The 55,767-nt window shown below is 72.5% G+C and carries 56 protein-coding genes (2 of these 56 cut by a window edge); 22 read left to right on the forward strand and 34 right to left on the reverse strand.

From position 1 onward, the window contains the following. The 6 genes from ACIBD9_RS13785 to ACIBD9_RS13810 all read left to right on the forward strand — a co-directional run. Positions 1–204: the final stretch of a sugar ABC transporter substrate-binding protein gene (locus tag ACIBD9_RS13785; RefSeq protein ID WP_396717428.1), read on the forward strand. Its footprint begins 891 nt before the window's first position; only the last 204 of its 1,095 coding nucleotides appear in the window; the start codon falls outside the window, past its left edge; its stop codon occupies positions 202–204. A gap of 114 nt (positions 205–318) precedes the next feature. Then, complete coding sequence (locus ACIBD9_RS13790; protein WP_007465114.1) at positions 319–1,137, forward strand: ATP-binding cassette domain-containing protein; 819 nt, start codon at positions 319–321, stop codon at positions 1,135–1,137. Further along, a complete protein-coding gene (locus ACIBD9_RS13795; RefSeq protein ID WP_396717433.1) occupies positions 1,134–2,396 on the forward strand; it encodes a sugar ABC transporter permease in 1,263 nt (420 codons plus the stop codon). Before ACIBD9_RS13790 ends, ACIBD9_RS13795 begins: the two co-directional genes overlap by 4 nt. Before the next feature lie 22 nt (positions 2,397–2,418). After that, complete coding sequence (locus tag ACIBD9_RS13800; protein WP_387169338.1) at positions 2,419–3,600, forward strand: ROK family protein; 1,182 nt, start codon at positions 2,419–2,421, stop codon at positions 3,598–3,600. Between the two features lie 19 nt (positions 3,601–3,619). Then, positions 3,620–3,916 (forward strand): DUF1707 domain-containing protein, encoded by a 297-nt coding sequence (locus tag ACIBD9_RS13805; protein WP_396717436.1) that lies wholly within the window; start codon positions 3,620–3,622, stop codon positions 3,914–3,916. Positions 3,917–4,041: 125 nt separating this feature from the next. After that, positions 4,042–4,788 (forward strand): DUF4142 domain-containing protein, encoded by a 747-nt coding sequence (locus ACIBD9_RS13810; protein ID WP_396717438.1) that lies wholly within the window; start codon positions 4,042–4,044, stop codon positions 4,786–4,788. 32 nt (positions 4,789–4,820) lie between these two features. Here ACIBD9_RS13810 and ACIBD9_RS13815 read toward each other — a convergent pair whose 3' ends face one another. From ACIBD9_RS13815 to tsaB, 4 genes are read right to left on the reverse strand one after another with little or no spacing between them, the layout of a single operon-like run. Beyond that, positions 4,821–5,075, reverse strand: coding sequence for a hypothetical protein (locus ACIBD9_RS13815; RefSeq protein WP_039906914.1), 255 nt, complete (start codon positions 5,073–5,075; stop codon positions 4,821–4,823). Positions 5,076–5,089: 14 nt separating this feature from the next. Further along, entirely contained in the window at positions 5,090–6,136 is a 1,047-nt protein-coding gene (tsaD, locus tag ACIBD9_RS13820; protein WP_396717441.1) for a tRNA (adenosine(37)-N6)-threonylcarbamoyltransferase complex transferase subunit TsaD, read from the reverse strand. After that, positions 6,129–6,611 (reverse strand): ribosomal protein S18-alanine N-acetyltransferase, encoded by a 483-nt coding sequence (gene rimI / locus ACIBD9_RS13825; RefSeq protein WP_396717444.1) that lies wholly within the window; start codon positions 6,609–6,611, stop codon positions 6,129–6,131. Before rimI ends, tsaD begins: the two co-directional genes overlap by 8 nt. Further along, positions 6,608–7,285 (reverse strand): tRNA (adenosine(37)-N6)-threonylcarbamoyltransferase complex dimerization subunit type 1 TsaB, encoded by a 678-nt coding sequence (gene tsaB / locus ACIBD9_RS13830; protein WP_366633394.1) that lies wholly within the window; start codon positions 7,283–7,285, stop codon positions 6,608–6,610. Before tsaB ends, rimI begins: the two co-directional genes overlap by 4 nt. A 443-nt stretch (positions 7,286–7,728) precedes the next feature. On the opposite strand from tsaB, the gene ACIBD9_RS13835 reads away from it, so the two are divergent. Continuing rightward, the gene (locus ACIBD9_RS13835) at positions 7,729–8,433 is read left to right on the forward strand and encodes a helix-turn-helix domain-containing protein (RefSeq protein ID WP_396717447.1); all 705 of its coding nucleotides are present in this window, start codon (positions 7,729–7,731) and stop codon (positions 8,431–8,433) included. A 43-nt stretch (positions 8,434–8,476) separates the two neighbouring features. Here ACIBD9_RS13835 and ung read toward each other — a convergent pair whose 3' ends face one another. From ung to ACIBD9_RS13870, 7 genes are all read right to left on the reverse strand, one after another. After that, positions 8,477–9,178, reverse strand: a complete 702-nt coding sequence (ung, locus tag ACIBD9_RS13840; protein ID WP_396717450.1) for a uracil-DNA glycosylase — start codon at positions 9,176–9,178, stop codon at positions 8,477–8,479. Positions 9,179–9,243: 65 nt separating this feature from the next. Further along, positions 9,244–9,726: a tRNA (adenosine(37)-N6)-threonylcarbamoyltransferase complex ATPase subunit type 1 TsaE gene (gene tsaE, locus ACIBD9_RS13845; protein ID WP_112584898.1), complete on the reverse strand. Its 483-nt coding sequence runs from the start codon at positions 9,724–9,726 to the stop codon at positions 9,244–9,246. Then, positions 9,723–10,826: an alpha/beta fold hydrolase gene (locus ACIBD9_RS13850; protein ID WP_396717452.1), complete on the reverse strand. Its 1,104-nt coding sequence runs from the start codon at positions 10,824–10,826 to the stop codon at positions 9,723–9,725. The genes tsaE and ACIBD9_RS13850 overlap by 4 nt, the downstream gene beginning before the upstream one ends. Positions 10,827–10,881: 55 nt before the next feature. Next, positions 10,882–12,000, reverse strand: coding sequence for an alanine racemase (alr, locus tag ACIBD9_RS13855; protein WP_396717455.1), 1,119 nt, complete (start codon positions 11,998–12,000; stop codon positions 10,882–10,884). A 90-nt stretch (positions 12,001–12,090) separates the two neighbouring features. Further along, positions 12,091–13,560, reverse strand: coding sequence for an NAD(P)H-hydrate dehydratase (locus ACIBD9_RS13860; protein WP_396717458.1), 1,470 nt, complete (start codon positions 13,558–13,560; stop codon positions 12,091–12,093). A 55-nt stretch (positions 13,561–13,615) separates the two neighbouring features. After that, positions 13,616–13,984 carry a holo-ACP synthase gene (locus ACIBD9_RS13865; RefSeq protein WP_396717461.1) on the reverse strand — a complete coding sequence of 123 codons (369 nt, stop codon included), beginning with the start codon at positions 13,982–13,984 and terminating at the stop codon, positions 13,616–13,618. Positions 13,985–14,016: 32 nt separating this feature from the next. Further along, complete coding sequence (locus tag ACIBD9_RS13870) at positions 14,017–14,160, reverse strand: hypothetical protein (protein ID WP_396717463.1); 144 nt, start codon at positions 14,158–14,160, stop codon at positions 14,017–14,019. Here ACIBD9_RS13870 and ACIBD9_RS13875 point away from each other — a divergent pair. Together ACIBD9_RS13875 and ACIBD9_RS13880 are read left to right on the forward strand one after the other, a co-directional pair. Then, positions 14,159–14,455, forward strand: a complete 297-nt coding sequence (locus ACIBD9_RS13875) for a hypothetical protein (protein WP_396717465.1) — start codon at positions 14,159–14,161, stop codon at positions 14,453–14,455. The two genes, ACIBD9_RS13870 and ACIBD9_RS13875, sit on opposite strands and share 2 nt — an antisense overlap. Next, positions 14,452–16,044 (forward strand): alpha/beta hydrolase, encoded by a 1,593-nt coding sequence (locus tag ACIBD9_RS13880; RefSeq protein ID WP_396717468.1) that lies wholly within the window; start codon positions 14,452–14,454, stop codon positions 16,042–16,044. Before ACIBD9_RS13875 ends, ACIBD9_RS13880 begins: the two co-directional genes overlap by 4 nt. Before the next feature lie 3 nt (positions 16,045–16,047). Here the strand turns inward: ACIBD9_RS13880 and glmS are convergent, their stop codons facing one another. Next, positions 16,048–17,961 carry a glutamine--fructose-6-phosphate transaminase (isomerizing) gene (glmS, locus tag ACIBD9_RS13885; protein WP_396717470.1) on the reverse strand — a complete coding sequence of 638 codons (1,914 nt, stop codon included), beginning with the start codon at positions 17,959–17,961 and terminating at the stop codon, positions 16,048–16,050. A 739-nt stretch (positions 17,962–18,700) separates the two neighbouring features. Here glmS and ACIBD9_RS13890 point away from each other — a divergent pair. Both ACIBD9_RS13890 and ACIBD9_RS13895 read left to right on the forward strand, forming a co-directional pair. Next, positions 18,701–19,201: an MmpS family transport accessory protein gene (locus ACIBD9_RS13890; RefSeq protein ID WP_396717473.1), complete on the forward strand. Its 501-nt coding sequence runs from the start codon at positions 18,701–18,703 to the stop codon at positions 19,199–19,201. A gap of 40 nt (positions 19,202–19,241) precedes the next feature. Next, positions 19,242–20,438 carry a pyridoxal phosphate-dependent aminotransferase gene (locus ACIBD9_RS13895; RefSeq protein ID WP_396717475.1) on the forward strand — a complete coding sequence of 399 codons (1,197 nt, stop codon included), beginning with the start codon at positions 19,242–19,244 and terminating at the stop codon, positions 20,436–20,438. Positions 20,439–20,529: 91 nt separating this feature from the next. Here the strand turns inward: ACIBD9_RS13895 and glmM are convergent, their stop codons facing one another. The 9 genes from glmM to ACIBD9_RS13940 all read right to left on the reverse strand — a co-directional run bounded on the left by glmM (position 20,530) and on the right by ACIBD9_RS13940 (position 27,237). Next, positions 20,530–21,885, reverse strand: coding sequence for a phosphoglucosamine mutase (glmM, locus tag ACIBD9_RS13900; protein ID WP_238658990.1), 1,356 nt, complete (start codon positions 21,883–21,885; stop codon positions 20,530–20,532). Positions 21,886–22,005: 120 nt separating this feature from the next. After that, positions 22,006–22,479, reverse strand: a complete 474-nt coding sequence (rpsI, locus tag ACIBD9_RS13905) for a 30S ribosomal protein S9 (RefSeq protein ID WP_112626216.1) — start codon at positions 22,477–22,479, stop codon at positions 22,006–22,008. Positions 22,480–22,499: 20 nt separating this feature from the next. Further along, positions 22,500–22,943 carry a 50S ribosomal protein L13 gene (gene rplM / locus ACIBD9_RS13910; RefSeq protein WP_053653864.1) on the reverse strand — a complete coding sequence of 148 codons (444 nt, stop codon included), beginning with the start codon at positions 22,941–22,943 and terminating at the stop codon, positions 22,500–22,502. A 209-nt stretch (positions 22,944–23,152) separates the two neighbouring features. Beyond that, positions 23,153–24,535: a nitrate/nitrite transporter gene (locus ACIBD9_RS13915; RefSeq protein WP_396717478.1), complete on the reverse strand. Its 1,383-nt coding sequence runs from the start codon at positions 24,533–24,535 to the stop codon at positions 23,153–23,155. Between the two features lie 139 nt (positions 24,536–24,674). Next, the gene (locus ACIBD9_RS13920) at positions 24,675–24,968 is read right to left on the reverse strand and encodes a type II toxin-antitoxin system PemK/MazF family toxin (protein ID WP_238658988.1); all 294 of its coding nucleotides are present in this window, start codon (positions 24,966–24,968) and stop codon (positions 24,675–24,677) included. Beyond that, complete coding sequence (locus ACIBD9_RS13925; RefSeq protein ID WP_238658986.1) at positions 24,958–25,245, reverse strand: DUF6364 family protein; 288 nt, start codon at positions 25,243–25,245, stop codon at positions 24,958–24,960. Before ACIBD9_RS13925 ends, ACIBD9_RS13920 begins: the two co-directional genes overlap by 11 nt. 60 nt (positions 25,246–25,305) lie before the next feature. Next, complete coding sequence (locus ACIBD9_RS13930; RefSeq protein ID WP_396717483.1) at positions 25,306–26,001, reverse strand: class I SAM-dependent methyltransferase; 696 nt, start codon at positions 25,999–26,001, stop codon at positions 25,306–25,308. 280 nt (positions 26,002–26,281) lie between these two features. Continuing rightward, positions 26,282–26,479, reverse strand: coding sequence for a DUF397 domain-containing protein (locus ACIBD9_RS13935; protein WP_396717485.1), 198 nt, complete (start codon positions 26,477–26,479; stop codon positions 26,282–26,284). After that, entirely contained in the window at positions 26,470–27,237 is a 768-nt protein-coding gene (locus ACIBD9_RS13940) for a helix-turn-helix domain-containing protein (protein ID WP_387169405.1), read from the reverse strand. Before ACIBD9_RS13940 ends, ACIBD9_RS13935 begins: the two co-directional genes overlap by 10 nt. A gap of 266 nt (positions 27,238–27,503) precedes the next feature. On the opposite strand from ACIBD9_RS13940, the gene ACIBD9_RS13945 reads away from it, so the two are divergent. From ACIBD9_RS13945 to ACIBD9_RS13970, 6 genes are all read left to right on the forward strand, one after another. Beyond that, entirely contained in the window at positions 27,504–27,833 is a 330-nt protein-coding gene (locus ACIBD9_RS13945) for a hypothetical protein (RefSeq protein WP_396717488.1), read from the forward strand. 446 nt (positions 27,834–28,279) lie between these two features. Then, positions 28,280–30,487, forward strand: coding sequence for a molybdopterin oxidoreductase family protein (locus ACIBD9_RS13950; protein ID WP_396717491.1), 2,208 nt, complete (start codon positions 28,280–28,282; stop codon positions 30,485–30,487). Continuing rightward, positions 30,484–31,923: an FAD-dependent oxidoreductase gene (locus ACIBD9_RS13955; protein ID WP_396717493.1), complete on the forward strand. Its 1,440-nt coding sequence runs from the start codon at positions 30,484–30,486 to the stop codon at positions 31,921–31,923. Before ACIBD9_RS13950 ends, ACIBD9_RS13955 begins: the two co-directional genes overlap by 4 nt. Next, a complete protein-coding gene (gene nirB / locus ACIBD9_RS13960; protein ID WP_396717495.1) occupies positions 31,920–34,457 on the forward strand; it encodes a nitrite reductase large subunit NirB in 2,538 nt (845 codons plus the stop codon). The genes ACIBD9_RS13955 and nirB overlap by 4 nt, the downstream gene beginning before the upstream one ends. Next, positions 34,454–34,801: a nitrite reductase small subunit NirD gene (nirD, locus tag ACIBD9_RS13965; protein WP_387169419.1), complete on the forward strand. Its 348-nt coding sequence runs from the start codon at positions 34,454–34,456 to the stop codon at positions 34,799–34,801. Before nirB ends, nirD begins: the two co-directional genes overlap by 4 nt. Continuing rightward, the gene (locus tag ACIBD9_RS13970; protein ID WP_285796755.1) at positions 34,801–35,889 is read left to right on the forward strand and encodes a uroporphyrinogen-III synthase; all 1,089 of its coding nucleotides are present in this window, start codon (positions 34,801–34,803) and stop codon (positions 35,887–35,889) included. The genes nirD and ACIBD9_RS13970 overlap by 1 nt, the downstream gene beginning before the upstream one ends. Before the next feature lie 44 nt (positions 35,890–35,933). On the opposite strand, the gene ACIBD9_RS13975 is transcribed toward ACIBD9_RS13970, so the two are convergent. The 4 genes from ACIBD9_RS13975 to ACIBD9_RS13990 all read right to left on the reverse strand — a co-directional run bounded on the left by ACIBD9_RS13975 (position 35,934) and on the right by ACIBD9_RS13990 (position 40,567). Next, on the reverse strand, positions 35,934–36,557 hold the full coding sequence (locus ACIBD9_RS13975; RefSeq protein ID WP_030329978.1) for an ATP/GTP-binding protein: 624 nt from the start codon (positions 36,555–36,557) through the stop codon (positions 35,934–35,936). After that, on the reverse strand, positions 36,538–36,903 hold the full coding sequence (locus ACIBD9_RS13980; RefSeq protein WP_124778091.1) for a DUF742 domain-containing protein: 366 nt from the start codon (positions 36,901–36,903) through the stop codon (positions 36,538–36,540). The genes ACIBD9_RS13975 and ACIBD9_RS13980 overlap by 20 nt, the downstream gene beginning before the upstream one ends. A gap of 89 nt (positions 36,904–36,992) precedes the next feature. Continuing rightward, positions 36,993–37,400 (reverse strand): roadblock/LC7 domain-containing protein, encoded by a 408-nt coding sequence (locus ACIBD9_RS13985; RefSeq protein WP_007465177.1) that lies wholly within the window; start codon positions 37,398–37,400, stop codon positions 36,993–36,995. Beyond that, the gene (locus ACIBD9_RS13990) at positions 37,397–40,567 is read right to left on the reverse strand and encodes a nitrate- and nitrite sensing domain-containing protein (protein ID WP_396717497.1); all 3,171 of its coding nucleotides are present in this window, start codon (positions 40,565–40,567) and stop codon (positions 37,397–37,399) included. The genes ACIBD9_RS13985 and ACIBD9_RS13990 overlap by 4 nt, the downstream gene beginning before the upstream one ends. Before the next feature lie 444 nt (positions 40,568–41,011). Between ACIBD9_RS13990 and ACIBD9_RS13995 the strand changes: the two genes are divergently transcribed. After that, positions 41,012–42,190 carry an ABC transporter substrate-binding protein gene (locus ACIBD9_RS13995; RefSeq protein WP_396717500.1) on the forward strand — a complete coding sequence of 393 codons (1,179 nt, stop codon included), beginning with the start codon at positions 41,012–41,014 and terminating at the stop codon, positions 42,188–42,190. Between the two features lie 72 nt (positions 42,191–42,262). Here the strand turns inward: ACIBD9_RS13995 and ACIBD9_RS14000 are convergent, their stop codons facing one another. Further along, positions 42,263–43,120, reverse strand: a complete 858-nt coding sequence (locus ACIBD9_RS14000) for an ABC transporter permease (RefSeq protein WP_396717503.1) — start codon at positions 43,118–43,120, stop codon at positions 42,263–42,265. A 103-nt stretch (positions 43,121–43,223) separates the two neighbouring features. After that, entirely contained in the window at positions 43,224–44,252 is a 1,029-nt protein-coding gene (locus tag ACIBD9_RS14005) for an ABC transporter substrate-binding protein (protein WP_387169430.1), read from the reverse strand. A 269-nt stretch (positions 44,253–44,521) separates the two neighbouring features. Here ACIBD9_RS14005 and ACIBD9_RS14010 point away from each other — a divergent pair, with 269 nt between their 5' ends. The 4 genes from ACIBD9_RS14010 to ACIBD9_RS14025 all read left to right on the forward strand — a co-directional run bounded on the left by ACIBD9_RS14010 (position 44,522) and on the right by ACIBD9_RS14025 (position 49,767). Beyond that, a complete protein-coding gene (locus ACIBD9_RS14010) occupies positions 44,522–45,307 on the forward strand; it encodes an ABC transporter ATP-binding protein (RefSeq protein ID WP_112601251.1) in 786 nt (261 codons plus the stop codon). 2 nt (positions 45,308–45,309) lie between these two features. Then, positions 45,310–46,260, forward strand: coding sequence for an LLM class F420-dependent oxidoreductase (locus tag ACIBD9_RS14015; RefSeq protein ID WP_396717505.1), 951 nt, complete (start codon positions 45,310–45,312; stop codon positions 46,258–46,260). Next, a complete protein-coding gene (locus ACIBD9_RS14020; RefSeq protein ID WP_030329959.1) occupies positions 46,257–46,565 on the forward strand; it encodes a cupin in 309 nt (102 codons plus the stop codon). The genes ACIBD9_RS14015 and ACIBD9_RS14020 overlap by 4 nt, the downstream gene beginning before the upstream one ends. 76 nt (positions 46,566–46,641) lie before the next feature. Next, complete coding sequence (locus tag ACIBD9_RS14025; protein ID WP_396717508.1) at positions 46,642–49,767, forward strand: hypothetical protein; 3,126 nt, start codon at positions 46,642–46,644, stop codon at positions 49,765–49,767. A gap of 164 nt (positions 49,768–49,931) precedes the next feature. On the opposite strand, the gene thiC is transcribed toward ACIBD9_RS14025, so the two are convergent. The 7 genes in view from thiC to ACIBD9_RS14060 are tightly spaced (at most 17 nt apart) and all read right to left on the reverse strand, a layout consistent with a single transcriptional unit that may run on beyond the window. Next, a complete protein-coding gene (gene thiC / locus ACIBD9_RS14030) occupies positions 49,932–51,524 on the reverse strand; it encodes a phosphomethylpyrimidine synthase ThiC (protein WP_396717510.1) in 1,593 nt (530 codons plus the stop codon). Between the two features lie 17 nt (positions 51,525–51,541). Continuing rightward, entirely contained in the window at positions 51,542–52,327 is a 786-nt protein-coding gene (gene thiD / locus ACIBD9_RS14035; RefSeq protein WP_396717512.1) for a bifunctional hydroxymethylpyrimidine kinase/phosphomethylpyrimidine kinase, read from the reverse strand. Beyond that, positions 52,324–53,064 (reverse strand): thiamine phosphate synthase, encoded by a 741-nt coding sequence (locus tag ACIBD9_RS14040; RefSeq protein ID WP_396717514.1) that lies wholly within the window; start codon positions 53,062–53,064, stop codon positions 52,324–52,326. Before ACIBD9_RS14040 ends, thiD begins: the two co-directional genes overlap by 4 nt. Beyond that, complete coding sequence (locus tag ACIBD9_RS14045; protein WP_396717516.1) at positions 53,061–53,840, reverse strand: thiazole synthase; 780 nt, start codon at positions 53,838–53,840, stop codon at positions 53,061–53,063. The genes ACIBD9_RS14040 and ACIBD9_RS14045 overlap by 4 nt, the downstream gene beginning before the upstream one ends. Beyond that, positions 53,837–54,037 carry a sulfur carrier protein ThiS gene (gene thiS, locus ACIBD9_RS14050; RefSeq protein ID WP_387169454.1) on the reverse strand — a complete coding sequence of 67 codons (201 nt, stop codon included), beginning with the start codon at positions 54,035–54,037 and terminating at the stop codon, positions 53,837–53,839. Before thiS ends, ACIBD9_RS14045 begins: the two co-directional genes overlap by 4 nt. After that, on the reverse strand, positions 54,028–55,191 hold the full coding sequence (gene thiO / locus ACIBD9_RS14055; RefSeq protein ID WP_396717558.1) for a glycine oxidase ThiO: 1,164 nt from the start codon (positions 55,189–55,191) through the stop codon (positions 54,028–54,030). Before thiO ends, thiS begins: the two co-directional genes overlap by 10 nt. After that, positions 55,188–55,767, reverse strand: partial view of a thiamine phosphate synthase gene (locus ACIBD9_RS14060; protein ID WP_396717519.1) — the 3' portion only. It continues 47 nt past the right edge of the window; the window shows 580 of its 627 coding nt (coding positions 48–627); its start codon lies beyond the right edge, outside the window; the stop codon is at positions 55,188–55,190. Before ACIBD9_RS14060 ends, thiO begins: the two co-directional genes overlap by 4 nt.

Raw genomic sequence — 55,767 nt, forward strand, 5'->3', positions numbered from 1 at the left:
GCACTGGCCAAGGGCGAGAAGAAGGACACCGGCCAGACGGTGAAGGACCCGGAGGGTGGCCGGGACGTCCCCTCGGTGCTGCTCACCCCGAAGGCCATCTACAAGGACAACGTCAAGGACGTCATCGCCGACGGCTACGTGACCAAGGAGCAGATCTGCGCCGACGCGTACGCCAAGCTCTGCGCCGGCGCCGGCATCAGCTGACCGACGCCGCAGTACCCGCCGGGACGACCATCGCCGCCCGGCACGGGAGCACCCTCCCGTGCCGGGCGGCGCCCGCCGGACGGGCCCCGCCCCTCCCTTAAGAAGGAGACCCCCGTGTCCGCGACTCCCCTGCTGGAACTTCGCGGGATCGACAAGAGCTTCGGTCCCGTCCAGGTGCTCCGCGACGTCGCCCTGAGCGTCCACCCGGGCGAAGTGACCGCACTGGTCGGCGACAACGGCGCCGGCAAGTCGACCCTGGTGAAGTGCATCAGCGGCATCTACCCCACGGACGCCGGTGAGGTCCTGTTCAACGGCGAACAGGTGCACATCGGCAGTCCCCGCGACGCCGCCACGCTCGGCATCGAGGTCGTCTACCAGGACCTCGCGCTCTGCGACAACCTGGACATCGTGCAGAACATGTTCCTCGGCCGGGAGAAGCACAGCGGCATCGTCCTGGACGAGCCGACAATGGAACAGCTCGCCGCCGAGACCCTGGCGGGGCTCTCCATCCGCACCGTCACCTCGCTTCGCCAGCACGTCTCCAGCCTCTCCGGCGGTCAGCGCCAGACCGTGGCCATCGCCAAGGCGGTGCTGTGGAACAGCAAGCTCGTCATCCTGGACGAGCCGACCGCCGCCCTGGGCGTGGCACAAACCGCCCAGGTCCTCGAACTCGTCCGCCGCCTCGCCGACAACGGCCTGGCAGTGGTGCTCATCTCGCACAACATGAACGACGTCTTCGCCGTCTCCGACCGGATCGCCGCGCTGTACCTCGGCCAGATGGTCGCCCAGGTGAAGACCACCGACATCACCCACGCCCAGGTGGTTGAGCTGATCACCGCCGGGCGCTCGGGCGGGCTCGGTCTCGCCACCGACCCGGGCAGCAACGGCGACGGCCCGCAGCCGGCCGACTCGATCTCAGGAGGCGTCCGATGACCACCACCGCCGTGCGGAAGGACGGCCCCGCGGCTGTCACACCGCCGCCGACCGTCGGGAGCCACGTCCGCAACTACGTGAGCCGGGTACGCGGTGGCGACGTCGGCGCGCTACCGGCCGTGCTCGGCCTGATCGTGCTCTGCACCGTCTTCGCGATCATGCGGCCGACGTCGTTCCTGTCGGCCGGCAACTTCGCGAACCTCTTCACCCAGGGCGCGGCGGTCACGCTCATCGCGATGGGCCTGGTCTTCGTGCTGCTGCTCGGCGAGATCGACCTCTCCGCCGGCTTCGCCAGCGGCGTCTGCGCGGCGGTACTGGCCAATGTGGTCACCGTGCTCGGCTACCCCTGGTGGGTTGCCGTCCTCGCCGCGGTCGCCACCGGTGTGGTCATCGGCACCACGCTCGGGATGCTGGTCGCGAAGATCGGCATTCCGTCCTTCGTGGTCACCCTCGCCGGCTTCCTCGCCTTCCAGGGCGTCGTGTTGCTGCTCGTGCAGGAGGGCACCAACATCTCCGTCCGCGACGAGGTGCTGGTCGCCATCGCCAACCGCAACCTCGCCCCCGCGCTGGGCTGGGCGCTGACCGCCGTCGCCGTCGTGGGCTACGCGGCGGTGCAACTGCTGCGCCACCGTAACCGGGCGGCCCGTGGTCTGATCACCGACCCGCTCGCGGTGGTGGCGCTGCGGATCGGCGGGCTCGCCGTCATCCTCGGCACCGCGGTGTACGTGCTCAACCTGGAGCGCAGCCGCAACGTCCTCATCGTCTCGCTCAAGGGTGTGCCGATCGTGGTGCCGGTCATCGCGGTGCTGCTGATCATCTGGACCTTCGTGCTCCAACGCACCAGCTACGGCCGGCACATCTACGCCGTGGGCGGCAACCGGGAAGCGGCCCGCCGGGCCGGCATCGAGGTCGACCGGATCCGGATCTCCGTCTTCGTGATCTGCTCGTCGATGGCCGCCATCGGCGGAATCGTGGCGGCCAGCCGGGCCAACTCGGTCGACCCGAACACGGGGGGCAGTAACGTACTGCTCTACGCGGTCGGCGCAGCGGTGATCGGCGGCACCAGCCTCTTCGGTGGCAAGGGCCGCGTCCTCGACGCCGTGCTCGGCGGCGCGGTGGTCGCGGTCATCGAAAACGGAATGGGCCTCATGGGGTACAGCGCGGGAGTCAAGTACGTGGTCACCGGCGTCGTACTGCTGCTCGCCGCCAGCGTCGACGCGCTCTCCCGCCGCCGCGCGGCAGCCACCGGCACCCGCTGACCGCGCGGGAGGTAGCACCAGCATGCGCCCAGGACCAAGCCAGGATGACGTCCGACGGCAGAACCTCGGGGCCCTGCTGCGGCACGTGCACGTCCACGGGGCGACCACGCGTGCCGAACTGACCACCACGCTGGGTCTCAACCGCAGCACCATCGGCGCGCTCACCGCCGACCTGTCCGCGGTGGGGCTGGTCAGCGAAGGGGCACCGAAGGAGACCGGCCGGGCCGGACGACCGTCACTTGTCGTCCGGCCCGAGTCGGCCCGGGTCTACGCGTACGCGTACTCCGTGGAGGTGGACCGACTGCGCGCGGCCCGGATCGGGCTGGGCGGCGCGGTCCTGGACCGCCGGGACCTGGACCGACCGCGCGGCCTGCTGGCCGCGGAGGCCGCGCCGCTGCTGGCCGGCGCGGTCAAGGAGATGCAGCAGTTGGTGCCGGCGGACGCGATCTGCGTCGGTGCCGGCGTCGCGGTCTGCGGCATGGTCCGCCGGGACGACGGCCTGGTCCGCCTCGGTCCCACCACCGGTTGGGTGGACGAGCCGATCGGCGCGGCCCTCGCCGACGAGTTGGGCATCGACGTACCGATCACCGTGGGCAACGTCGCCGACGTCGCCGCGTTCGCCGAGCACGCACGGGGTGTGGCGGCAGGTTGCGACAACGTCCTCTACCTGTACGGCGACGTCGGCGTGGGTGCCGGCATCATCGCCGGTGGGCGCCGGCTGACCGGGCACGGCGGCTACGGCGGCGAGGTCGGCCACATGAAGGTGGTCCGCGACGGCAGGCCCTGTGAGTGCGGCTCCCGGGGCTGCTGGGAGACCGAGATCGGCGAGCACGGTCTCCTGCGCGCTGCCGGACGCTCCGACGCCCGTGGCCGCGACGCGCTGCTGGCCGTCTTCGACGCCGCCGACCGGGGGGACGCCCGAGCCCAGACGGCGGTCCGCCAGGCCGGCGACTGGCTCGGCTTCGGGGTCGCCAACCTGGTGAACATCTTCAACCCCGAGATGGTCATCTTCGGCGGCACCATGCGTGACCTCTACCTCGCGGCGGCGGCCCAGATCCGCAGCCGGCTCAACTCCAACGCGCTCGGCGCCTGCCTGGAGCACGTCCGGCTGCGTACACCGAAACTGGGTGCGGACGCGCCCCTGATCGGTGCCGCCGAGCTGGCCTTCGAACGGCTGCTCGCCGACCCCCTCGACGTGGGCTGATCCGCGTACGCTGTCCGGCGTGGATGTCGAGCTGCGCGCCTCCGACGACGACCGAAACCGGGTGGTCGCCGCGCTGCACCAGCACACCGCGGCGGGCCGGCTGACGCTTGACGAGTTCTCCGACCGGGCGGGTGCCGTGTGGACGGCACGCACCCTCGGTGACCTGGCCGCGCTGACCCGCGACCTGCCGCCCCTGCCCGACCCGGCCGCCGGCGTCGGCCGCGTCGAGCGCGGGCGTCAGGAGCTGCTGATGGTCTTCGCCGCCGCGGCGCTCACCTTGCTGCTGCTCGGCGGCCTGCTCGCCGTCACCCGCTGATCCGGGTCGCTGCGCGATGAACTGATCGCGCGATCAGTCCGTACCAGTGGGCGGACGGGCAACCGGCAGGGTACGGCTGCCCGGTCCAGACGCGTTCCGGTCCGGACCGAGGAGGCACCACAGACATGGCACCGCTCAGATCCCCCCATCGCCGACTGGGCACCCGGACCCACCGAGCGGCGATGCTGCTCATCGCGATCATCGCGGGGGTCGGTGTGCTGCCCGGCGTGGCCGTCGCCGCGCCCGCCGGTGGTGGCGGCCAGCAGCTCAACGCCGCCGACATGACGCTGCTCAACGGGGTGCGTCTGGCCGGGCTGTGGGAGATGCCAGCCGGCCAGATGGCCGCCGAGAAGGGACAGTCGGCGAAGGTCCGGGAGATCGGCGCCGGCATCGCCAGCGAGCACCAGCGGCTCGACCAGTTGGTCGTCGACGCGGCCAACAAGTTGGGCGCGAGCATTCCCAGCGAGCCGACCGCCGAGCAGAAGGGCTGGCTGGCCGAGATGCAGAAGGCCTCCGGCGCTCGGTTCGACCAGATCTTCGTCACCCGGCTCCGGGTCGCCCACGGCAAGATCTTCCCGGTGATCGGGGCGGTGCGGGCCAGCACCCGGGACGCCACGGTCCGCAAGCTCTGCGACGACGCCAACGGCTTCGTGATGCACCACATGCAGATGCTGGAGAGCACCGGGTTGGTCCGTTGGCCGGAGCTGCCGCCGGCCGCGCTGCCCGCCCCGGGTGAGGACGGGCTCTTGGCCGCCGCCTCCGCCAACGCCGGCCCGCAGGTCGGAGTCAGCAGCACCGTCGTCTGGCTGGTCTTCCTCGCCGCGCTGGGCACGGGCGGAATCGCCACCTACCGGATGTTGCGCCGCAGCTGACCAGTCAGCGGTGGCCTGGATGGTGGCTCGCGTCAGCGGTCGACCTGGGTGAAATCCCAGGAGTGCGGGGCGCGGGCCACCAGCAGGGCTGGCGGGTCCGGCAGCGGGCGCGGGCTGCTGCGCCACTTGGAGATCACCACCACGCGGTGGTCGGTGGAGGAGAAGACCTCGCTGGAGACGTGCAGCGGGTCGTGCTCCAACTCGGGCAGGGCGGTGTCGCACACCCAGGTGATCAGGTCGGCGACCCCGTACGCCTCGGCGCGCGCTTCCCACATCCGCACGATCATGTCCGCCGCGCCCGTCACACGCTGACCGTGGTCAACGGCAGTGCCGAGTCGGCTGGCAGGTCCAGTCGGCTCGGAGCGACCCCGGCGGCGACCAGGTGCGAACCGAGCGCGGCCACCATCGCGCCGTTGTCGGTGCACAGCTTCGGCCGGGGTACCCGGACCTGGATGCCGTACTTCTCGGCTCGCTGCTCGGCCATCGCCCGCAGCCGCGAGTTCGCCGCCACTCCCCCGCCGATGACCAGGGTCTCGATGCCCTGCGCGCGGCACGCGGCAAGCGCCTTGCTGGTCAGTACGTCACAGACCGCCTCCTGGAAGGACGCGGCCACGTCGGCCACCGGCACCGTCTCGCCGGCACGCTGACGGGCCTCGACCCACCGCGCCACCGCCGTCTTCAGGCCCGAGAACGAGAAGTCGTACCGGTGGGCGGCCAGGTCCTTCGCGGCGGTCAGGCCGCGGGGGAAGGCGATGGAGGCGGCATCGCCGGCCCGGGCCTCCCGGTCGATGGGCGGACCACCCGGGAACGGCAGTCCGAGTAGCCGGGCGACCTTGTCGAACGCTTCCCCGGCCGCGTCGTCGATGGTGGCGCCCAGTGGGGTGACACCCCGGGCCAGGTCGTCGACGAGCAGGAGGGACGAGTGGCCGCCGGACACCAGGAGCGCGATGGCGGGTTCGGGCAGTGGGCCGTGCTCAAGGGTGTCCACCGCGACGTGGGCGGCGAGGTGGTTGACGCCGTAGATGGGTTTCTCGGCGGCGACCGCGTACCCCTTGGCGGCGGCGACGCCGACCAGCAGCGCGCCGGCCAGCCCCGGCCCGGAGGTGACCGCGATCGCGTCGATGTCGGCCAGCGGGACGCCGGCCTCGGTCAGTGCCCGGTCCATGGTCGGCACGATGGCCTCCAGGTGTGCCCGGCTGGCCACCTCCGGGACCACACCCCCGAACCGGGCGTGTTCCTCGACGCTGGAGGCGAGCGCGTCGGCCAGCAGGGTGTGCCCCCGCACGATGCCGACGCCGGTCTCGTCGCAGGAGGTCTCGATTCCCAGGATCAGTGGTTCGTCAGCCATGGTCGTGTGGTCCGTCTCCGGTCGGCTCGGCGTCGCGCCGCATGACCAGCGCGTCGGTGTTGCTCGGTTGGTAGTAGCCGCGCCGTACCCCGACCGGCTCGAACCCATACGTCGCGTAGAGCCGCTGGGCCGCGGCGTTGTCCACGGCGACCTCCAGCAGGGTGCTGCGGGCGTCGCGCCGGACCGCCTCGGCGAGCAACTCCTCCAGCAGGGCGCGGCCCACGCCGCGCCGCTGGGCGTCCCGGCGGACGGCGATGTTCTGCACCCACACCTCGTCCGGCGGAACGCCGGCGAGCCCGGCGTAGCCGAGCAGTGAGCCGTCCGCGTCGACGGCGACCCGGTAGTGGTGTCCGTTGGCGAGTTCGCTCCAGAACATGGCGGGCGACCACTTTTCGGCGCCGAAGAGGTCCGCCTCGATCGGCAGCACGTCGTCGATGTGCCACCAGCGGAACGGTTCGAGCCGTACCGCCGTCATGGCAGGACCGGTTTGCGGCCGGTCGCCGCCACCGCGTCGGGGCGGCGCAGGTAGAGCGGGGTGAGCCGCTCACTGGACGCGCCCGCCCGGATCCGCTCGGCGGCGAGCAGCGCCAGCACGGTCGCGTCCGGGTAGCGCGGCTCGACCCGAACGGGCAGGTCCAGAACCTCGGCGTACCGGTGCGCCCCGTCACCGACCGCGATCGTCGCGCCCAGTTCACGGGCGCGCGCGGCGGCGACCGCCGGCGCGGACACCTCGGGCCCGACGATCCGCTGGCCGGCGCCGTCGTAGACGGCCCAGTAGAGCTCCTTGCGTCGGGCATCGCTGGCGGCCAGGACCGGCGCGCCGGACGCCGCCGGGTAGCCGATGGCGTCCAGCGAACAGACGCCGTACGTGGGGATGCCGAGCACCTGACCCATTGTCGCGGCGGTGACCAGGCCGACCCGCAGCCCGGTGAACGGCCCCGGGCCGAGCCCGGCGACGATGGCGGTCAGGTCACGCGGGCGCGCGTCGGCGTCGGCGAGGACCGCGTCCACCTGGGGCGCGAGCAGCTCACCGTGCGCGCGGGCGTCGACCGTGCACCGGTGCGCCCGCGACGCCACGCCGTCTGCCGAGACCTCTACCAGCGCCGCGGTGACCGCGGGGGTCGAGCTGTCCACCACGAGTACGAGCACGGTAAGCCAGCCTAGCCGCCCCGCCCCGCGCCCCGGTCACGCCCCGCCACTACCCCGCGGGGGCGGCAGCCCGCAGGAGCCGCCCGCACGACGCCGTCGCGTGGTCCGACCCGCGGCACGGCCCTACCTGCGGCGGCCCGACCTGCCAGGGCGGCACGACCGACCACCCGCCCGACCCGGCGGGCGGCCCCACCCAGCAGGCGGCCCCACCCGAAGAGGCGAGGGGCGACATCCCCCAGTGAGCGGTATACCTGTGAGTCATATTTATGACTCACAGGTATACCGCTCATCAGAGAATGGCCCCGGTCGCCGGTGGCACGGGGTGGCGCGTCACCCGGGGGCCGGCACGTCACCCGCGGGCCTGTGGGGCCGGGATGAAGACCGTCAGTCGCGAATCCGCCTCAGCGGTTTCCGCCATGGCCGGCATGGGCGAGCATCCCGGGATGCCATCCACTCGTCTCACCGGTCTACTCGGCGCTGCCATCCGTCAGCAACGGCAGTCGCGCGAGCTGAGCCAGTGTGAGTTGGCCGAGTTGGCCGGAGTCAGCCAGGCGACGGTCGCCCGGATCGAAGGCGGCGATCGAGCACCCAGCATCGCCGTGCTGGAGCGGTTGCTCGCAGCGATGGATGTGCAGTTGGTCATCGGGGTTGAGCCGTTGGACGCGCACCTCGACGCCCGGATCGACGGCTTGGCCGCCCGGCCGATCGCCGAGCGAATCGACGGGCTGGGGTTGGATCGGCTGCTGGATCGGCTCACCGATTTCCCGCAGGTGATCACCGGATGCGCCGCGGCGCTGCTGCAGGGCGCACCGGTGCCGGTCGACGCCCTGGAGATCGCCCTGCGCTGGCAGGACGCCAAGCTGTTCACCCGCTGGCTGGAGACGAACTACGGTCAGCGGTGGAACGCCCGCTGGGGTGAGTTCGGCGGGGTGTGGTTGGAGCCCGAAGAGCCGGGCGAACACCTGTGGTCGACCCGGTACGGGGAAATCAGGGCCACCATGTGCGACGAGCTGCCCGAGACGATCGAGGTGCGCCACGGTGGGCGGAGTTACCAGGTGGTGCCGCTCGTCGAGCTGGAACTGAGCGAGCCACGCGCCGCCGAGTTGCTGCGCCGCTACCGGGACCGGCAGCTGGCCAGCGACGGCTGAGCCAGTGCCGGTCCAGACCAGCAGCAGGACGTCGATGACCGGCTCAGCCGGCGGTGCGCTCCCAGTCGATGGTGGGCAGGCCGGCGTCGGCCAGTGCCTTGTTGGCGGCGCTGAACGGGCGACTGCCGAGGAAGCCACGCGGGTTCATCGGGCTGGGGTGACCCGCCTCCAGTACCACGTGCTGCGAATTGGTGACCAGCGCGGCCTTCTTACGGGCGTAGCCACCCCAGAGCAGGAAGACCACCCGGTCCGGTGCCGCGTCCAGTGCGCGGATGGTGGCATCGGTGAACTCTTCCCAGCCTGCGTTGGCGTGCGAGCCCGGGGTGGCCTGACGGACGGTCAGCACCGCGTTGAGCAGCAGCACACCCTGGGCGGCCCAACCGTCGAGGTTGCCGCTGCGTGGCTTGGGGACGCCCACGTCCTCGCCCAACTCCTTGAAGACGTTGCGCAACGACGGGGGCACCGTCACACCGTCACGAACGCTGAAGCTCAGCCCGTGTGCCTGCCCGGCCCGGTGGTAGGGATCCTGCCCGAGGATGAGCACCCGGGTGCCCTGCGGCGGGCAGAGCCGGTATGCCGAGAACAGGTCCTCCAGCGGCGGGAAGACGGTCTGCGTCGCGTATTCCCGGGCGACGAACTCGCCCAGCGCGGCGGTGCGTGCCGGGTCGAGGTGCGGGGTGAGCACGGCACGCCACTGCTCCGGCAGGAGGGCCAGCAGATCCAGGGCGGGAGCGTCGTCGGGCATCGGAAACCTCTCACAGCGCGGGTCGGTCCCCCGCACTCTAGGCATCGGGTACGACAGCCGCCGACCTAGCCAAGGTCGGCGAGCCGCCGGGCCCAGTCGCCGCCGATCGGGTCCAGCTCGACGATGCGGGTGTCGTCGTCGCGGCGGTCGATGCGAACCCGCAGGTGCGCGTCCACCAACTGCTCGACCAGGCCCTCGCCCCACTCGACAACGGTCACCGAGTCGTCCACCGACGCGTCGAGGTCCAGGTCGTCGATCTCGGCACGCGGGTCGGTGGCGTCACCCAACCGGTACGCGTCGGCGTGCACCAGTGCCACCCGGCCGCCCCGGGCCGGGTCGGGGCGGTGCACCCGGGCGATCACGAAGGTCGGCGAGGTGATGTCCCCGAGGACGCCGAGCCCGGCGCCGATGCCCTGGGTGAGCGCGGTCTTGCCGGCGCCCAGCGGGCCGGTCAACAGCACCAGGTCGCCGGCGCGCAGCAGCCCGGCCAACCGACGGCCGAAGTCCCGAGTGTCCTCGACGGTAGGCAGCTTGACGACGTGACTCACCGATCCTCCACGCTCTGCAATGACTCCAGGAACCGCGCCAGCGCGGCGTTGACCTCGTCCGCGTGCTCCAACATGACCACATGGCCGCTGTCCTTGATCTTCACGAACTCGGCGTGCGGCAACCGGCGGACGATCTCCTCGGAGTGGGTCACCGGAGTGATCATGTCCTTGTCGCCGACCACCACCAGCACCGGAGTCGCCGCCAGCGCCGCCAGCGCCGGAAAGCGCGAGTGGGTGGCCAGGGTCCGCAGGTAGCGGGTCACCGTGTCGGCCGACGTCCGGGAGTTCATCGTCTCCACGTAGGACACCAGCGACGGGCTGGGCTTGCGGGTGCCGAAGCCGTACTTGCGGGTCAACAGCCAGGCCACGTTCGACGTCGACTTGCGGGCCTTGTCGATCACCGGCCCGCCGTACCGGGTGGCGTTGCTGACCATGTAGAGCACCGGGCCACCGACCCGTCCGAGCAGCGCGGGCGCGACCAGCTTGGTCTCCGCGATGAGCCCGCCCGACGTGGCCATCAGGACGGTGCCCACCACCCGGTCACCGAACAGCTCCGGGAACAGCTCGGCGAACGCCATGATGGTCATGCCGCCCATCGAGTGGCCGACCAGCACCAGCGGCCCGTCCGGGGCGGTGCGGTCGATCACCTGGCGCAGCGTCCGGCCGAGCACCGTGAGGTCGTACTCCCCGGTCTCCAGCCGGCCGGACCGGCCGTGACCGGGCTGGTCGTACGCCACGATGCGGTAGTCGCCGCGGGCGGCGAGCATCTGGCGCTGGAAGTGGAACGTCCCCATGTCCAGGCAGAAGCCGTGCACCAGCACCACCGTCGGGCGCCCCGGAACCGGTCTGGTCGGCTCGACCACCTCGACGTGGATGTCCGTGCCGTCCGGCAGTTCCAGGCGGAACGCCTCGTCGTACCGCTGCCGGTCGAACGTCTCGTGCGCGTAGCGGTCGGCCGGGTCGGCCTTGAGTCGGCGGACCAAGGTCCGCTCGGTCGCGACCCCGGCCGCCAGACCCGCTGCGGCCACCCCGACCGCCGCGCCGACGATGCCCGCGACGCGGCCCGCGGCCGTGCGTGGACGCGGAATGCGGTAACTCACGGCGCCACCTTGGTTCGCGACTGCGGGGCTCGCAACCCCGGCTCACTCCTCACGCTCACGGTTTCTCGCCGTCGTAGACCCGGGGCACCCGCGTGCCGCCGAACCGGGTGACGATCTCGTAGTTGATCGTGCCCACGGCCTCGGCCCAGTCGTCCGCGGTCGGCTCGCCATCGGCACCGCTACCGAACAGCGTCGCCACGTCGCCGTCGGCCACCGGGTCGTCGCCGCAGTCGAGCACGAACTGGTCCATGCAGACCCGCCCCGAGATCGTCCGGCGTACGCCGCCGAGCTGCACCGGCCCGGTATTGGACGCGTGCCGGGGAACCCCGTCGGCGTAGCCGAGCGGCACCACGGCCAGGTTCGCGTCGGCTTCCGTCGTGTAGGCGTGCCCGTAGGAGATGCCGGTGCCGGCGGGCACCCGCTTGGTGAGCATCACCCGGGCGCGGGCGGTCATCGCCGGCCGCAACCCGTACGTCTCGCCGGCCACCGGGGAGAGCCCGTAGATGGCCAGGCCCGGGCGGACAAGGTCGAAGTGGGTGTCCGGGCGGGTCAGGGTGGCGGCCGAGTTGGCGAGGTGCCGCCAGCGCGGTCGCAGCCCGGCCCGCTCGGCCATGGCCAGCCCCTCGTGGAAGACGGCCAGTTGACGGTCGGTGGTGGGGTGGCCGGGCGAGTCCGCGTACACGAAGTGGCTCCACACGCCGACCACCTCGATCAGGCCGTCGGCCTGGGCCTTCCCGGCGGCGTCCAGCAGCGCGGGCCAGTCGGCGACTGTCGCACCGCCCCGGGACAACCCCGTATCGATCTTGAGATGCAGGCGGGCGGGGCGCCCGGCGAGGCGACTCGCCTCGATCATCTCGTCGAGTTGCGCCAGACTGGCCGCGCCCAGGTCCACCCCGGCGCCGACCCCCTCGTGCAGCGGCAACCCGGGGGCGAGCAGCCAGGCCAGCACCGGCACGGTCACCCCGGCCCGGCGCAGCGTGAGCGCCTCGTCGAGGGTGCAGACGCCGAGCCAGTCCGCGCCGGCGTCGAGCGCCGCGCGGGCGGCCGGAAGCATGCCGTGGCCGTACCCGTCGGCCTTCACCACCGCCATCAGCTCGGCGGTGGTGCCGGAGCGGAGCCTGCTCACGTTCTCGCGGATGGCGTCAAGATCGACGCGTACCTCGGCCTGCCACATGCGCCCAGCCTACTTTCCGCCGTGATCACCGCGGGCGGCGACGCACGTCCCGACGCGGCGATCCGGCCACCGCACCCGGAACCGACCCGTTCAGCCCAGCCGGGCCAGCACGGGACGCAACGCGGTCGCCACGTCGGGCGCGGTCACCGGCCCGCCCCGGGCCGCCTCCCGCCCGGCGAGCCCATGCAGGTACGCGGCCGAGGCGGCGGCCCGATCGGCGGGTACCCCGGCCGCCAGCAGGGAGCCGAGCAGCCCGGCCAACACGTCGCCGGTGCCGCCGGTGGCCAGCGCCGGGGTGCCGGTCGGGTTGACGTACGCCCGACCGTCCGGCGTGCCGATCACCGTGCGGTCGCCCTTGAGCAGCACCACGGCGTTCATCCAGGCGGCCAGCCGCAGCGCGGCGCCGACCCGGTCGGCGCCCGGTTCCTCCCCGCAGAGACGGGTGAACTCCCGGTCGTGCGGGGTGACCACGATGGGCGCGTCCCGACCCCGCAGCCGATCGGCGAGCGAGCCGTCCACCAGCAGGGTCAGGGCGTCGGCGTCGAGGACCACAGGCACCGGGGCGGCGAGTACGGCACGCAGCTCGGCAGCCGCGTCGGCGCCGGTGCCCAACCCGGAGCCGCAGACCCAGGCCTGCACCCGGCCCGCGTCGGCGACCCGCCCACTGGCGATGACCGAGGGGTGCTGCTGCAGCACCTCGGCGCGGGCGCCGCCGGCGTAGCGGACCAGACCGGTCGGCCCGGCCAGGGCGCCGCCCACGGAGAGCACCGCCGCACCGGGGTAGGTCGCCGAGCCGGTCGCCACCCCCACCACGCCCCGGGTGTACTTCTCCGACGCCGGGCCCAGCTGGGGCCACCAGTCGACCAGGTCGGACCACTCGGTGACCCGCAACGCCGGGGTGCCGCGCAGCCACGGCCGCAGCCCGATGTCGACCAGCTCGACGTGCCCGGCCAGCGCGGCGGCCGGCCCGACCACCAGGGCGGGCTTCAGCGCGCCGAAGGCCACCGTCACGTCGGCGCGGACCGCGACGGGCCGACCGGACGCGGACAGCGGCACGTTACCGGTGTCGACCGCGACCCCGCTGGGCACGTCGACCGCCAGCACGGTGGCCCGCGCCCCGTCGCGTCCGCGCAGTTCGCCGAGGCGCTGGACCACCTCGTCGGCGTTCGCCCGCAGCCCGCCGGTGCCACCGATGCCGACGATGCCGTCGAGGACCAGGTCGACCGGGCCGGCCGGTGCGGGCACCAGCCGGCCGCCAGCGGCTCGCAGCGCGGCCAGGCCGGCGGCGTGCGCCCGCCCGGGGGTGAGCAGCAGGGCGGACACCTGGACGCCCCGGCGGGCCAACCGCTCCCCCGCGTACAGCGCGTCGCCGCCGTTGTCACCGGAACCGACCAGCAGCAGCACCCGGCCCCCGTAGACGCCGCCCCGCTCGGCGAGCAGGAGCGCGGCGCGGCGGGCCAGGCCGGCGGCGGCCCGCTGCATCAGCGTCCCGTCCGGCAGCGTGCCCATCAACCCCGCCTCGGCCGCCCGTACGTCGGCCACCCGCCACACCGTTCTCATGCCACCGTGTCCCATTCCGTTCGCGGGCGGACCTGATCGGCCCTCCCGGCCGACGTCATCGTTCCGCGACCACCATCGCCGACGCGATCCCGCCGTCGTGCGACAACGAGAGATGCCAGTGGTTGACCCCACGCACGTCGGCCACCGCCGCGACCGTGCCGGAGACGGCCAGCCAGGGGCGGCCATCCGGGTCGGGCACGATCTGGCAGTCGTGCCAGCGCAGCCCGGCCGGAGCGCCGAGCGCCTTGGCCACCGCCTCCTTGGCGGCGAACCGGGCGGCGAGCGACTCGGGCGAGCGCGGGCTGCCGGAACGGGTGTGCCGCTCGGCCTCCGTGAAGAGCCGGTCGGCGAGCAGCGGCGTCCGGGCCAGGGCCCGGGCGAACCGGTCGACCAGGACGACGTCGATGCCGACAGCGACGATCACCACACCACCCTACCGGCGGTCGAGGCCGCAGATTAGCCGTCGGGCCCGCGCTGGGCAACGCCTGTGGACACCCCGGGGTACGCCTCGACGTCGGCTGTCCACAGGGCACCGCGCCACCTCCGGTACGCGCCTAGCGTCAGCGCGTCGATGCCGATCGTCCACGGGGGTGTGGTCATGACCGACGAGCCGTTCGCCGTCCGACCGGAGGAGTTGCGGGCGGTCGCCGTCCTGCTCGACGACGAGGCGCGCCGGTTGGCGCTGGGCCTCGCGGGGTCGCCCGGGCTGGTGGTGGCGGCGCCCGAGTGGCGAGCGGGCGCGGCCCTGGCCGGGTTGGAGGCGGCCGGGCACGCCTGGTTCTGCCGGCTGGGCGCCCGGGTCGCGGCGACCTCCGGCGGGGTCCGGGCGGCGACCGAGGCGTACGAGACGGTGGACGACCGGGCCGCCGACCGGTTCGCCGCCCTGCCCCGGTGAGCAGCGTCGGCTACCGGCAGCTGTGGGCTGTCGATCCGGACGGGTGGCGGGCCGCCGGGGCGGCGTGGGCGGGGTTGACCGGGCCACTCGACCGGCGGGTCGGCGGGCTGCGCGCGGCCGGCGGGCGGTTGCGGGGCGGTTGGTCGGGCACGGCAGCCACGGCGGCGGACACTCGACTCGCCGGTCTCCGTGACGAGCTGGCCTCGGTCGCACCCGCGCTGATCGAGGTCGACCAGGTGCTGGCCGAGTTGGCCGGCCGGCTGACGGTGGCGAAGGCACGGCTCGCTGAGGCGGTCGCCCAGGCCGATGCGGCCGGCCTGCTGGTGGACCGCTCGGGCGGGGTGCGGGTGGATCCCGCCCGGGTTCGGCCCACCGACCTGGCCAGCCTCTCAGCGGCAGGGGTGGCCGCGGCCCTGCGGGCCGCGCTCGACGGGGCAGCGGCGGCGGACCGGGTCGCCGCCGACCGGTTGGATGACCTGGCGAGGGCCGCCGGCACCGGCTGGGCGTCCCCGCCCCCGCCGGGCCGACCGGCCCCCGGTGCCGCGCCCGCGCTGGTCAGCGCCTGGTGGTCCGGGTTGACCCCGGCGCAGCGACGGTGGCTGGTCGGGCGCGAGCCGGCCCTGGTCGGCCGGTTGGACGGGGTGCCGGTGGCCGCCCGCGACCAGGCCAACCGGTTACGGCTCGACGTCTGGCGTGCGGAGTTGCTGGCCGAGCGGCGACGGCTGCTGTCCCGGGTGCCGCCGGGGCCGCTCACGTCGATCCGGTTACGCGGGGTGGCCGGGCGGTTGGCCGGCCTGGACGCGCTGATCGGGCGGCTGACGACCGGCGGGGCGCCCCGGGCGTACCTGCTCGGGTTGGATCCGGCCGGTGAGGGCCGGGCGGTGGTGGCGCTCGGCGACCCGGACCACGCCGACCGGGTGCTGACCTACGTGCCGGGGATGACCGCCGGCCTGGACGACGCCACCGGCGAGTTGGGCCGAGCGGCCCGGGTGCTGGACCGGTGCGCCGCGCTCGCCCCGGGTGAGCGCAGCGCGGCGGTGCTCTGGTTGGACTACGACGCGCCGGATTTCCTGACCGAGGCCGCCTCGGCGAGCCAGGCCCGGGACGCCGGCCCGGCGTTGCACCGCTTCCAGGAGGGGCTGCGCGCCAGCCACGAGGGGCCACCGGCGCGGCACACCGTGCTCGGGCACAGCTACGGGTCGCTGGTGGTGGGGGTGGCCGCCCGGGAGCACGGCCTGGCCGCCGACGCGCTGGTCTTCGTCGGCTCCCCCGGTGTCGGCGCGTCGCACGCCGCCGAGCTGGGCGTGCCGCCCGGGGAGGTCTGGGCGAGCAGCGCCCCCGACGACGTGATCCGGGCCGCCCAGCCAGCGGACGAGCTGGGCCGACGGGCCCTGCTGCGGACGGCTCCGCTGGCCGCCGTGCTGGGCTGGCCGGGCCAGACCGGGCACGAGCTGTGGTTCGGGCACGACCCGTCGGACCCCGGGTTCGGCGGTCGGGTCTTCGGCAGTGGGCGAGGCGGGCACACCGGTTACTGGGACCCGGGCAATCCCGCGCTGGACGGGATGGCCCGGGTCGTACTGGGCCGCTGAGGCTTACTCGACGGTCACCGACTTGGCCAGGTTGCGGGGCTGGTCCACGTCGTGCCCCCGGGCGGCGGCGATCTCGGCGGCGAGCACCTGCAACGGCACCGTGGTGACGAGCGGGGCCAGCAGGGTGGGCGTACGCGGCACGTAGATCAGGTGATCGGCGTACCGGACGACGGCCTCGTCACCCTCCTCCGCGATGACGATGGTCCGCGCGCCACGAGCCCGGACCTCCTGGATGTTGGAGACGACCTTGTCGTGCAGCATGCCCCGGCCCACCGGCGAGGGCACCACGCAGATGACCGGGGTGCCCTTGTCGATCAGGGCGATCGGGCCGTGCTTCAGCTCACCGGCGGCGAAGCCCTCGGCGTGCATGTACGCCAGCTCCTTGAGTTTCAGCGCGCCCTCCAGGGCCACCGGGTAGCCGACGTGCCGGCCGATGAACAGCACCGTCGGCTCGGACTTCAGCTCCCGGGCCAGCTCGCGGACGGGCTCGATCCGGTCGAGCAGCTCACGCAGCTTGCCCGGAATCTCCTGCAACTGCGCGACCACCGCGCCCACCTCGTCGGCGAACTTGATCCCGCGCACCTGGGCCAGGTGCAGGCCGATCAGGTAGCAGGCGACGACCTGGGTGAGGAACGCCTTGGTGGAGGCGACGGCGATCTCCGGCCCACCGTGGGTGTAGAGCACGGCGTCGGACTCGCGGGGGATGGTCGAGCCGTTGGTGTTGCAGATCGCCAGCACCCGGGCCTTCTGCTCCTTGGCGTGGCGCAACGCCATCAGCGTGTCCATCGTCTCGCCGGACTGCGAGATCACCACGATCAGCGTGGACCGGTCGAGCACCGGGTCGCGGTAGCGGAACTCGCTGGCCAGCTCCACCTCGCACGGGATCCGGGTCCAGTGCTCGATGGCGTACTTGGCGACCATGCCGGCGTGGTACGCCGTGCCGCAGGCAACGATGAAGATCTTGTCGACGTCGCGCAGATCCTGGTCGCTCAGGCGGACCTCGTCGAGGGCGATCTCACCGCTCTCGGTGAGCCGGCCCAGCAGCGTGTCGGCGATGGCCTGCGGCTGCTCCTCGATCTCCTTGAGCATGAACCAGTCGTAGCCGCCCTTCTCCGCGGCCGAGGAGTCCCAGTCGATGTGGAAGTCCTTGCCGGCGGCGGGCTGGCCCTCGAAGTCGGTGATCTCGATGCTGTCAGCGGTGATCAGCACGATCTGGTCCTGGCCCAGCTCGACCGCTTCCCGGGTGTGCTCGATGAACGCGGCCACGTCGCTGGCCAGGTAGTTTTCCCCGTCGCCGCGGCCGACCACCAGCGGCGAGTTGCGCCGGGCGCCGACGACCGCACCGGGCACGGCGGCGTCCACCGCGAGCAGGGTGAACGCGCCCTCCAGTCGCTGGCAGACCACGCGCATGCCGGCGGCGAGCAGGTGCGGGCTGTCCGGTTGGCCGGCGGCGCGCAGGTCGGCCAGCGCGGCGGCGAGCAGGTGCGCGGCGCACTCGGTGTCGGTGTCGCTGGTGAACTGGACGCCGTCGGCCTCCAGCTCGGCGCGGAGCTTGGCGAAGTTCTCGATGATGCCGTTGTGGATCACCGCGACCCGCCCGTCGGGGGCGACGTGCGGGTGGGCGTTGCGGTCGGTGGGGCCGCCGTGGGTGGCCCACCGGGTGTGCCCGATGCCGGTGGTGCCGTCACCGATGCCGATCGGGCTGGCCGCGCACGAGGTCGGGTCGTCGGCGGCCCGCTCGGACAACACCTTCTCAAGGTTGGCCAGCTTGCCGGCCTTCTTCTCGGTCAGCAGCTGGTCGTCGCAGACGATCGCGACGCCTGCCGAGTCGTAGCCGCGGTATTCCAGCCGCCGCAGCCCGTCGAGGACGATGCCGAGTGCGGGGCGCGCGCCCGCGTATCCCACGATTCCACACATGGCCCGCAGCCTAACCCAGTTTCACTCATGATGGGTGCTCGAAAGTCGGGTTATCAATCACGGAATCTGAGCGATCGGTGGTTGGGAGGCCGCAACCGGGACGAGCTTCGCGGCCCACTCCTGGTCCGCCCCGGACGACGGGGTTGCGGCACGCCTTCGGGTACGACAGTCTCTCGGCGGGTTCGGCGCTCCCGTCCACGGCCCGTTCGTCCCATACCCACTCCCGCCCGGAGCAGCCATGTCCGACGCCCCGTCGCCCGACCCATCTCCCTCGTCCGCTCCGGACCCGGCCTCCTCCGCCTCCCCACCGGATCCGACGGCGCCACCGTCCACGGCTCCGTTTCCACCCCCCGACCCGCTGGCCCCGGGCCAGCCGTGGGCGCCGCCGACCCCATGGACACCGTCGCCGTGGCCGCCACCTCCTCCGGCCGCGCCCTGGCAGCCGGCCCCGCCCGCCACCCAGTGGACGCCCCAGCCGCCCGCGGCGCCGTGGACGCCCGACCAGCAGACGCCCCCGTGGTCGCCCGACGCCTCCGGTCCGCCGTCGGTCGGATCGCCACCGCCAGCGGGGTGGCCCACGCCCGACGGGCAGCCACCGGCCGCTGGCTGGCCGCCGCCCGGCACCGGATGGCCGCCGCCCGGCTATCCGCCGCCGTACGCCTACCCCGGGTATCCGCAGGTTCCCGGCAAGCCGGCCACGAGCAGCGGGCGGGTCGTCGGGATCGTCGTCGCGGTCGTCGTGGCACTCGTCCTACTCGTGTGTGGCTGCCTCTGTGTGGGTGGCCTGTTGCTCGACCGGACCAACCCGGACTCGGTCGGCGAGGAACCGTGGGGCTATTCCGACGACGACGGCTGGACCGCACCGAGTGACGGGCCGCTCATCCCGGAGCGGCCCAGCACCGAACGGCCCAGCGTGGCACCCACCCCCAGCAAGCAGCCGATCATGCGACCGACCTCAGGGCCGGCCCCGGTGACGGTGGTCTACGAGGTCACCGGAACAGGCGCGGTCGACCTCGCGTACTTCGACGCCGAGAGCGACCTCATCCACGTCGACGGCCAGAAGCTGCCTTGGCGCACCACCATCCGCACCAACGGCAAGAGCCGGGTCATGGTGGAGGCCAGGTGGGTCGACGATGAGGGTGAGAAACCGCTCGACTGCACCGTCACGGTCACCGGCGCCGGCAAGCCGGTCGTCAACAAGACTCGGGGATACTGGGCGACCAGTTGCGCGCAGGAGTGAGGCTGGGGTTCTGGCGGCAGGTGGCCGTAGGCTGGCGCAGGTGACGACGAGCACCGATGTCGACCCGCTGGTGGCCCGGATGCGGCCGTTCGGCACGACGATCTTCGCCGAGATGTCCGCCCTCGCCGTACGCACCGGCGCGGTCAACCTCGGCCAGGGCTTCCCCGACACCGACGGCCCGCCGGAGATGCTGGCCGCCGCCGCCGAGGCGCTGCGCGGCGGGCAGAACCAGTACCCGCCCGGCCCGGGGATCCCCGCCCTGCGCGCGGCCGTCGCGGCGCATCAGCGGCGGTTCCACGACCTGGCGTACGACCCGGACGGCGAGATCGTGATCACGGCGGGCGCGACCGAGGCGGTCGCGGCGAGCATCCTCGCTCTCTGCGAACCGGGTGACGAGGTGGTCTGCTTCGAGCCGTACTACGACTCGTACGCCGCCTCGATCGCGCTGGCCGGCGCGGTCCGCCGGCCGGTGACGTTGCGTCCCACGGCCGACGGCCGGTACGCCTTCGACCCGGCGGCGCTGCGCGCGGCGTTCGGCCCGCGCACCCGGCTGGTGCTGCTGAACTCACCGCACAACCCGACCGGCAAGGTCTTCACCCCGGCCGAGTTGGCGCAGGTCGCCGAGTTGTGCCAGGAGTTCGGCGCGTACGCGGTCACCGACGAGGTGTACGAGCACCTGGTCTTCACGGACGCGGCGAGCCGGCACGTTCCGCTGGCCGCCCTACCGGGGATGCGTGAGCGGACGCTGCGCATCTCGTCGGCCGGCAAGACGTTCTCCTGCACGGGGTGGAAGGTCGGTTGGGCGAGCGGCCCGGCGGCCCTGGTCTCGGCGGTGCTCCGGGTGAAGCAGTTCCTCACCTTCGTCAACGCCGCGCCGTTGCAACCGGCGGTGGCCGTGGCGCTGGCTCTGCCGGACGACTACTACACAGGCTTCCGGGACAGTCTCCAGCGGCGGCGTGACCAGCTCGTCGGTGGCCTCACCGACGCCGGGTTCGAGGTGCTCAACTCGGAGGGGACGTACTTCGTCACCGCCGACATCACCGCCCTCGGCGGCCGCGACGGGGTGGAGTTCTGCCGCTCGTTGCCGGAGCGCTGCGGTGTGGTGGCGGTGCCCACCCAGGTTTTCTACGACGACATCGACGCGGGCCGGCGGCTGGTCCGGTTCGCCTTCTGCAAGCGCCCCGAGGTGCTGACCGAGGCGGTCACCCGGCTACGCGCGCTGAGCCCGAGCGGCTGACGCTGAGCCCCAGCCGCTGAGCCCCTTTCCGCTGGCGTCGAACTGTGGAGCTGATGCCGTAAACGGTTCAGCTCCACAGCCTCGAACTGTCCTATCCGACGGGGCTCGCGGTGCGGACCAGCTCGGCGATCCGCTCGGCGACCTCACGGGCGGTCGCCTCGGTGGCCGCCTCGACCATGACCCGGACCAGCGGCTCGGTGCCCGACGGGCGCAGCAGCACCCGGCCGGTCTCCCCCAGCTCCGCCTCGGCCCGCTCGACCTCGGCGCGTACGGCGGGCGCGGCGGCGCCGACGGTCCGGTCGCCGACCGGCACGTTGATCAGCACCTGGGGCAGCTTGGTGACCACCGAGGCCAGCTCGGCGAGGGACTGACCGGTGGCCGCCATCCGAGCCATCAGGTGCAGGCCGGTGAGCACCCCGTCGCCGGTGGTGGCGTGCGCGGGCATGACGATGTGGCCGCTCTGCTCCCCGCCGAGCGCCAGCCCGGAGGCGCGCAACTCCTCCAGCACATACCGGTCGCCGACCTTGGTCTCGATCAGGCGGATGCCCTGCGCGGACATCGCGAGCCGCAGCCCGAGGTTGCTCATCACGGTGGCCACCAGGGTGTCCTGGGTGAGCGTGCCGGCGTCCCGCATGGCCAGCGCGAGGATCGCCATGACCTGGTCGCCGTCCACCTCGTCGCCGTCGGCGGTGACCGCCAGGCAGCGGTCGGCGTCGCCGTCGTGGGCGATGCCCAGGTGGGCGCCGTGCTCGACCACGGCGGCGCGCAGCGCCTCGATGTGGTTGGAGCCACAGTCGTCGTTGATGTTCAGCCCGTCGGGCTCCGCGTGGATGGCGATGACCTCCGCGCCGGCCTCCCGGTAGGCGACGGGGGCGACCTCGGCGGCGGCGCCGTTGGCGCAGTCGACCACGACCTTGATCCCGTCGAGCCGGTGCGGAACGGTGCCCACCAGGTGCTGGACGTAGTGGTCGGCGCCGTCGAGCAGGTCGTGCACCCGGCCGACACCGGCGCCGGTCGGCCGGTCCCAGGCGGTGGTGGCGTTCGTCTCGACGGCCGCCTCGATCTGCATCTCGATCTCGTCGGGCAGCTTGTGCCCACCGGCGGCGAAGAGCTTGATGCCGTTGTCCGGCATCGGGTTGTGTGACGCGGAGAGCATCACACCCAGGTCGGCCTTGGCCTCGGCGGTGAGGAACGCCACCGCGGGGGTGGGCAGCACCCCGACCCGCACCACGTTGGCGCCGGCGCTGGTCAGCCCGGCGACCACGGCGGCCTCCAGCATCTCGCCGCTGGCGCGGGTGTCCCGGCCGACGACGGCGAGCGGCGGATGGCTGCGGTCCGTCTCGGCCAGTGTGTGCGCCGCGGCCACCGCGAGCGCCAGCGCCAACTCCGGGGTGAGATCCGCGTTTGCCCGCCCGCGTACGCCGTCCGTGCCGAACAACCGACCCATACCCGCCAACCTCCGAATGAGCACTGCCTGTGAGGAGAAAGCGGAACGGCCGACCCACCTCCCCCCGACGAGGGGGAGGCGGACCGGCCGTCCGTCAGAAGTACAACGCGCTGGGAAAGATCAGCGCTTCGAGTACTGGGGAGCCTTACGGGCCTTCTTGAGGCCGTACTTCTTGCTCTCCTTGACCCGGGCGTCACGGGTGAGGAAGCCGGCCTTCTTCAGAGCCGGGCGGTCGTCCGGCTCGTTGATGATCAGCGCGCGGGCGATGCCCAGCCGGAGCGCACCGGCCTGGCCGGTGGTGCCGCCGCCACGCAGGTTGGCGATCACGTCGAACTGCTCGAGCTTCTCGGCGGTGACCAGCGGGTCCTTGATGAGCTGCTGGTGCACCTTGCTCGGGAAGTACGCCTCGAGGTCCTGGCCGTTGCAGGTGATCTTGCCGGTGCCCGGGACGATGCGGACCCGGACGATGGCCTCCTTGCGGCGGCCCACGGTCTGGATCGGCCGGTCACCACGAGGCGCGCGGGCGACGGGCGCCGGCGCCTCGGTGGCCTCAGGGGCTTCCGGGGCGACCTCGGTCTCGATGATGTCGGTCATGCTGCTTCCTTCGCCCGCGCTCACTGCGCGATCTGCTTGATCTCGAACGGCACCGGCTGCTGCGCGAGGTGCGGGTGCTCGGCACCGGCGTAGACCTTCAGCTTCTTGATCAGCTGACGGCCGAGCTTGTTGTGCGGGAGCATCCCCTTCACAGCCAGCTCGATGGCTCGCTCGGGACGCTTGGTCAGCAGCTCGTCGTAGCCGATCTGCTTCAGACCACCCGGGTAACCGGAGTGGCGGTAAGCGACCTTGGTCTGGCGCTTGTTGCCGGTCAGCGCAACCTTGCCCGCGTTCACGATGACGACAAAGTCGCCCGTGTCGACGTGCGGCGCGAAAGTCGGCTTGTGCTTACCACGCAGCAACGTGGCGGCGTGGGTGGCCAGGCGGCCCAGCACGACATCAGAGGCGTCGATGACGTGCCACTGACGCTCGATCTCACCCGGCTTCGGGCTGTACGTACGCACAGGTCTACCTTGTCTCGTCGTCGGTCTGGGGTCGCGCGCCGAGGTGACCAGATCTAGCAGGCCGGACCAGCGCGCACGAACGACCAAGCGTACCTGAAAGGGCACGCCTCTGGATGTCGTACAACAGCAGGCAACGATACCCGGCGCCCCGTCCGCAGGTCAAAACGGGGGTGCGGTGCCGCGCGGCGACGCGCCGAGGGTGGCTCAGCTCACACGTTGGCGAGTCGACCGGGTCGCGGACGACGATAAACCACCCAGGTGATCGCGAAACACAACGCGTACCAGCCGATGAAGGCCAGGTAGGCGGCGTCGGCGTTGCCCGAGCTGAGGAACGACTGGCGGAACGCGATGTTGACCAGCACCCCACCGGAGGCGCCGATCGCGCCCGCGATGCCGATCAACGCGCCGGTCATCCGCCGGGCCCACCGCGCGGCGGCCTCCGGGTCGAGGCGTCCCGCGTCCACCGCGTCCGCCGCCCGGGCCCGGAAGATCGCCGGGATCATCTTGTACGTGGAGCCGTTGCCGACGCCGGAGAAGACGAAGAGGGCGAGGAACCCGGTCAGGTAGAGCCCGAACGATCGCTCCCGGGCCGCGTACAGCACGGTGCTCGCGCCGGCCGCCATCGCCACGAAGTTCCAGAAGGTGACCCGGGCCCCGCCCAACCGGTCGGCGAGATGCCCACCCAGCGGCCGGATCAGCGAGCCGACCAACGGGCCCAGGAAGGTCAGCCAGGCGGCGTCGACCGGGGTGGGGAACCGCTCGGCGAACTGGAGCTGGAGCACCTGACCGAAGGCGAAGCCGAAGCCGATGAACGAGCCGAAGGTGCCGATGTACAGCAGCGACATGACCCAGGTGTGCGGGTCGCGGGCCGCCTCGCGCAACGCGCCCGGCTCGTTGCGCGCCCCGGGCACGGTGTCCAGCCAGCGGGCCGCCGCCAGCGCGGCCAGCACGATCAGCGGCAGGTAGACCGCCGGCACCAACCGGGGGTACGCGGCACCCGCAGTGGCGAGGACCGCCAGGCCGACCAACTGCACGGCGGGTACGCCCAGGTTGCCGCCACCGGCGTTGAGCCCGAGCGCCCGTCCCTTGAGCCGCTGCGGGTAGAACAGGTTGATGTTCGCCATCGAGGAGGCGAAGTTGCCGCCACCGACACCGGTGAGGCAGGCGAGCACCATCAGGGTGGTGTAGGAGACCCCGGGTTCCAGTAGCACCGTCATCGGAACCGCGGGCACCAGCAACAGCAGTGCGCTGATCATCGTCCAGCGTCGTCCGCCGAAGCGGGCCACCGCCAGCGTGTACGGCAGCCGCAGCACCGCGCCCAGTGCGGCCGGCACGGCGGTGAGCAGGAACTTCCCGGCCGGGTCGATGCCGTACGCGGGGCCGAGGAAGAGCACGGTGACCGACCAGAGACTCCACACCGAGAAGCCGACGTGCTCCGCGAAGATCGAGACCCAGAGGTTGCGCCGGGCGATCGGCGCGCCGGTGGTCTGCCAGAAGTCCGGGTCCTCGGGGCGCCAGTCGTGCAGCGGTTGCCGGCGACCGGTGACGGCAGGCGGCTCGGCGGTGACTACGGTGCTGGTGAGCGTGCTCACGGCGGCTCCTCCTCGTCGGTGTGACGAGGGGAAACGCTAGGAACGCCCGGTTACCTGGCAGTGCCCGTCGCGGGTCGGGCCGGAAACGGGGATCGCACCACCGGTCGGCGGCGATGGTGAGCACGCCACCCGGGGGCGGTCAGACCTGCTGGAGGATGCGCAGCGCGCGGCCGACCCGGAGCATGGTGTCGGTGTCGGCGACGTCCACGCACTCGGTGAACCACTTCTTCATGGGCGAGGAGATCCGGTCGGGCATCACCACGTACCGGCCCATCGACACGGCGAGCGGGGAGTCCCGCAGGAGCGACTCCTCGACCACCTCGACCACGATCACGATGGGCACGTCGGTGGAGTTGTAGACGTCCGAGCTGATCACGAGGCCGAGGCGTTCCCGGGCGCCCTCGATGCGCCAGATCTCACCCCTACGCAGCACGCGGCCGTCCGCCGGAGAACAGGTCGTTGACCATGCCCACCTCGCGGGCGTCGGCGAGGGCGGCGGACTCCAGGTCAAGGCCGGCGCGGCCCACGGCGGCGGCGTGCGCGGTGAAGACCTCGCGCAGCGCCTTCTCCCGGGCGGCCTGGTCCATCCACGCGGAGAGCGACAGGCCTTCACGCTTGGCGAACCGCCGCGCCTCCTCGATCGTCTCGTCCGTGAACGAGAGAGTCACCTTGGCAGTCATGCCGAGCAGATTACCCAACGGTGTGACCATCAGTCATCCCCGCGTTCACCGGCTCGCCCTCGGGCGGCGAAACGTACATTCCGCCGGGGCTTACCCGGCCCGACCACCGAACACCGCGAAGCGCCACTCCTTGAAGTAGCAGTCGACGTCGACCAGGCCCGCCTCGGCGAGCCACCGGCACTGGTCCGCCACGGTCGCCGGCCGGTCATGTCGCATCCGCCCTCGGGAACCGGCGATCTCCTCGGGGGACGCGCCCAACTCGGTGATCCGCTGCATCCACACCTCGTCGTAGCGCCGGTCCAGCTCCGGGGTCGGCCCGGCGACCTGCTCGGCATTGACGAACACCCCGCCCGGCGCCAGCGCGGCGGCCGCACGCCGGTAGAGCGCCCGCTTGCCGGCGTCGTCCAGGTGGTGGATCGCCAGGGCGCTGACCACCGCGTCGTACCGGCCGGGCGGCAGCTCGTCGGCCAGGTCGGCCCGGACCGTGCGGTGTGGCACGGACCGCGCGTCCAACTGGTCTGTGGCACGGGCGAGCATCGCCGGGGCTCCGTCCACCAGGGTCAGCCGGACTCCGGGCACCGCGGCGGAGAGCAGCAGCGAGAGCAGGCCGGTGCCCGCGCCCAGATCCAACACCTCCGGGGTACGCCCGGCGGCGAGCGCGGCGCGCAACGGCGGCGCGGCCACCTGGACGGCCGTGCCGTAAAAGGCGTCGAAGCAGGGAATCAGTCGCCGGCGCGCCTCGTCGTAGGTGCCGGCCACCGCGTCGAAAACGTCCGTCACGCTCATCGTCGTCTCCCATATTTTGAGACAGTTTTCCCACATTATAAGCGGCGACCGACGCTGATGTCGTCAGCGATTCAGCTCCAAAGCGTCCGGCTCGTACCTCTCAGCCCGAGCGAAGTCACCGCGGCTCCGCCGCGGTGGAGCCGGGGACCGTCGAGAACGGTCGGCGTGGTCCATCTGGCCGCGCTTGCGCTGCCTGGCGGCGTGCTTGACCCCGGACACGCGAAAGGCCCCCGGCGCTCTCCTAGGGCTTAGGAGCCGAGGGCCTTTGCATCAATGCTGGTCAGGCCGGGCCGTGTGCCTTCGCCATACTGACGAACGCCCGCCAAGCCGTGGGCCCGAAGACCAACGCCGGCCCTGCCGGGTCCTTCGAGTCCCGCACACCAACGATGCCAGGCAGGTTGTCCGCAACCTCGACGCAGTCGCCGCCGTTGCCGCTGCTGCGGGTGCTCTTACGCCACCGCGCGCCGGTCAGTTCCATGTCTTCGCCATCTCCGTGAGTAGGTCGACGGATTGCCAGTGGGACAACGCCTCGCCGCGTACGTTCTCCCACGCGGCCAGCATCGCCGCTATGTCCTCGGCACCGGTAACGACTTGTCCCTGAAGCTGATTGTCGAGGTAGCCGGCAACCCGATGCTCGGGCCCCACTGCGATCACGAAGGGACCGTTCAGGCCAGCGTACGCACCGACGGTCGAGGGGACGATGTGCACGCGGACGTGCGGAGCCACGCACGCGGTGATGAGGGCCTGCACCTGCTCGCGCATGGTGGTTCGTCCGCCGACTGGCCGCCGCAGCACGGCTTCGTCAACAACGGCGGTGAAGTGTGGCGGGTCCTCACGGGTCAGGATGCTCTGCCGAGCGAGTCGTGAGGCTAGGTGCCGCTCGACGTCACTGCGGGCGATGACGTCGGCTCCGGCGAGCACGGCGCGAGCGTATGCCTCGGTCTGGAGCAGGCCGGGGAGGACTGTCGACTGAAACGACCGCAGCGAGATCGCCTCGCGCTCGATCTCTTGCCATGGTCGGAACCAAATTGGCTCGCGGCGTCTTGAAGTGTCCGGCCAGATGTCCCCTATGGGCCGTCGGAGCGCACTCGCCGCCGCCTCGCGGTGCCGAGGGTGGGGAATGTGGTCGTGGTTCAGCCAGCGCGCGACCGTCTTCCGATCGACCCCGACCAACCCTGCCAGGGACTCAATCGAGTGCCCCGTCTCGGCCAGCGCGGCGCGTAACGCATCGTTCACGACTTCCCCCCATCGGATGCGCGGAATGTCTCGCGACCATATCGCTACGGGCTGTTCTTGTCCCGTCACTGGCCGCAAGGTGGGATCAGACGGCGCGGCCGGTAGGGATCACGGAACCCGGCGGACGCGTTCGTATCGGGGCCGCCCCTGACCTGCCGAGATCTTGGACAGTTTCCGTTCTCGCGTAACGGAAACTGTCCAAGATCTCCGCGGGCGAGCACGCACGGGGCGGCCCCCTTCCACAGTGACGACGAGGGGAGAGCGCCGTGCCGGATGAGCCGCCCGATCGGAAATCCAAGCCGAGGCCAGAACCGCGGAAGCCGCACACGGCTGACGTCCTGCACCTGACCCACGCCGCGAGTGTGCAGTTCCTGCACCCGATCTTCGTTCGGGTAGTTCGCGTTCTCGACTGGCCGACGTACGACGGGTGGCTGTGGATCGACGGTTACGAGCTGGCCGCTAATGGTGATGCGGTCGCGCGCCGGTCCCTGTTCGTGATGCCCGCAGGCCTGATCTGGCTGGAAACGCCCGCCCCGGCGGCCCGTCGCCCAACCACCCGCGCGCCCGTCATGCGCAGTCGGGTGAGGATCGGATGACCCGCCGCCCTCGTCCGCACCACCCGATGCGTCCAGCGTGGCTCTGCCGTAACTGCGCCGCTCCCTGGCCGTGCGCGCCGGCTCAGCTTCACCTCGCGACCGAGTTCTACGGCCATTCGATCGCCCTGGCGTTCTATCTGGCAGCGCAAATGCAAGACGCGGTCGACGACCTGTACTCCCTCGGCGTTCGTCCTGACCCGCGAGCGCTTCACGCCCGGTTCCTGGGCTGGCTGTCCCTGAGCCGCGGACCGCGCCGCGTCGACTTGCGCTGACCGCTCCCAACGGGATGAGGTCCGCTACCGCCGAACTGGTCGAGCATCCGTCCGAGGCGGCCGCCGTCACCCACCCGTCACACCCGCTGCTCCTGTGCGGTGTGAGCCCCACTTGACAGGACCGAAACAGAAGGGACCCGGACCGGAAACCGCCCGGCGGCACGCTTTCCCGACATGACAGACGGTGCGCGGTCGGCAACTCCACCGGGGCTCTTGCCCGGGGAGGTGGCGACGCACTGCCCCTACTGCGCCCTGCAGTGCGGGATGACACTACGTGCGGACGACGCCGGGGTGACGGTCCACCCGCGGCAGTTCCCCACCAACCGGGGCGGGCTCTGCCAGAAGGGTTGGACCGCCGCCGAACTGCTCGACCACCCGGAGCGGCTGACCACCCCGCTGGTGCGCGACCCGGCCACCGGCGAACTGCAGCCGGCGAGCTGGGACACCGCGCTCGACCGGGTGGTCGCGGGCATCCGCGCCGTCCAGCACGACGCCGGCCGGGACGCGGTCGCCGTCTTCGGCGGTGGTGGTCTGACCAACGAGAAGGCGTACGCGTTGGGGAAGTTCGCCCGGATCGGGCTGCGCACCCGGCACATCGACTACAACGGTCGGTTCTGCATGTCCTCGGCGGCGGCCGCCGGGATGCGCGCCTTCGGCATCGACCGAGGGCTGCCGTTCCCCCTCGCCGACCTGGGCCGGGCCGACACCCTGCTGCTGGTCGGGGCGAACCCGGCGGAGACCATGCCGCCGCTGGTGCGTTGGCTCACCGAGCAGCGCCGCAACGGCGGAAAACTGATCGTCATCGACCCCCGGGTCACCGCCACCGCCCGCCAGGCCGACCTGCACCTGCAACCGCTGCCCGGCACCGACCTCGCGGTGGCCAACGCGCTGCTGCACATCGCCCTCACCGAGGGGTGGGTCGACCGGGCCTACGTGGCCGACCGCACCAGCGGCTTCGACGCGGTCCGCCGGAGCGTCGCCGCCTGGTGGCCGGCCCGCGCGGAACAGCTCTCCGGGGTGCCGGTGGCCGACCTGGAGGAGACCGCCCGCGCGTTGGGCACCGGCGGTCGCGTGATCATCCTGACCGCGCGCGGTGCCGAGCAGCACGCCAAGGGGGTGGACACCGTCACCGCGTACGTCAATCTCGCTCTCGCCCTCGGTCTGCCCGGCCGCGACGGTTCGGGGTACGGCTGCCTCACCGGCCAGGGCAACGGCCAGGGCGGGCGGGAGCACGGGCAGAAGGCCGACCAGCTCCCCGGCTACCGGCGGATCGACGACCCGGCGGCCCGGGAGCACGTGGCCGGGGTCTGGGGCGTGCCGGCCGACGAACTGCCCGGCCCGGGAGTGCCCGCCTACCAACTGCTCGACTCGCTCGGCACTCCGGGTGGCCCACGCGCGTTGCTGGTGTTCGGCTCGAACCCGGTGGTCTCGGCACCCCGGGCGGCCCGGATCGAGGGCCGGCTGCGCGACCTGGACCTGCTGGTCGTCGCGGACCTCCTGCTCTCCGAGACGGCCGCGCTGGCGGACGTGGTGCTCCCCACCGCGCAGTGGGCCGAGGAGGACGGCACCATGACCAACCTGGAGGGTCGGGTGCTGCGCCGACGCGCGCTACGCCCGCCCCCGCCGGGCGTCCGGACCGACCTGGCCATCATCTCCGCGCTCGCGGCCCGGCTCGCCGAGACCGAGGCGGCGGCCGTCGACCCGGTCGGCGCCAACCCAGCCCAGGCCGAAGCGGCGGCCGTCGACCCGACCGACGCCAACCCGGCCAGTGTGCGAGCGGCGGCCCGGTTCCCGGCCGACCCGGCGGCGGTCTTCGCCGAGTTGCGCCGCGCCTCGGCCGGTGGGGCCGCCGACTACGCAGGCATCAGCTGGGACCGGATCGACGCCGACGACGGGGTGTACTGGCCCTGCCCCACCGAGGACGGTCCGGACACGCCACGACTCTTCGCCGACCGGTTCGCCACCCCGGACGGCCGGGCCCGCTTCCACGTCGTCGACCACCGGCCGGCCGCCGAGGAGGTCTGCGCCACCTACCCACTGCACTTCACCACCGGCCGCGTGCTCGCGCAGTACCAGTCGGGCACTCAGACCCGACGGGTGCCCGCGCTGCGGCGTGCCGCCCCGGAGGCGTTCGTCGAGCTGCACCCCGACCTGGCAGCCCGGCTGGGCATCGACGACGGCGACCCGGTGCGGGTCACCTCGCGCCGAGGAGAGTTCCGCGCTCCGGCCCGGCTCAGCGCCGGGATCCGACCGGACACCGTGTTCGCCCCGTTCCACTACGCGGGGGCGGGACGCGCCAACTCGGTGACCAACGACGCGGTGGACCCGATCTCCGGGATGCCCGAGTTCAAGATCTGCGCGGTCCGGGTGGAGAAGGCATGACCGCCCGGGTGGTCATCGTCGGCAACGGGATGGCGGGGGCGCGCCTCGCCGGTGAGTTGCACGCCCGGGCGGGAGACCGGAAGGTCACCGTACTCGGGGCCGAGCCGCACCGCGCGTACAACCGGATCCTCCTCTCCACCCTGTTGGCCGGCCGGATCGACGAGCCGGACGTGGAGTTGACCGAAGCCGCCGGGCACGGCGTCGACCTGCGCAGCGGCGTACCGGTGACCGCCGTCGACCGGTCCGCCCGCGAGGTCCGCACCGACGACGGCGAACGAATCGGATACGACCATTTGGTGCTGGCCACCGGCGCCCGTGCGGTGGTGCCGCCGCTGCCCGGCCTCGACCCCGCGAACCTGCCGGAGCGGGTGGTCCCCTTCCGGACCCTGGACGACTGCCGGCGGATCCTCGCCGCCGCCGAGGGCGCCCGCAGCGCGCTGGTGCTCGGCGGCGGGTTGCTCGGTCTGGAAGCCGCCCGAGGGTTGGCCACCCGGGGGCTGGCCACCACCGTGGTGCACCCGCGAGAGCACCTGATGGAACGGCAACTGGACCCGGTGGCCGGTGCGGTGCTCGCGGGCACGCTCGCCGGCTTCGGCGTCACCGTCCAACTGGGGGTGTCGGCGACCGGCGTGGCCGCGGACGCCAACGGTGTCCGCCTCGACCTGGCCGACGGCCGATCGCTGCACGCGGATCTGCTGGTGCTCTCCTGCGGTGTACGCCCGGACACCGCCCTCGCGCAGGCCGCCGGCCTGACGGTGCGGCGCGGTGTGGTGGTGGACGACCGGCTGCGCACCAGCGACCGGTCCATCTCGGCGATCGGCGACTGCGCCGAGCACGACGGCGTGCTCACCGGGCTGGTCGCGCCCGCCTGGGCCCAGGCCCAGGTGCTCGCGGACGTGCTGACCGGCACGGACCCACTGGCCCGGTACCGGCCCCGGCCGGCGGTGACCCGGCTGAAGGCCGCCGGGATCGACCTCGCGTCGATGGGTGACGCGGCCAGTGGCGGGCCGGGCGAGGAGCTGACCTTCGCCGACCCGACCCGGGGCACGTACGCCCGGTTGCGGATCCGGGACGAGCGGCTGATCGGCGCGATCCTGCTCGGCGACAACCCGGCGGTCGGCACGGTGATCCAACTCTTCGACCGTGGTCAGCCGGTGCCGAGTGACCGGCGGGCGTTGCTGCTCGGCCGGGCGCTCGGCGCGGTCGACGCGACCCCGGCCGCCTCACCGGCGCTGATGCCGGACGCGGCCACGGTCTGCCAGTGCAACACGGTGAGCAAGGGCGCACTCGTCAGAAGCTGGCGCTCCGGCGCCCGGACGGTCGATGCGGTGGTGGCCGCGACCCGGGCCGGCACCGGATGCGGCGGATGCCGGGACGCGGTGAGCGGCATCGTCGACTGGCTGAGCCAGGCGGAATCGGTGGAGGTGACGCGATGAGCGGCGGCGAACTGGTCGTCATCGGCAACGGCATGGTCGGGCAGCGGTTCGTGGACGCGCTGCGTGCCCGTGACCCGGAGGGCCGCTGGCGGGTGACAGTGCTGGCCGAGGAGGGGCGCCCGGCGTACGACCGGGTGCGGCTCTCGGCGTACTTCGACGGGGTGAGTGAGAGCGAACTCAACCTGCACACCCCGTACGAGGGGGTGCGGTTGCGACTCGGCGAACCGGCCACCGCCGTCGACCGGGACCGGCAGGTGGTGACCACCGCTGTCGGCGAGTACCGCTACGACGCGCTGGTGCTGGCCACCGGGTCGTACGCGTTCGTGCCGCCGGTGGCCGGCACGGAGCTGCCCGGGGTCTTCGTCTACCGGACCCTGGACGACCTGGCGGCGATCCGGGCGTACGCGCAGGGCCGGCGGACCGGCGCGGTGATCGGTGGTGGTCTGCTCGGCCTGGAGGCCGCGAACGCCCTGCGGCTGCTCGGCCTGAGCACCGACGTGGTCGAGTTCGCGCCCCGGTTGATGCCGGTGCAGGTGGACCAGGCCGGCGGCGCGATGCTCCGCCGCTACGTCGACGATTTGGGCGTACGGACCCATCTCGGGGTGGCGACCACCGCGATCCGTCCGGGCCCGGACGGCGGCGTCGCGGCCCTGGAACTCTCCGACGGCACCGCCCTCGACGCCGACCTGGTGGTGGTGGCCGCCGGCATCCGACCCCGGGACCAGTTGGCCCGGGACGCCGGTCTGCCGCTGGGCCCGCGCGGCGGGGTGCTTGTCGACGCGACCTGTCGTACCGCCGACGAACGGATCTGGGCCGTCGGGGAGTGCGCGGCGGTCGACGGCACCTGCCACGGTCTGGTCGCGCCGGGGTACGCGACGGCCGAGGTGGTGGCCGACCGGCTGGTCGGCGGCGCGGCGACCTTCCCGGGCGCGGACACCGCCACCAAACTCAAGCTGCTCGGCGTCGACGTGGCCTCGTTCGGCGACGCCCACGGTGCGACCGAGGGCTGCCTGGACGTCACGTTCACCGACCCGGCCACCCGGGTCTACGCGAAGCTGGTCCTCTCCGACGACGCGCACACCCTGCTCGGCGGGGTGCTGGTCGGTGACGCCAGCGCGTACCCGACGCTGCGCGCCAGTGTGGGCGGCCCGCTGCCGGCCGCGCCGCTGGCGCTGCTCGCGCCCGACGGCGGCGGCGCGGACGCCGGGGCGCTGCCGGCCACCGCGCAGGTCTGCTCCTGCAACGCGGTAACCCGGGGTGACGTGGACGCCGCCATCGCCGACGGTTGCGCGGACGTGCCGGCGTTGAAGGCGTGCACCCGGGCCGGCACCAGCTGTGGTTCCTGTGTCCCGATGCTGAAGCAGCTCCTGGACGCGGCCGGGGTGGCGCAGTCCAGCGCGCTCTGCGAGCACTTCGACGTCAGCCGGCGGGAGCTGTTCGAGATCGTCCGGGTCCGTGGCATCCGCACCTTCTCCCGGCTGGTCGCCGAGCACGGTCGGGGCCGCGGCTGCGACATCTGCAAGCCGGTGGTGGCGTCGATCCTCGCCTCGCTGGGCAGCGGGCACGTGCTCGACGGCGAGCAGGCGTCGTTGCAGGACACCAACGACCACTTCCTGGCCAACCTGCAACGCGACGGCAGCTACTCGGTGGTGCCCCGGATCCCGGGCGGCGAGATCACCCCGGAGAAGCTGATCGTGATCGGCGAGGTCGCCCGGGACTTCCAGCTCTACACGAAGATCACCGGTGGGCAGCGGATCGACCTGTTCGGGGCGCGGGTGGAGCAGCTGCCGCAGATCTGGCGGCGGCTGGTGGACGCCGGCTTCGAGTCCGGGCACGCGTACGGCAAGGCGCTGCGCACGGTGAAGTCGTGCGTGGGCGAGACCTGGTGCCGGTACGGCGTACAGGACTCGGTGGGGCTGGCCGTCGCCCTGGAGCTGCGCTATCGCGGGCTGCGTGCGCCACACAAGCTGAAGTCGGCGGTCTCCGGTTGCGCCCGGGAGTGCGCGGAGGCGCGCAGCAAGGACTTCGGCATCATCGCCACCGAGACCGGCTGGAACCTCTACGTCGGCGGCAACGGCGGTTTCCGGCCCCGGCACGCCGACCTGTTCGCCACCGATCTGTCGACAGAAACGCTGATCAGGCTGATCGACAGATTCCTGATCTACTACATCCGCACCGCCGACCGGCTGCAACGCACCGCCGGCTGGATCGAGGCCATGGACGGCGGCCTTGACCACCTGCGCTCGGTGATCGTGGACGACTCGCTCGGGCTCTGCGAGGACCTCGACGCGGCGATGGCCCGGCACGTGTCGTCGTACTCCGACGAGTGGCGCGACGTCCTGGACGACCCGGAACGGCTGCGCCGCTACACCTCCTTCGTCAACGCCCCCGACGTACCCGACCCGTCGATCACCTTCACCCGGGAACGCGGCCAGCCAGTGCCCGTACGCGACCATTCCCCGACCGGATCCGAGCCGACCAACGGTCACCGTCGGCAACCGGTCACCCTCGGCCTACCGGAGGTACGGCGATGACCCAGACCCTCACCCTGACCTGGACCACCGTCTGCCTCCTCGACCGGTTGGAACCGGACCGGGGCGTCGCCGCCCTGGTCGACGGGGTGCAGATCGCCCTCTTCCGAACCGCCGACGGGCTGTTCGCGATCGACAACCGCGACCCGGTCTCCGGGGCGTACGTGCTGTCCCGGGGCATCGTCGGCAGCCGTGGCGGCGTGCCGACGGTCGCCTCACCGCTGCACAAGCAGGTGTACGACCTGCGCAGCGGGCACTGCCTCGACCTGCCCGGGGTGGCCGTGGCCCGACACGACGCGCGTTGCCGCAACGGGCTGGTCGAGGTGCGGCTGCGACAGGAGGGTTGATGCGGGAAGAACTGGCGGGCTTCACCATCGGGGTGACCGCCGACCGGCGGCGCGACGAGTTGGCCGCGCTGCTCGAACGACGGGGTGCCCGGGTGGTGCTCGCCCCGGCGCTGCGGATCGTGCCGCTGTCCGACGACACCGAACTGCGCGAGGCGACCCGCGCCTGCCTCGACCAGCCGCCGGACATCCTGATGGCCAACACCGGCATCGGCATGCGCGGTTGGCTGGAGGCGGCCGAGGGCTGGGGGCTGGCCGAGCCGCTGCGCTCCGTGCTGGCCAGCTCGTACGTGGTGGCGCGCGGCCCGAAGGCACGCGGCGCGATCCGGGCTGCCGGGCTGCACGACCAGTGGTCGCCCGCCTCGGAGAGCTGCGACGAGGTGGTCGACCACCTGCGCCGGCGGGGCGTGGCCGGGCAGGTGATCGCCATGCAGCTGCACGGCGAGCGGCAGCCCGAGTGCACGCTCGCGCTGGAGGCGGCCGGCGCCACGGTCATCGAGGTGCCGGTCTACCGCTGGGCGCCGCCCACCGACCCGGCGCCGCTGCACCGGTTGATCGACCTGATCGCCGGCCGGCTGGTGGACGCGGTGACGTTCACCTCGGCGCCGGCGGCCGAGGCGTTGCTGCGGGCCGCCGGTGACCGCACCGACGCGGTGCTGTCCGCGTTGCGCAGCGACGTGTTGGCCAGTTGCGTCGGCGCGGTGACCGCCGAGCCGCTGCTGCGGCGCGGGGTGCCGGTGAGCGCGCCCGGCCGGGCCCGGTTGGGCGCGCTGGTGCGGACCATCGTCGACGAGTTGCCGCGCCGGACCGTGACGTTCAAGGCCGCCGGGCACCTGCTCACGTTGCGCGGGCACGCCGCGGTGATCGACGGCGAGCTGCGGCCACTCGCGCCCGCGCCGATGGCGGTGCTGCGGGCGCTGGCCCAGTCCCCGGGCCGGGTGCTGTCCCGCACGGCGTTGCTGCGGACACTGCCCCGGGGCGCGGACGAGCACGCCGTGGAGATGGCCGTGGCCCGCCTACGGGCCGGCTTGCGCGCGCCCCGCGTGGTGCAGACCGTGGTGAAGCGCGGCTACCGGCTCCGGGTCGACTGAAGGCGTCACGGCCGGCCGTCGCGAGCCGGCCGTGACGCGACGGTTCAGCCGACCGGCGTCGGGAAGCCCCGCCCGTGCTCGGACTGAAGCCGGAGCATGGCGTGCTCGACCACAGTCACCAGCACCTGCTTGACCGAGTCCCGCTGCCGGGCGTCGGTCATCACCAGCGGCACCTGCGGCGAGATGGCCAGCGCTTCGCGGACCTCCTCGGCCTCGTACTGCGGCGCGCCGTCGAACTTGTTCAGCGCCACCACGTACGGCAGGTTGCGGTTCTCGAAGTAGTCCAGCGGGGCGAACGCGTCGGTGATCCGGCGGGTGTCCACCAGCACGGCGGCACCCACCGCCCCCCGGATGATCTCGTCCCACATGAACCAGAACCGGGTCTGACCCGGCGTACCGAAGAGGTACAGGATCAGGTCCTGGGCCATGGTGATCCGGCCGAAGTCCATGGCGACCGTGGTGGTCTCCTTGCCCGGCACCTTGGACGGATCGTCGATGCCGACACCCGCCGCGGTCATCAACGCCTCGGTGGTCAGCGGTGTGATCTCGGAGATCGCCCCGACCAGTGTCGTCTTACCGACGCCGAAGCCGCCCGCGACGACGATCTTCGCGGAGACGATTCCCCGGCCCGGCCGCCCCCCTGCGGGGTCATAGCCTGCGAAGTCCACTTAGCACCCTTCCAAGCAGTTCCATCCGCTCCTCGAACCCCTCGGCGGGAGCAGCAGTGTGTAACGTCAGCAGGCTCTCGGCCACCATGTCGGCGACCAACACCCGGGCGACGCCCAGCGGCATCCGGGTATACGCGGCGATCTCCGCCAGCGATTGCGCTCGGCCCTCGCAGACCGTGGCGATGCGGTGTTTGTCATGCCCGGCGAAGCGGGACTCGGCGACCTGGGTGAGAGAGGCGGTGAGGACGGCCTCAAGGGCGATGTCCTGCCGGGGCTCGGTACGACCACGGGTGACCGCGTACGGACGCACCAGCGCGCCACGCGGGTCAGCGCGTCGTTGGTCCATCCCCGATCACCTCCTCGTCCCCTGCGGAGCCGGACTGTGCCGCCTCTCGTCCCTGGTCCGGCGCCCGGAACGGGCGCCGCCTTCCGGTGCTAAGAACGCACCGCGTCGCGCGGCAGCGGCACCAGCGCGGCACCCACCCGCTCGACCAGCAGCGCCATCTCGTAGCCCACCTGGCCCACGTCGCAGCTGCGCGCGGCCAGCACGGCCATCGAAGAACCGTCGCTGATCGACATCAGGAAGAGGTACCCGCTGTCCATCTCAATGACTGTCTGCAACACCCCGCCCGCGCTGAACATCCGGGCCGCGCCCTCGGTCAGGCTCACCACCCCGGAGGTGATCGCGGCGAGCTGGTCCGCCCGGTCCCCCGGCAGATCCCGGGAGGACGCGAGCAGCAGCCCGTCGGCGGACACCGCCACCACGTGGGCGATGCCCGCCACGCTGTCGGCGAAGTTGGTGAGCAGCCAACCCATGTCCTGCATGGCAGCTGGCCTGTTCATCGGCTCTCCTTGGTCGAGGTGCTGTTCAGGTCCGTTCCGGCCGTCCGACCGCGCTGCACACCACGGTGGTAGGCGGACAGCAGACCACGTACTTCATCCGGGGTCCGCCGGCTGCGGTCCCGGCCGCTCTTCGGTTCGATGCCACCCGGCACGAGCTGTGCCTGCGGCACCCGCTTGGGCAACCCGGAGCGGGTGGTTCCCGCGGGAGCCGGCTCGGCGGCCCGGCTGGCCCGGGACCAGCCCTCGTCCGCCGCCGTACGCCAGGCCTCCGGGTCGGGGGCGGGGGCGGGGGCGGGGGCGGGGGCGGGGGCGGGCGCGGCCGGAGCCGTCCGGCTGGCCGGGGGCGGGTTGTACGACGGTGGCGCCGACGGCCGTGCTGCGAACCCGTCCATGGTGGTGCCGGGGCCCCCGGCGCCCGGCGTGGCCGTGCCGTCGGAGTTGCCCGGGGTACGGGTCGGCAGCTTCGGTCGGGCCGGCGGCGCGGCCGGCACGGGCGCGGCGCTCGGCTGGCCCCCGTTGCCGGTACGCAGACCGGCGTCGGCCGCCTTGGTGGCGGGCGCGGGCGGCTCGTCGAAGTTGGGCCGGGTGAAGATCGCGGTGGCGTCGTCGCCGTGCGACCGGAACCAGACCGCCTCCATCTCCCGGAAGATCGGAGCCTCGGCGGGGAAGTCGGGCCGGGTGCTGACCGGTGCGGCCGGCACCGACGGCGGGGCCGGCGGTGCCACCGCGCCCGGCCCGGCGACCGGCCCGACCGGAAGGCCCTGAACACCGCGCCCGTCGGCGGCGTCCGCGGCATCCGCGGTGGAGCCGCGCCGAGGCAGCGGGTCGACGGTCGGGTAGGCCACGGTCGGGCTGCCCAGCGAGGCGCCCGCACCGCTGCTGTAGGCCGGCCGTGCCGGCGGAAGCGGGGCGGCGGGTGCCGGAGCGGCCGGCGCGGGGGCGGCGGGTGCCGGCGGCATGGTCGAGCGCGGACCGGTGTAGCCACCCGCCTGCACGGCCGGGGTGGTGTCCCGCGAGTCCAGCGGCGACTGCCACTGGGCGGGCGCCGGCGTGCTGGTCCGCCACTGGTCGGGCAGCGTCGCCGCCGTCGTGGCGGCACCGGCGAACTGCTCGGCGTGACCGACCGGGGTGAGCGGCGTCTGCTCCACGGCCATCGGCTGACGCGGCCGGGTGAGCACCTGCTCGCGGCCCCGGTTGCTGGGCAGCACGACGGTGGCGGCGGGCAACGTCACCTGGGCGACGGTGCCGCCCTCGACGTTGCGGCGCAGCTCCACGCGGATGCCGTAGCGGGAGGCGAGCCGACTCACCACGGCCAGACCCATCAGCCGGAACGCGGCGACGTCGACGCTCGGCGGGGCGGCCAACCGCCGGTTGAGCGAGTCGAGCTGCTCGTCGGTGAGGCCGAGCCCGCGGTCCTCGATCTGGATCAGGACGTAGTCGCGGATCCGCCGACCGTCGGCGACCACCGTGGTGTTCGGCGGCGAGAACCGGGTGGCGTTGTCGAGAAGTTCGGCGACGAGACGTACGACGTCGTTGACCGCGTGCGCGGCCACCGAGATGTCGGTGTCCACCGTCCCGAACTCGATGCGGTTGTACAGCTCCACCTCGGACTGGGCGGCACGCAGGACATCCACCACCAACGCGTCGTCACGACGCGGTACGGCGGAGTCGGCGCCGGCCAGGACCAGCAGGTTCTCGTCGTTGCGGCGCATCCGGGTGGCCAGGTGGTCCAGTTCGAAGAGCTGCGCGAGCCGCTTCGGGTCCTCCTCGCCGCGCTCGATCGCGTCCAGCTCGCCGATCATCCGGTCGACCAGGGTCTGACTGCGGCGGGCCAGGTTGAGGAACATCGCCGAGACGCTGGTACGCAGTGCCGCCTGCTCGGCGGCGACCCGCACCGCCTCCCGGTGTACGACGTTGAAGGCCAGTGCCACCTGACCGACCTCGTCGCGGGTGTTGAGCTGGATGGGGTCCCGGACCTGTCGGACGGTCTCGTCCACTCCGCCGTCACCCACGCTGCCCATGTTCTGCAGCCGCTGCACCGCGTCGGGCAGGTCGTGGTTGGCCACCGAGAGGGCGCCCTCCCGCAGCCGGCGCAGCGAGTGGTTGAGCGAGCGGGCCAGCACCACGGCCAGCGACACGGCGATGATCAGGGTCAGCAGCACCAGGACCGACTCGACCACGGCCTGCCGGATGACGTCCGAGCGCGCCTGGTCGGCCTGCTGGAGCAGTCGGTCCTGCAGTTGGATCTCGGCCCAGCGCATCAGGTCGTTGACGGCGCCGATGGCCGCGGTGGCGTCCTGCGCGGTGACCAGCGGGCGCTGCCCGACCGAGCGGGTGATGTCGGTGGCCACCCGGTCGGCCAGGCCGACCGCGTCGCCGGAGACGGTGCTGTCGACCAGGGCGCGCTGCACCGGGTCGGCGGCCAGCGAGAACGCGACCAGCGCCTCCTGCTGACTGGTCAACGTTGCCACGAACGAGGAGAACTGCTCCGAGTCGAGCTGGCCGGCCGTCAGCGCGGTGAAGGCGACGGCCTCTTCCTCGGCGACGGAAGCCTTGGCGCGGGCGAAGGCGGAGACCGCACGGCGGCTGTCCGCCAGGCTCTCGTCGCCGGGCAACTGGGCGAGGCCGTCACCGTACGAGACCAGGTCGGTGAGGATGACCCCGTAGCGGAGCACCGCCTCGGCGACCGCCATCTGCCGGCGGTCCAGCACCTCCTGACGGGTGCCGTCCAGGGTGGCCAGGTGGTCGTCGATGGCGGCCAGCCGGTCCCGCAGGGCGGCCGGCACCTCGCCGACCCGGCCCCGCTCGGCCCGGTACTCGTCCACCTGCTGCTGCGTCTGGCGGACCCGCAGGTTGTACGCGTCGGCCGGCTGCTGCGGGCTGGCCAGGTAGGCGGCCGCGGCCATCCGTTCAGCCTGGAGGTCCTGGGTGAGGGCGCTGACGTCGACGGAGAGGGCCGTCAGTGACCGGGCCTGGGTGGCGTCGAAGGCACCCTCACCGACCGAGATCAGGCGGACCGTGGCCAGCGCGATCACCGCTGCCACCGGAACGACCAGAATCAGTGCCAACTTGGACCGGATCCGGGCGTCACGCAGTCTCGGCATCCGTCGGCGCGTACGCCGACCGCTGTCGCCGAGCGCGGGCAGGGTCGTCGGTCCGGTGCTCACGACATCGCCTCCGTCGTTTCTTCCCCGCCTGAGCCGCCGAGCCATGCCGTAAGCGGAGGGGACCACGCGCGGCACGGCCGCGATTTCATCAGAGATGATCCTGTTTGGGAAGCCGCAGTGAGGTAGGAAACGGTCGGACGGAGCGCATCCCGTGATCCGGGCAACTGATACCTTCATTTCCGCAAGCCCCTGAACAGGGCATGTAACTCCAGAGTGGTCACGCGTGTATGCAAAGTGAGCTTTTGCAAACATTGCGTTACCCCAGCATGTGGGATGGCCGTCCCGAAAATGCTGCCGGGGTCCGCGCTTGACCACAGCGCCGGCCATTGGCAAGGTTTTGCAGGCTTCGCGCACACCGTACGGCAGAGGAGATCCCGTCCTCCACTGAGGACGGATTAGCGGCGGTGACCGGGCAGCGCCCGCGCCCGCACCTGGAGGACTGAGTTGAGCCCCATCCGCTCCGCGACCATCGCGGCGCTCGCATCGGCCGTAGTGGCCACCACGCTCACCGGCTGCCAGTTTGGCGGAGCGGAGCAGGACACGAGTCCGATCGTGATCGCTGCCGACCTCGAACTCTCCGGCGCCGCCGCCACGGTTGGCCGGACATACCAGCGCGCCCTCGAACTCAAGGTCGAGCAGTTGAACTCCTCCGGCGCGTTGAACGGCCGGAAGATCGATCTCAAGGTGAAGGACAACCGTTCCGACTCGGCCGAGTCACTTCGCAACATCGTCGACTTCAGCAGCGATTCTCGGGTCAGCGCCATCATCATGGGTGGCTGCAACGAATGCGCGGTCGGTGCGGTCGGGACCATCAACGAGAAGCGGATTCCCACCATTGCGCTAGCCGCTTCCGGCGCGATCGCCGCGCCGGCCGCCGAACGGCGCTACGTGTTCAAGCTGGGCCCTAACGCCCCGGACAGCGCCGCCGCGCTGACCACCGAACTGCGCCGCAACAACATCCGCAAGGTGGGGATGTTGGTCAGCGACGACGACTACGGCCAGGAGGGCGCGACCGCGCTCAAGAACGAACTGGACAAGGTCAACATCTCGCTCCGCCAGCAGCGGATCAAGACCACCGACACCGACGTCAGCCAGCAGGTCCAGCAGCTCGCCTCGGGCAAGCCCGACGCGATGGTCTTCTGGACCCCGCCGGAGCAGGCGACACTGGCCGCCACCACCGCCCAGCAGACCACCTTCCGGGGGTCGATCTACTTCGACGCGGGTGCGGCCGGGGACCTCTTCCTCGGCTCCGCGGCCAAGGCGACCGAGAAGGCCACGCTGATCTTCACGCAGACCATGGTGATCGACGACGTGATCGCGACCACGCCGGCAAAGGCGGCGCGGCGGCAGTGGTTCCAGGACTACACGGCACGCTTCGGTGGCTACAACGGGTCCTCGTCGTTCGCCGCGGACGCCGTTCAGCTGATCGCCGACGCCGAACTGCGCGCCGGTGGTGAGATCGGGAAGGTGGACCGCAACGGCATCCGGGACGTGCTGGAGACGTCCCAGATGGACGGCCTGTCCGGCCCGATCCGCATGACGCCGGACAACCACAGCGGCCTGATGCCGCAGGCGCTCACCACGCTGGTCGCCCGCAACGGCCGCTGGAGGTTGGCGGGGTAGACGCTTGACGGAACGGGCCGGCCTCCAGGTGGGGGCCGGCCCTTTGCGTTGTGATTGGTCTCTTCTGTTGGGTTACCGGCTGCTGGTGGTTTCTCGTACCCAGGGGAGGGCGAACCGCTCGATCAGCAGGAGCGCCGAGTAGAGCAGGATGCTCACCAGCGCCACCAGCATGATCGCCGCCCAGGCGGTGGCGGCGTCGCCGATGCCGGCGTACTGCGTGATGACGTAGCCGAGGCCGCTCTCGCCGGCCTGGAACTCACCGATCACCGCGCCGATCGCGGCCAGTGGCATGGCCACCTTGAGCCCGACGAAGATCTGCGGAAGCGCGGCCGGGAAGCGCACCTTGCGGAACGCCTGCCAGCGGGAGGCGTTCCAGGACCGCACCAACTCGGCCAGGTCGGCCGGCGTGGTGGTCAGCCCGGTCGCGGTGGAGAGCACGATCGGGAAGAAGCAGAGCAGGAACACCATGGTCAGGATCGGCTTCTGACCCCAGCCGAGCGCCACCACCAGCAGCGGGCCCAGCGTGATCTTCGGCACCGCGTTCACCGCGACCAGCAGCGGCGTGAACATCCGCTCCACAGTGCGGGAGCTGGCCAGCGAGAGCCCGATCAGCACACCGGCGGCCACCGACAGGGCGAACCCGGTCAGGATCTCCAGCGTCGTGTCCCAGGTGTGCTCCAGCATCTGGGCGGGCTTCTCGACGAACGCGCTGAACACGTCGCCGGGCGGCGGCAGGGCGACAGGGTGGACCAGTTCCAGTCGGGCGATCAGCCACCACGCCGCCAACGCGACCAGGATGCCGACCGCGGGTAGCGCCACCTCGGCCCCGGCCCGAAGACCCGCACCTCGGCCCGCGCGCCCCGCCTCGGGGCCGGCGCTCGGGGGTGGGGGTTCCGTCACCGCCGGGTCCGCTGACCGGACGTCGGTCATTCCTGTCCTCCTCGAAATCTCACGGCCCGCCGGGGGCCGACGAGCGACGGGGGTACGCCCCACCGGGATCGGCGGGACGTACCCCCTGATGACGACCGGACGATCAGGCCTTCGGCGCGAGGCTGAAGTCGATGATCTGCTCGGGGGTGATGTTCTGCTTCAGCGCGCCGGCGCCCTGCAGGATGGCGATGCTCTTGGCCACCCGACCGCTGTCCAGGGTGCCGATCGCGGTGCCGGTGTTGCCGGAACGGACGTACGCGGCCATCAGCTCCAGCTCGGCGGCGGCGGAGACCGGGTTGGTGGCGTCGACGTTCTTCTTCAGGATGTCGGCGGCCTCCTTGGAGTTCGCCAGGCTGTACTCCAGGCCCTTGAGCAGCGCCGCGGTGAACCGCTTCACCATCTCGGGCTTCTCCTTGGCGATCTTCGAGGAGGTGATCAGCACGTTGCCGTAGAGGTCCTGCATCACGTTGCTGTACGGCAGCATGACGGCCTTCTTCTTGGCCACCGCCTCGATCGTCGGCTGACCGACGACGAACTGACCGATGCCGTCCACCGACCCGTTGGCCAGCGTGCCGATCAGGTTCTGCGCCTCACCGTTGACCCAGGTCACCTTGGTCGCGTCCACGCCGGCGAGCCGGGCGTACGTCGGGAAGAGGTTGCGGACCACGGACCCGGGGGTGTCGGCGAGCTTCTTGCCTTCCAGGTCCTTCGGGGAGCTGATGTTCTTGCCCTCGACGGTGGCGATGCCCGCCATGGTGCGCTGCTGGATCGCGGCCACGGCGGTGAAGTCCTTCGCCTGGCCGTTACCGAGCTGGAGCAGGCCGCCGGTGAGGTCGATCGGGCCGAAGTCGGCCTGGCCGCCGACGACGGTCTGGATCACGCCACCGGTGCCCTGGCCGGCCTTGATCTCGACGTCGAAGCCGGCTTCCTTGAAGAAGCCCTTGTCCTTCGCCACCCAGGCGTAGGAGTCACGGCCGAAGTTACCGAACGAGGTGAGGTAGGTCACCTTCTCCAGCTTGCCGTCGCCGCCCTTTGCATCGTCGGCCGAATCCGACCCGCTGCTGCAGGCGGAGACAAGGGCGAGGGCGGTGGCCAGCGCGGCCGTAGCGACCGTACGGGTCAGCCTTCTCATCAGTGCACCATGTCCTTTCCGACCGGGGCCGGCAGGCCACCGGAGGGGGTTGTCGTGACGGGCCGGCGGGAGGGGTGGAAGCCGGGCGCCGCCGTCGTGAGGGGACTCTTCGCGGGCACAGCGTACGAGAAACCCACAGTTGCGACGCCAGGCGTATCGGGTTGCGGAACGGATACAACCTGACGACCACCCCAGCCGGTGTCATACCTCGACAGGGCGGTTAGCCTTTGGCGGATCCTGACCGTCCACTCAGCGGAGGTGCGCCGGAGATGATCCGACTGTCCGGGGTGTCCCGTACCTTCGAGGGCCGATCCGGCCGGGTGGAGGCGCTGCGCGGCATCGACCTCGACGTCGCCGAGGGCGAGTTCGTGGCCGTGCTCGGCCGCTCCGGCTGCGGCAAGTCCACCCTGCTGCGGCTGATCGCCGGGCTGCTCCCGCTGAGCGCCGGTGAGATCACCGTCGCCGGTACGCCGATCACCCGCCCCCGCCAGGACATCGCCATGCTGTTCCAGAAGCCGGCGCTGCTGCCCTGGCGCACCGTCCTGGACAACGTCCTGCTGCCCGTGGAGATCTTCGGCTGGAGCCGCGCCAAGCATCGGGAGCGGGCCCGGCAACTACTCGACGTGGCCGGGTTGGCCGGCTTCGAGAAGCGGCTGCCGCACGAGCTCTCCGGCGGCATGCAGCAGCGGGTGTCACTGTGCCGGTCGTTGATCGGTGAGCCCCGGGTGATGCTGATGGACGAGCCGTTCTCCGCGCTGGACGCGCTCACCCGCGAGGAACTCTCCGGCGAACTCCAGCGGGTGCACATGGAAAACAAGCCGACGATCGTCTTCGTCACCCACTCGATCGACGAGGCGGTGCTGCTCGCCGACCGGGTGGTCGTGCTGAGCCCCCGCCCCGGCCGGATCCGCAAGGTCGTCGACGTGACCATCCCGCGGCCCCGCACCCTGGGCCGCAACGCCCACCTCGCCGACGTCGCCCAGGTCAGTGCCGACCTGCACGAACTGTTGATGGAACGCGAGCAGCCGGCCACCGCCGGCGCGGAAGGACACTGACCATGCGGGTGTCGGTCTTCACCGAGCCGAACCGTGGCGCCAGCTACGACACCCAGCTCCGGTTCGCCCGGCTGGTCGAGGCCTGCGGCTACGAGGGCTTCCTCCGCGCCGACCACTACCAGTCGATGGGCGCCGACCCGGGCCTGCCCGGCCCGACGGACGCCTGGCTGACCCTCGCCGCGCTGGCCCGGGAAACCGAGCGGATCCGGCTCGGCACCCTGGTGACGTCGGCCACGTTCCGCCTGCCCGGTCCCCTCGCGGTGATGGTCGCGCAGGTCGACCAGATGAGCGGCGGCCGGGTCGACCTGGGCATCGGCGCCGGCTGGTACGAGCGCGAGCACACCTCGTACGGCATCCCGTTCCCGCCGGTCGGCGAGCGCTTCGACCGACTGGCCGAGCAGCTTGAGGTGATCACCGGGTTGTGGGGAACCCCGCTCGGCGAGACCTACAGCTTCACCGGCGACCACTACCGGCTGCTGGACGCTCCCGCCCTGCCCAAGCCGGTACAGGTGCCCGGCCCGCCGATCATCGTGGGCGGGCGCGGCCCCAAGCGCACACCCGAACTGGCCGCCCGGTACGCCGACGAGTTCAACATGCCGTTCAAATCCGTGGCGGCCACCGCCGAGGCGTACGACCGGGTGCGCGAGGCGTGTGAGCGCACCGGACGGACGGAGTCCGGGCGCGACCCGCTGGTGCTCTCCGCCGGGATCGTCGTCGCCATCGGCCGGACCGACGCGGAGGCCCAGCGTCGGGCCGCGCCCCTGCACGAGAAGAGCGCGCTGCCACCGGAGGACCCGGTGGTCGGCTCCCCCGCGCAGCTCGCGCAGCGGATCGGTGAGTTCGCCGCGATCGGCGCCACGCGGGTCCACCTACGCCTGATCGACTTCGATGATCTCGACCACCTTGAGCTGATCGCCGCCGAGGTGCTGCCCCAACTGGACGGAGCACGATGACCGACGTGATCGACGGAACCGAACTCGGACCGGTGGGTCAGGAGATCGTGTACGAGAACGACCGGGTCCGGGTCTGGCACATCCGCCTCGAGCCGGGCGAGCGGCAACCGCTGCACCGGCACGACCACCCCTATCTGGTGGTGGCGATCGAGGGCGCCAAGAACGTCGTACAGACCGTCGACGGCACCCGGATCGACGCCGACGAGCCCACCGGCGGAGTGGTCTACCGGGACCCGGGCGCGGTGCACATGCTGACCAATGTCGGGGATACGACTTACCTGGCTCGGCTGGTCGAACTCAAGTAGACCCGCCGATGGCCACCGGCGTGCCGCGCGGCGCGCCGGTGGCGATCGGGTGTACCGGGTGCGTAACGTGCCGGACATGGCCTTTCGGACCTGGGGCAGACTGCTGCTCACGGCGCTCGGGGTGAGCGTGCTGGCCGGAGCCGGCCAGCTCGGCGTCGCGTACGGTTTCGGCATCGTCCGCCTGACCGGCGCCTTCACCGGTACGACCGTCAACCAGTGGCCGGCCCAGCTCGTCTGGGTGGGCTGGTTCGCCGCGAACGCCGCCGTCGCCGGGGCCGTCCTGACCGGACGCCTCGCCCGCCGCGACGCCCCGGCGGCCAGCACCGGCCAGCAGTTGGCGGTAGGTGGCGCGGCAGCGCTCGGCGCCACCGTCATCGCCCCGCTCTGCATGCAGCCCGCCCGCGCCGCGGAGCTGATCTCCGTCGACCCGGTCTGGGCGGTGGGCATCTGCGCCATGGTCGGCGCGGTGATCGGGGCGGGCGCGGCGATCGCCGTCCTGTTCCGTCCCGAGCTGGGCTGGAACATGGCGGCCGTGGCCGGCGCGGTCTGGCTACTGGCGCTGATCTCCGTCCTGCCGTCGCTCGGCACGGCCGGCCCACTGCCGACCGTCCGGCTCGGCGTACTGGAGCCGAGCTGGCTTGACGCCGCCGCCGCACAGCGGCTGGCGCTGCTCCTGCTGCCCACCGTGGCGCTGCTGGCCGGCGCCGCGACCGCCGGGCTGGCTCGCTGGCGGGGCCAGGCTCCGCTGGTCAGCGGCGCCACCGGGGTGGCCGGTCCGGTGCTGGTGGCGTTCGCCTACCTGACCGCCGGGCCGGGCGACGCGGTGGACCGCTACCAGGCAAGTCCCTACTACGGCTCGTTGATCGCCATCCTCGCCGGAGCACTCGGAGCGGCCGCCGCCGCGCTGCTGCGCTGGCCAACGGGCACCCGTACCGCCGATCCGGAGGCGATCGAGCCCACCGCCATCCTGCGGCCACTGCCCGCCGGCCCGGCGCTGCCCGGCGCGTCGAACGACCGGGACACCGCCGAACGCGCCGACACGGAGACGGCCAACGCCGAGCTGGCGACCGCGCAGCCCGGCGGCGTCGTTGCGGGTCCGTGGGCAAAGGGCGACCCCGATGGCGTACGCACCGTCCCGGCCCACTGGGACTGGCCGGAGACCACCGCGAGCGGCCAGCACGGTCCGACTCCCGCCGCTCGGTCTTCCGCCGCTCCGTCTCCCGCCACTTCGTCTCAGTCCGACGCCTGGCTGACCGCGCCGACCGGTGAGTTCACCGCCGCAGGGCAGACGCCGCCGGCCCGGGATGACGGCCCGGCCACGACCGAGCCCACGGCCAGCACCGACGTCAGCAACGTCACCGACACCACCGCGACCAGCACCACGGGCGGACGCGCCGCCGCCGCAACCCCAGCGAGTGGCCGAGCGGTCGACGAACCGACCGGCAGCACGGCGACGGGCACGACCGGCACGAGCAGCAGCACGACGGGCACGAGCAGCAGGGCGCCCGATGGGCGCACCACCCGCAAGGCCGCCGGCACCGCCGTCCCAAGCAGCACGGGTACGCCTGGCGCAGGCACGGCCAGCTCGGCCGCGCCCAGCGCGGACGTGCCCATCCCCGCCACCGGCAGCGCGGCTCGGGCCAGTGCGGCCGTGACCGACACGGAGGCGACCAGCACAGCTCCAACGGGCACGGGCACGACCAGCGGGGGCACGACCAGCACGGGCACGGGCACGACGGGCACGGCCGACCACGGCACGCCCGAGGCGCCGCTGACGATCAAGCCGCGACGGGCCCGCAAGTCGAAAGCCAGCCCGGACATCACCGCCTCCGACGCCGCTGGCGACACGTCCCCTGCCGGTTCGGCAGCCGCCAACGAGACGACCACCGACAAGACGACCACCGACAAGACGACCGCCCGCGAGGCAACCACCCGAGAGGGGACCACCGGCCTCGCCACGAAGGGCACCCGGCCGGGCACGTCCGCCGACAGCACCGGATCCGACGCGGCCACCGACACTCCGGTGTCCAGCCGGGAAAGCCTGGGCGGGCGGAAGAGCACTACCTCCGACGTCGCCTCGGCTGCCTCCGCCGGCACGGCAGCAGCCCGCACCACGGCAACCGGCGCGAAGCGAGCGCCGGCCGCCCCCGTCACCGGCTCTAAGCGAGCGCAGGCTACCTCGGCGTCCGCCGACGCTACGCAGGTGCCGGCCAGCCCGGAGTCCCCGACCACGGGTACCGCCGTCCCACAGACGCCGACCACCGCCACCGGGGCGGCAGAAGCACCGACCACCACAACCGGCGCGACGCGAGCACCGGCGGTACCGAGCACCGCGACCGGCCACTCTGGTGCGGAAGCCACCGCGTCCCCGCGCGCTTCGGAAGCCGGTACGGGCAGCAAGGCGGCACCGGCCGACGCGACCTCCCCGACCAGCGATTCCGCTATCGCCGGAGGTCATGGCACCGACAGCGCACGGTCCACCGCAAAGGACGTTCCCACCGCCGGGTTGTTCGGGGACACCGCCGCCGGTGACCCGGACGACGCGGCGCGGTGGACGCCCGCGCCATCGGCCTGGCCGGTCACCTCGGCGTGGACGGTGCCACCGCAAACCTCCGCGCCGGGGGCAACGGGAGCAACCGCATCGGAGGGTCCGAGCGGGCCCGACGAGCCGACCGGGCCGACCCCCAGGCCCCGGCATCGGGCACCGTTGCCGGACCTGAGCCGGGCCGGCACCTGGAACGCGTTCGACACCTCTCGGCGAGGCGGTTTGGCGGGGTCGCAGGACAGCTCGACGGCACGCACAGCCCCGGCCGAAGCCAGCGAGACGACCGCGCCCGCCGAACGCCCGGACCCGTCGGAGTTCCCGGGCACGGTCGGCGCGCCCTCCGGTGCCGCCACCACCAGCGCCGACACCGGCACCGGCGATGTGGCGTCTGACGACGCCGCGTCGGCGACGCCGCCGCCGAAGGTGGCCGAGCAGTCCTCTCGGCGAGGGCGGCTCGGCGGGCTGTTCCGCCGCAACCGGTCCCGCGCCGACGAGGAGAGCCCGAAGGCGTCGGACGAAGCGGAGCCGCTGGCGACCCAGGACGAGGAATTCGTCGACTGGGTCGCCGGTCTGAGCAAGCCGGTGTCAGACAATGAGCCCGAGCAGGACAACGGCCGCCGGTCGTTGCGCTCCACCGGTCGACACCACCGCGAATGACCCACCCGCGACTGACTTCAGGCAGCGCACCGACCGATCGCCGCTGATCGACTCGGGTTCACTGATATCGGGCTATCCCACGCAGCCGGACACCGCGACATCAAAGAACCCGAGTCGATCATCCCGGGACGCCAGACGGACGTCCCGGGGACGATTCACCTGGGTCAGGCGAGCGGTAGGTAGACCCGGCTGCCGCCGGAGACGAACTCCTCCGACTTGTCCTTCATGCCGCGCGCCGCGTACTCCTTGAGCTCTTGGGTGATCTTCATGGAGCAGAACTTCGGGCCACACATCGAGCAGAAGTGCGCGGTCTTGGCGGGCTCGGCGGGCAGGGTAGCGTCGTGGTACGAGCGCGCCGTCTCCGGGTCCAGCGAGAGGTTGAACTGGTCCTCCCAGCGGAACTCGAACCGCGCCTTCGACAGGGCGTCGTCCCAGGCCTGCGCGCCGGGGTGCCCCTTGGCCAGGTCCGCCGCGTGTGCCGCGATCTTGTACGCGATCACGCCCGCCTTCACGTCGTCCCGGTCCGGCAGGCCGAGGTGCTCCTTCGGGGTGACGTAGCAGAGCATCGCGGTGCCGAACATGCCGATCATCGCGGCGCCGATCGCGGAGGTGATGTGGTCGTACGCGGGCGCGATGTCGGTGGTCAGCGGACCGAGCGTGTAGAAGGGCGCCTCGTGGCACCACTCCTGCTGAAGGTCCACGTTCTCCTTGATCTTGTGCATGGGTACGTGGCCAGGGCCCTCGATCATCACCTGGACGTCGTACGCCCAGGCGATTTTCGTCAGCTCACCGAGGGTGCGTAGCTCGGCGAACTGCGCCTCGTCGTTGGCGTCGGCGATCGAGCCGGGGCGCAGCCCGTCGCCGAGGGAGAACGTCACGTCGTAGCGCGCGAGCAGCGCGCACAGCTCCTCGAAGTTGGTGTAGAGGAAGTTCTCCTCGTGGTGCGCCAGGCACCACGCCGCCATGATCGAACCGCCTCGGGACACGATCCCGGTCACCCGGTCCACGGCCAGCGGCACGTACGGCAGGAGCACCCCGGCGTGCACCGTCATGTAGTCCACGCCCTGTTCGGCCTGCTCGATCACGGTCTCCCGGAACACCTCCCAGCTCAACTTCACCGGGTCGCCGCCGACCTTCTCCAGCGCCTGGTAGATCGGCACCGTCCCGATCGGCACCGGCGAGTTCCGCACGATCGCCTCACGGGTCTCGTGGATCCGCTTGCCCGTGGACAGGTCCATCACGGTGTCCGCGCCCCAGCGGGTGGCCCAGGTCAGCTTCTCCACCTCCTCAGCGACCGACGAGCTGACCGCCGAGGTGCCGATGTTGGCGTTGACCTTGACCAGGAACGCCTTACCGATGATCGCCGGCTCGCACTCCGGGTGGTTGACGTTGAGCGGGAGCACCGCCCGACCGGCGGCGATCTCGGCCCGCACGAGTTCCGGGTCGACGTTCTCCCGGATCGCCACGAACTCCATCTCCGGCGTCACCACACCGGCCCGCGCGTAGGCGAGCTGGGTGGGCCGGCGACCGTCCACACCAGCCAGCGGGGTGCCCGCACCCCGCACCGGCGCCACATCACCCCGCTCGGCGATCCACGGCCCGCGCAACGCGGGCAGCCCCACCGATGGGTCCGACCCCGGGCCGGACGTGTCGTAGAGCCGCACCGGTGGCAGGTCTCCGGTCAGCCCCACCTCCGCGAACGGCACCCGGACATCCGGCCGCGAACCCTCGACGTACACCTTGCCTCGTGCGTGCATGACAGCCTCCCTGGTGATCAAGCGGACCAGCCGAAGTGGTTCAGCGGCCCGCGCCCCGCTCCCAGCTCCCAGCCCCGCGCGCCAGTCAGCGCACGGAGCACGTACTCCTTGGCGGCCCCCACGGCGGCCGGCACCGGATCGCCCAGACCGAGCCGCACCGCGATCGCCGCCGAGAACGAGCACCCGGTGCCGTGGGTGTGCCGGGTGGTCACCCGGGGTGCGCGCAACAGGGTGGTGACGCCGTCGCCGTGCAGCACGTCGACCGCCTCGCCCCCGTCCAGGTCGCCGCCCGTGACCACCACGTACTCCGGGCCGCCGGCCACCAGGGCCTCGGCGGCCACGACCATCGCGGCCACGTCGTCCACCGGGCGTCCGGTGATCGCCGCGGCCTCCGCGCAGTTCGGGGTCGCCACCCTGGCGTACGGCAGTAGCCGCTCCACCGCGCCCACCACGCCGAGCCGGTGACCACTCGTGGCGACCAGCACCGGGTCGACGACGAGCTGAGGCAGCCGGCCGTCCCGGGCCGCCTCGGCAACCACGTCCGCGATCGCCGGGGTGCCGAGCATCCCCGTCTTCACCGCGCAGACGGCGAAATCGGTGAGCACGCTGTCCAACTGCTCGGTGACCGTGCGCGGGGGCAGCGGCAGCACCGCGTCGACACCCCGGGTGTTCTGCGCGGTGACCGCCGTGAGGACGCTGGTGCCGTACGCGCCCAGCGCGGCGAAGACCTTGAGGTCGGCCTGGATACCTGCGCCGCCGCCGGAGTCTGAGCCGGCGATGGTGAGGATGGTGCTCGGGGTCATTGTTTTTCCCTGGTTGCGGTTTGGGGCTGCGGCAGACCGTGCCCACTCCGGGCGGTCAGGCTTGATCCCTGCGTGGGCACGGTCGGCCGCAGCCCTGACGTGGAGACCTGGGTGACCCCGCGCCGGGTTTGGGTGAGCACAGGGTTGATCGCCTCGACATAAGCGCTGGTCAGACTCGCCGCTGTTTCGGTGGGATCTTCTGCTCGCATGAGTGCGCCCAGCACCGCCACCCCGACGGCTCCCGCCCTGACGCAGGCGGTCACCTGTTCTGGTGTCTCGACTCCGCCGAGGGCCAGCAGGGGCACCGGGCTGGCGCGGACCAGGCTGCCCAGCCCCGCAATGTCCAGCGGTGGGCCGTAGCCCGGTTTTGTTTTGGTGGGCCAGACCGGGGAGATGGTGGCGTAGTGCTCGGTGGTCAGGCGGTGCAGCTCGGCCTCGTCGTGGCAGGAGCGGCCGACCAGGCGGTGGGTTGGTGGCGGGTACGGGCCGGCGGCGGGCAGGTGCACGGCGTCGCCGCCGAGCGGGTCGGGGCCGGCCACGATGAGGGTTCCGCCGACGTCGGCGAGGATCGCGCGCAGCTCGGCGGCGAGGGCTGCGCGTTCGGCGCGGGGCAGGTCCTTCTCCCGCAGCACCACCCAGCGCACTCCCCCGGCCACGGCTCCGGCCACGACCCGGTCGAGCCCGCCCCGCGCGACGAGCCGGTCGGTCAACACGACAACCCCGGACGGCGGGGTCACAGGTCGGGTCTTCCCTCGTCGGGGGTGGAGGCGAGCGCGTGGAAGCGCCGCTCGATCCGACCCGCGCCTGCGGCCAGCCGGCCGGCCTCGACCGCGTACCGCATCGCGGTGGCCATCGCCACCGGGTCGGCCGCCCGGGTGACCGCGCTCGCCAGCAGCACCCCGTCACAGCCCAACTCCATGGCCAGCGCCGCGTCGGACGCGGTGCCGATGCCGGCGTCGAGGATCACCGGCACGTCCACACCCTGCCGGATGAGTCGAATGTGGTGCGGGTTGCCGATGCCGAGCCCCGAACCGATCGGCGAGCCGGCCGGCATCACCGCGGCACAGCCCACGTCGGCGAGGCGACGGGCGAGCACCGGGTCGTCGCTGGTGTACGGCAGCACGGTGAAACCGTCGGAGACCAACTCCTCGGCGGCGCGGAGCAACTCCACCCCGTCGGGCAGGAGTGTCCGCTCGTCGCCGATCACCTCCAGCTTGACCCAGTCGGTGTCGAACGCGTCCCGGGCCAGCCGGGCCACCTTCACCGCCTCTGTCGCGGTGTGGCAGCCGGCGGTGTTCGGCAGCAGGCGTACGCCGCACCGGTCCAGCAGCTCCAGGAGCCCACCGGTGGAGCCCGGCGCCGTGCCCACCCGGCGCAGCGCCAGGGTGACCAGCTCGGTCCCGGACGCCCGGATCGCCTGCTCCAACACGTGCAGGTTCGCGGCACCGCCGGTGCCGAGGATCAGCCGCGAGGTGAAGGTCTCCCCACCCAGCTCGAATGGCACGCCGCTCACCCGCCCTGCGCCGCGGTGAGCACCTCGACCCGGTCACCGTCACGCAGCGCCCGGGCCGGCCAGCCGGTCCGGGGCACCACCTCGCCGTTGACCGCGACCGCCACCCCACGTGGGTGCGGCACGAGGTCGCGGACCAGGTCCGCCACGGACGCGCCAGCGGCGACGCTGCGCCCGGACCCGTTCACCGTCAACTCCACCGGTCCCCCTCCTTCGTCGGTTCAGGTCCGCCCGACGCGGCAACCGCGGCTCCGCCGAAGCGGTCGGCGCAAAAGGGCGCGAGCAGCGGGTCGGGTACGCCGCCGAGCAGCAGATCGGCGATCAGGTCGGCGGTGATCGGGGTGAGCACGATGCCGTGCCGGTGGTGCCCGGTGGCGGCCAGGACGTCCGGTCGGTCGGGCAGCGGCCCGAGGATCGGCGCGTTGTCCGGGGTGCCCGGGCGCAGCCCGGCGACCGCCTCCACCAGGTCGTACTCGGCCAGTTCGGGCAGCAGGTCGACCCCGGCGCGCAGCAGCCGTTGCACGGCGCCGGCGGTGACCGTGGTGTCCGAGCGCTCCTCGACCGTCGCGCCGAGCACGACCTCGCCGTCGGCGCGGGGCACCAGATAGACGTGCTCGCCGTCGGCGTACCCCCGGATCACGTGCCGGAAGCCCGGCGCGAAGCCGTCGGGCGCACGGAGCCGGAGGATCTGGCCCTTCACCGGCCGCACGGGCAGGCCGGTGAGCGCCGCGGCCCCGCAGCCGGCGGCGACCACGGTGACCCCGGCGTCCACATCGGACAGGTGCCGGACCGGCTGCGGCACGAGCACCGCGCCGGCCCGCTGCGCGGCCGCGCGCAGCGCCGGCACCAGCAGCCGGGGATCGACCTGGTGGTCGGTGGGCGCGAGCGCGCCGCCGCGCACCCGTGGGGCGAGCGCCGGTTCGCGGTCGCGCAGCTCACTGGGGCGCAGCGGCGTCACGGGCAGGCCCAACCCCTGCTGGTACGCCCACAGCCGGCGCGCCTCGGCCAGGTCGTCGCCGGTGAGCCCGACCATCAGGGTGCCCTCGGTCCGGTAGCCGATCTCGACTCCGGTCGTCTCGGTCAACTCGGCGGCGAACGCCGGCCAGCGGGCCGCGGACGCCAGCAGCAACCCGGTCAGCTCCCGCTCACCGAAGTACGCCTCGGCGACCGGGGAGAGCATGCCGGCGGCCACCGCCGACGCCCCCGAGCCGGGCGCCGGATCGTGCACCACCACTCGCAGCCCGCGCGTGGCGCAACGCCAGGCGATCGCCAGCCCGATCGGCCCCGCCCCCACCACTGCCACGTCCGGCCGGACCCGGTCGCGCGACGGCGGTGACGGGGACCGGCCGGTCAGCACGTCAGGGCCTCGATCAGCTCGGCGGTAGCCCGTGCCGGGTCGGCGGCGGCGGAGACGGCACCGACCACCGCCACCCCGTACGCCCCGGCGGCCCGCAGCGCGGGCACCCGGGCTGCGGTCACTCCGCCGATCGCGATGACCGGGACGTCGACGGCGTCGACGACGGCGCGTACCCCGGCGGGCCCGATGGGGTCCGGCAGGTCGGTCTTGGTGCTGGTGGTGTGGCACGGCCCGACGCCGAGGTAGCTGGCGCCCGCCCCGACGGCCTCGCGGGCGGGGCCCGGTGCGCGGGCGGTGGCGCCCAGCACACCGGTGGGGCCGAGCACCCGGCGGGCGGCGTCGACCGGCAGGTCGTCGGCGCCGACGTGCCCACCGGCGACGCCCGCCGCCAGCGCCACGTGCAACCGGTCGTTGACCAGGCAGGTCGCTCGGTACGGCGCGCAGAGCGCAAGCACCCGCCGGGTCAGGTCGTACGCCTCGCGGTCGGTGGCGGAATCCTCGACCCGGACCTGCACCACCAGATCGGCGTGGGCCACGCTGAGGGCGGCGCGAACCACGGCGAGTGGGTCGCGA

Source organism: Micromonospora sp. NPDC050784 (assembly GCF_044456765.1).
Taxonomy (GTDB): Bacteria; Actinomycetota; Actinomycetes; order Mycobacteriales; family Micromonosporaceae; genus Micromonospora; species Micromonospora foliorum.

Excerpts from the sequence above, each read along its gene's own strand:
- ACIBD9_RS13795 (WP_396717433.1), top strand. The coding sequence starts at position 1,134 with ATGACCACCACCGCCGTGCGGAAGGACGGCCCCGCGGCTGTCACACCG.
- ACIBD9_RS13800 (WP_387169338.1), top strand. The coding sequence starts at position 2,419 with ATGCGCCCAGGACCAAGCCAGGATGACGTCCGACGGCAGAACCTCGGG.
- ACIBD9_RS13810 (WP_396717438.1), top strand. The coding sequence starts at position 4,042 with ATGGCACCGCTCAGATCCCCCCATCGCCGACTGGGCACCCGGACCCAC.
- ACIBD9_RS13815 (WP_039906914.1), bottom strand. The coding sequence starts at position 5,075 with ATGATCGTGCGGATGTGGGAAGCGCGCGCCGAGGCGTACGGGGTCGCC.
- tsaD (WP_396717441.1), bottom strand. The coding sequence starts at position 6,136 with ATGGCTGACGAACCACTGATCCTGGGAATCGAGACCTCCTGCGACGAG.
- rimI (WP_396717444.1), bottom strand. The coding sequence starts at position 6,611 with ATGACGGCGGTACGGCTCGAACCGTTCCGCTGGTGGCACATCGACGAC.
- ACIBD9_RS13835 (WP_396717447.1), top strand. The coding sequence starts at position 7,729 with ATGCCATCCACTCGTCTCACCGGTCTACTCGGCGCTGCCATCCGTCAG.
- ung (WP_396717450.1), bottom strand. The coding sequence starts at position 9,178 with ATGCCCGACGACGCTCCCGCCCTGGATCTGCTGGCCCTCCTGCCGGAG.
- alr (WP_396717455.1), bottom strand. The coding sequence starts at position 12,000 with ATGTGGCAGGCCGAGGTACGCGTCGATCTTGACGCCATCCGCGAGAAC.
- ACIBD9_RS13860 (WP_396717458.1), bottom strand. The coding sequence starts at position 13,560 with ATGAGAACGGTGTGGCGGGTGGCCGACGTACGGGCGGCCGAGGCGGGG.
- ACIBD9_RS13875 (WP_396717465.1), top strand. The coding sequence starts at position 14,159 with ATGACCGACGAGCCGTTCGCCGTCCGACCGGAGGAGTTGCGGGCGGTC.
- ACIBD9_RS13870 (WP_396717463.1), bottom strand. The coding sequence starts at position 14,160 with ATGACCACACCCCCGTGGACGATCGGCATCGACGCGCTGACGCTAGGC.
- glmS (WP_396717470.1), bottom strand. The coding sequence starts at position 17,961 with ATGTGTGGAATCGTGGGATACGCGGGCGCGCGCCCCGCACTCGGCATC.
- glmM (WP_238658990.1), bottom strand. The coding sequence starts at position 21,885 with ATGGGTCGGTTGTTCGGCACGGACGGCGTACGCGGGCGGGCAAACGCG.
- rpsI (WP_112626216.1), bottom strand. The coding sequence starts at position 22,479 with ATGACCGACATCATCGAGACCGAGGTCGCCCCGGAAGCCCCTGAGGCC.
- ACIBD9_RS13925 (WP_238658986.1), bottom strand. The coding sequence starts at position 25,245 with ATGGTCACACCGTTGGGTAATCTGCTCGGCATGACTGCCAAGGTGACT.
- ACIBD9_RS13930 (WP_396717483.1), bottom strand. The coding sequence starts at position 26,001 with ATGAGCGTGACGGACGTTTTCGACGCGGTGGCCGGCACCTACGACGAG.
- ACIBD9_RS13935 (WP_396717485.1), bottom strand. The coding sequence starts at position 26,479 with ATGGAACTGACCGGCGCGCGGTGGCGTAAGAGCACCCGCAGCAGCGGC.
- ACIBD9_RS13950 (WP_396717491.1), top strand. The coding sequence starts at position 28,280 with ATGACAGACGGTGCGCGGTCGGCAACTCCACCGGGGCTCTTGCCCGGG.
- ACIBD9_RS13955 (WP_396717493.1), top strand. The coding sequence starts at position 30,484 with ATGACCGCCCGGGTGGTCATCGTCGGCAACGGGATGGCGGGGGCGCGC.
- nirB (WP_396717495.1), top strand. The coding sequence starts at position 31,920 with ATGAGCGGCGGCGAACTGGTCGTCATCGGCAACGGCATGGTCGGGCAG.
- nirD (WP_387169419.1), top strand. The coding sequence starts at position 34,454 with ATGACCCAGACCCTCACCCTGACCTGGACCACCGTCTGCCTCCTCGAC.
- ACIBD9_RS13970 (WP_285796755.1), top strand. The coding sequence starts at position 34,801 with ATGCGGGAAGAACTGGCGGGCTTCACCATCGGGGTGACCGCCGACCGG.
- ACIBD9_RS13980 (WP_124778091.1), bottom strand. The coding sequence starts at position 36,903 with ATGGACCAACGACGCGCTGACCCGCGTGGCGCGCTGGTGCGTCCGTAC.
- ACIBD9_RS13985 (WP_007465177.1), bottom strand. The coding sequence starts at position 37,400 with ATGAACAGGCCAGCTGCCATGCAGGACATGGGTTGGCTGCTCACCAAC.
- ACIBD9_RS14000 (WP_396717503.1), bottom strand. The coding sequence starts at position 43,120 with ATGACCGACGTCCGGTCAGCGGACCCGGCGGTGACGGAACCCCCACCC.
- ACIBD9_RS14005 (WP_387169430.1), bottom strand. The coding sequence starts at position 44,252 with ATGAGAAGGCTGACCCGTACGGTCGCTACGGCCGCGCTGGCCACCGCC.
- ACIBD9_RS14010 (WP_112601251.1), top strand. The coding sequence starts at position 44,522 with ATGATCCGACTGTCCGGGGTGTCCCGTACCTTCGAGGGCCGATCCGGC.
- ACIBD9_RS14015 (WP_396717505.1), top strand. The coding sequence starts at position 45,310 with ATGCGGGTGTCGGTCTTCACCGAGCCGAACCGTGGCGCCAGCTACGAC.
- ACIBD9_RS14020 (WP_030329959.1), top strand. The coding sequence starts at position 46,257 with ATGACCGACGTGATCGACGGAACCGAACTCGGACCGGTGGGTCAGGAG.
- ACIBD9_RS14025 (WP_396717508.1), top strand. The coding sequence starts at position 46,642 with ATGGCCTTTCGGACCTGGGGCAGACTGCTGCTCACGGCGCTCGGGGTG.
- thiC (WP_396717510.1), bottom strand. The coding sequence starts at position 51,524 with ATGCACGCACGAGGCAAGGTGTACGTCGAGGGTTCGCGGCCGGATGTC.
- thiD (WP_396717512.1), bottom strand. The coding sequence starts at position 52,327 with ATGACCCCGAGCACCATCCTCACCATCGCCGGCTCAGACTCCGGCGGC.